The 57,671-nt window shown below is 44.4% G+C and carries 52 protein-coding genes and 2 pseudogenes (1 of these 54 running past the window's edge); 15 read left to right on the top strand and 39 right to left on the bottom strand.

The genetic code is table 11. The features are described from left to right. From Q5873_RS03520 to Q5873_RS03445, 16 genes are all read right to left on the bottom strand, one after another. Positions 1-6, bottom strand: the beginning of a protein-coding gene (locus tag Q5873_RS03520) for a S41 family peptidase (RefSeq protein WP_303059257.1). It extends 1,161 nt beyond the left edge of the window; 6 of the gene's 1,167 nt are visible here — the first part of the coding sequence; its start codon is at positions 4-6; the stop codon falls past the left edge of the window. A 1-nt stretch (position 7) separates the two neighbouring features. Next, positions 8-1,222 carry a murein hydrolase activator EnvC family protein gene (locus Q5873_RS03515; RefSeq protein ID WP_303059255.1) on the bottom strand — a complete coding sequence of 405 codons (1,215 nt, stop codon included), beginning with the start codon at positions 1,220-1,222 and terminating at the stop codon, positions 8-10. Between the two features lie 12 nt (positions 1,223-1,234). Then, positions 1,235-2,122, bottom strand: coding sequence for a permease-like cell division protein FtsX (gene ftsX, locus Q5873_RS03510; protein ID WP_028256075.1), 888 nt, complete (start codon positions 2,120-2,122; stop codon positions 1,235-1,237). Next, positions 2,112-2,798: a cell division ATP-binding protein FtsE gene (ftsE, locus tag Q5873_RS03505; protein ID WP_028256076.1), complete on the bottom strand. Its 687-nt coding sequence runs from the start codon at positions 2,796-2,798 to the stop codon at positions 2,112-2,114. The genes ftsX and ftsE overlap by 11 nt, the downstream gene beginning before the upstream one ends. A gap of 17 nt (positions 2,799-2,815) precedes the next feature. Beyond that, positions 2,816-3,748, bottom strand: a complete 933-nt coding sequence (locus Q5873_RS03500; RefSeq protein ID WP_303059252.1) for a transketolase family protein — start codon at positions 3,746-3,748, stop codon at positions 2,816-2,818. 2 nt (positions 3,749-3,750) lie between these two features. Further along, positions 3,751-4,584, bottom strand: coding sequence for a transketolase (locus Q5873_RS03495; protein WP_028256078.1), 834 nt, complete (start codon positions 4,582-4,584; stop codon positions 3,751-3,753). Positions 4,585-4,667: 83 nt separating this feature from the next. Continuing rightward, positions 4,668-5,765, bottom strand: a complete 1,098-nt coding sequence (csaB, locus tag Q5873_RS03490; RefSeq protein WP_028256079.1) for a polysaccharide pyruvyl transferase CsaB — start codon at positions 5,763-5,765, stop codon at positions 4,668-4,670. Between the two features lie 3 nt (positions 5,766-5,768). Continuing rightward, the gene (locus tag Q5873_RS03485) at positions 5,769-7,784 is read right to left on the bottom strand and encodes a DUF5693 family protein (RefSeq protein WP_303059249.1); all 2,016 of its coding nucleotides are present in this window, start codon (positions 7,782-7,784) and stop codon (positions 5,769-5,771) included. Between the two features lie 25 nt (positions 7,785-7,809). Beyond that, entirely contained in the window at positions 7,810-8,502 is a 693-nt protein-coding gene (locus Q5873_RS03480; RefSeq protein ID WP_205087632.1) for an LmeA family phospholipid-binding protein, read from the bottom strand. A gap of 71 nt (positions 8,503-8,573) precedes the next feature. Next, a protein-coding gene (prfB, locus tag Q5873_RS03475; RefSeq protein WP_288760885.1) for a peptide chain release factor 2 occupies positions 8,574-9,681 on the bottom strand; the annotation gives its coding sequence in 2 pieces (ribosomal slippage) (positions 8,574-9,623 and positions 9,625-9,681; 1,107 coding nt in all). A gap of 108 nt (positions 9,682-9,789) precedes the next feature. Then, positions 9,790-12,234, bottom strand: a complete 2,445-nt coding sequence (gene secA, locus Q5873_RS03470; protein WP_303059346.1) for a preprotein translocase subunit SecA — start codon at positions 12,232-12,234, stop codon at positions 9,790-9,792. A gap of 216 nt (positions 12,235-12,450) precedes the next feature. Next, entirely contained in the window at positions 12,451-14,892 is a 2,442-nt protein-coding gene (gene pheT / locus Q5873_RS03465) for a phenylalanine--tRNA ligase subunit beta (RefSeq protein ID WP_303059247.1), read from the bottom strand. A 12-nt stretch (positions 14,893-14,904) separates the two neighbouring features. Then, positions 14,905-15,927, bottom strand: coding sequence for a phenylalanine--tRNA ligase subunit alpha (gene pheS / locus Q5873_RS03460; protein WP_028256085.1), 1,023 nt, complete (start codon positions 15,925-15,927; stop codon positions 14,905-14,907). A 408-nt stretch (positions 15,928-16,335) separates the two neighbouring features. Further along, a complete protein-coding gene (locus Q5873_RS03455; RefSeq protein WP_288190921.1) occupies positions 16,336-16,830 on the bottom strand; it encodes a hypothetical protein in 495 nt (164 codons plus the stop codon). A 113-nt stretch (positions 16,831-16,943) separates the two neighbouring features. After that, positions 16,944-17,510: a flavodoxin gene (locus Q5873_RS03450; protein ID WP_303059244.1), complete on the bottom strand. Its 567-nt coding sequence runs from the start codon at positions 17,508-17,510 to the stop codon at positions 16,944-16,946. A gap of 204 nt (positions 17,511-17,714) precedes the next feature. After that, the gene (locus Q5873_RS03445) at positions 17,715-17,999 is read right to left on the bottom strand and encodes a carboxymuconolactone decarboxylase family protein (protein ID WP_303059243.1); all 285 of its coding nucleotides are present in this window, start codon (positions 17,997-17,999) and stop codon (positions 17,715-17,717) included. A gap of 332 nt (positions 18,000-18,331) precedes the next feature. Between Q5873_RS03445 and Q5873_RS03440 the strand changes: the two genes are divergently transcribed. After that, positions 18,332-18,763: a hypothetical protein gene (locus Q5873_RS03440; protein WP_288190918.1), complete on the top strand. Its 432-nt coding sequence runs from the start codon at positions 18,332-18,334 to the stop codon at positions 18,761-18,763. Between the two features lie 58 nt (positions 18,764-18,821). Continuing rightward, entirely contained in the window at positions 18,822-19,490 is a 669-nt protein-coding gene (locus Q5873_RS03435) for an SIMPL domain-containing protein (protein WP_288190917.1), read from the top strand. Positions 19,491-19,584: 94 nt separating this feature from the next. On the opposite strand, the gene Q5873_RS03430 is transcribed toward Q5873_RS03435, so the two are convergent. From Q5873_RS03430 to Q5873_RS03405, 6 genes are all read right to left on the bottom strand, one after another. Beyond that, entirely contained in the window at positions 19,585-19,848 is a 264-nt protein-coding gene (locus Q5873_RS03430) for a DsbA family oxidoreductase (RefSeq protein ID WP_303059240.1), read from the bottom strand. An 8-nt stretch (positions 19,849-19,856) separates the two neighbouring features. After that, a complete protein-coding gene (locus Q5873_RS03425) occupies positions 19,857-20,384 on the bottom strand; it encodes a nitroreductase (protein ID WP_288190915.1) in 528 nt (175 codons plus the stop codon). A 43-nt stretch (positions 20,385-20,427) separates the two neighbouring features. Continuing rightward, the gene (locus tag Q5873_RS03420; RefSeq protein ID WP_303059238.1) at positions 20,428-20,898 is read right to left on the bottom strand and encodes a YbaK/EbsC family protein; all 471 of its coding nucleotides are present in this window, start codon (positions 20,896-20,898) and stop codon (positions 20,428-20,430) included. Between the two features lie 113 nt (positions 20,899-21,011). Further along, positions 21,012-21,389 carry a fluoride efflux transporter CrcB gene (gene crcB / locus Q5873_RS03415; protein WP_303059236.1) on the bottom strand — a complete coding sequence of 126 codons (378 nt, stop codon included), beginning with the start codon at positions 21,387-21,389 and terminating at the stop codon, positions 21,012-21,014. Between the two features lie 556 nt (positions 21,390-21,945). Continuing rightward, the gene (locus tag Q5873_RS03410; protein WP_303059234.1) at positions 21,946-22,794 is read right to left on the bottom strand and encodes a MerR family transcriptional regulator; all 849 of its coding nucleotides are present in this window, start codon (positions 22,792-22,794) and stop codon (positions 21,946-21,948) included. A 21-nt stretch (positions 22,795-22,815) separates the two neighbouring features. Further along, on the bottom strand, positions 22,816-23,775 hold the full coding sequence (locus Q5873_RS03405; protein WP_303059232.1) for a lactate/malate family dehydrogenase: 960 nt from the start codon (positions 23,773-23,775) through the stop codon (positions 22,816-22,818). A 674-nt stretch (positions 23,776-24,449) separates the two neighbouring features. Between Q5873_RS03405 and Q5873_RS03400 the strand changes: the two genes are divergently transcribed. Further along, positions 24,450-25,865: a Na+/H+ antiporter NhaC family protein gene (locus tag Q5873_RS03400; protein WP_303059230.1), complete on the top strand. Its 1,416-nt coding sequence runs from the start codon at positions 24,450-24,452 to the stop codon at positions 25,863-25,865. A gap of 110 nt (positions 25,866-25,975) precedes the next feature. Here the strand turns inward: Q5873_RS03400 and rhuM are convergent. The 6 genes and pseudogenes from rhuM to Q5873_RS03375 all read right to left on the bottom strand — a co-directional run bounded on the left by rhuM (position 25,976) and on the right by Q5873_RS03375 (position 29,743). Beyond that, positions 25,976-26,587, bottom strand: a pseudogene (gene rhuM, locus Q5873_RS03395) (RhuM family protein). Between the two features lie 14 nt (positions 26,588-26,601). Then, positions 26,602-26,814, bottom strand: coding sequence for a virulence RhuM family protein (locus tag Q5873_RS03390; protein ID WP_303059229.1), 213 nt, complete (start codon positions 26,812-26,814; stop codon positions 26,602-26,604). A 673-nt stretch (positions 26,815-27,487) separates the two neighbouring features. Next, a complete protein-coding gene (locus tag Q5873_RS09660) occupies positions 27,488-27,559 on the bottom strand; it encodes a Fic family protein (protein ID WP_353885620.1) in 72 nt (23 codons plus the stop codon). Positions 27,560-27,894: 335 nt separating this feature from the next. Beyond that, entirely contained in the window at positions 27,895-28,590 is a 696-nt protein-coding gene (locus Q5873_RS03385) for a DUF542 domain-containing protein (protein ID WP_303059227.1), read from the bottom strand. Positions 28,591-28,754: 164 nt separating this feature from the next. Next, positions 28,755-29,462 carry an IS3 family transposase gene (locus Q5873_RS03380; RefSeq protein ID WP_303059344.1) on the bottom strand — a complete coding sequence of 236 codons (708 nt, stop codon included), beginning with the start codon at positions 29,460-29,462 and terminating at the stop codon, positions 28,755-28,757. Continuing rightward, positions 29,459-29,743 (bottom strand): transposase, encoded by a 285-nt coding sequence (locus tag Q5873_RS03375; RefSeq protein ID WP_028255174.1) that lies wholly within the window; start codon positions 29,741-29,743, stop codon positions 29,459-29,461. Before Q5873_RS03375 ends, Q5873_RS03380 begins: the two co-directional genes overlap by 4 nt. A gap of 852 nt (positions 29,744-30,595) precedes the next feature. Here Q5873_RS03375 and Q5873_RS03370 point away from each other — a divergent pair. Beyond that, positions 30,596-31,797: pseudogene (locus tag Q5873_RS03370) on the top strand (IS256 family transposase). Positions 31,798-31,985: 188 nt separating this feature from the next. On the opposite strand, the gene Q5873_RS03365 reads toward Q5873_RS03370, so the two are convergent. Then, positions 31,986-34,220: a DNA-methyltransferase gene (locus tag Q5873_RS03365; RefSeq protein ID WP_303059225.1), complete on the bottom strand. Its 2,235-nt coding sequence runs from the start codon at positions 34,218-34,220 to the stop codon at positions 31,986-31,988. Between the two features lie 118 nt (positions 34,221-34,338). On the opposite strand from Q5873_RS03365, the gene Q5873_RS03360 reads away from it, so the two are divergent. Together Q5873_RS03360 and Q5873_RS03355 are read left to right on the top strand one after the other, a co-directional pair. Continuing rightward, on the top strand, positions 34,339-34,596 hold the full coding sequence (locus tag Q5873_RS03360) for a helix-turn-helix domain-containing protein (RefSeq protein WP_303059223.1): 258 nt from the start codon (positions 34,339-34,341) through the stop codon (positions 34,594-34,596). Further along, positions 34,589-35,200, top strand: coding sequence for an HNH endonuclease (locus tag Q5873_RS03355; protein ID WP_303059221.1), 612 nt, complete (start codon positions 34,589-34,591; stop codon positions 35,198-35,200). The genes Q5873_RS03360 and Q5873_RS03355 overlap by 8 nt, the downstream gene beginning before the upstream one ends. A 126-nt stretch (positions 35,201-35,326) precedes the next feature. Here Q5873_RS03355 and Q5873_RS03350 read toward each other — a convergent pair whose 3' ends face one another. Beyond that, entirely contained in the window at positions 35,327-36,451 is a 1,125-nt protein-coding gene (locus Q5873_RS03350; protein WP_303059219.1) for an IS3 family transposase, read from the bottom strand. 184 nt (positions 36,452-36,635) lie between these two features. Between Q5873_RS03350 and Q5873_RS03345 the strand changes: the two genes are divergently transcribed. Then, positions 36,636-37,046 carry a hypothetical protein gene (locus tag Q5873_RS03345; protein WP_303059217.1) on the top strand — a complete coding sequence of 137 codons (411 nt, stop codon included), beginning with the start codon at positions 36,636-36,638 and terminating at the stop codon, positions 37,044-37,046. Between the two features lie 311 nt (positions 37,047-37,357). On the opposite strand, the gene rlmD is transcribed toward Q5873_RS03345, so the two are convergent. Together rlmD and Q5873_RS03335 are read right to left on the bottom strand one after the other, a co-directional pair. Continuing rightward, positions 37,358-38,749: a 23S rRNA (uracil(1939)-C(5))-methyltransferase RlmD gene (gene rlmD, locus Q5873_RS03340; protein ID WP_303059216.1), complete on the bottom strand. Its 1,392-nt coding sequence runs from the start codon at positions 38,747-38,749 to the stop codon at positions 37,358-37,360. Positions 38,750-38,818: 69 nt separating this feature from the next. After that, on the bottom strand, positions 38,819-40,753 hold the full coding sequence (locus Q5873_RS03335; protein WP_303059215.1) for an LTA synthase family protein: 1,935 nt from the start codon (positions 40,751-40,753) through the stop codon (positions 38,819-38,821). 229 nt (positions 40,754-40,982) lie between these two features. Between Q5873_RS03335 and Q5873_RS03330 the strand changes: the two genes are divergently transcribed. The 7 genes from Q5873_RS03330 (at position 40,983) to Q5873_RS03300 (ending at position 47,791) form a co-directional block, all read left to right on the top strand. Beyond that, positions 40,983-41,879: a phosphate ABC transporter substrate-binding protein gene (locus Q5873_RS03330; RefSeq protein WP_303059213.1), complete on the top strand. Its 897-nt coding sequence runs from the start codon at positions 40,983-40,985 to the stop codon at positions 41,877-41,879. 25 nt (positions 41,880-41,904) lie between these two features. Then, positions 41,905-42,864: a phosphate ABC transporter permease subunit PstC gene (gene pstC / locus Q5873_RS03325; protein ID WP_303059212.1), complete on the top strand. Its 960-nt coding sequence runs from the start codon at positions 41,905-41,907 to the stop codon at positions 42,862-42,864. After that, complete coding sequence (gene pstA, locus Q5873_RS03320) at positions 42,857-43,759, top strand: phosphate ABC transporter permease PstA (protein ID WP_303059210.1); 903 nt, start codon at positions 42,857-42,859, stop codon at positions 43,757-43,759. Before pstC ends, pstA begins: the two co-directional genes overlap by 8 nt. Beyond that, entirely contained in the window at positions 43,756-44,700 is a 945-nt protein-coding gene (pstB, locus tag Q5873_RS03315; protein WP_438364090.1) for a phosphate ABC transporter ATP-binding protein PstB, read from the top strand. Before pstA ends, pstB begins: the two co-directional genes overlap by 4 nt. Positions 44,701-44,734: 34 nt before the next feature. Continuing rightward, positions 44,735-45,427, top strand: coding sequence for a response regulator transcription factor (locus Q5873_RS03310; protein ID WP_303059208.1), 693 nt, complete (start codon positions 44,735-44,737; stop codon positions 45,425-45,427). A gap of 167 nt (positions 45,428-45,594) precedes the next feature. Continuing rightward, a complete protein-coding gene (locus Q5873_RS03305; protein WP_303059206.1) occupies positions 45,595-46,707 on the top strand; it encodes a sensor histidine kinase in 1,113 nt (370 codons plus the stop codon). Positions 46,708-47,470: 763 nt separating this feature from the next. Next, the gene (locus Q5873_RS03300; protein ID WP_303059205.1) at positions 47,471-47,791 is read left to right on the top strand and encodes an HIRAN domain-containing protein; all 321 of its coding nucleotides are present in this window, start codon (positions 47,471-47,473) and stop codon (positions 47,789-47,791) included. 281 nt (positions 47,792-48,072) lie between these two features. Here Q5873_RS03300 and pth read toward each other — a convergent pair whose 3' ends face one another. The 7 genes from pth to Q5873_RS03265 all read right to left on the bottom strand — a co-directional run bounded on the left by pth (position 48,073) and on the right by Q5873_RS03265 (position 55,762). After that, on the bottom strand, positions 48,073-48,654 hold the full coding sequence (pth, locus tag Q5873_RS03295; RefSeq protein WP_303059203.1) for an aminoacyl-tRNA hydrolase: 582 nt from the start codon (positions 48,652-48,654) through the stop codon (positions 48,073-48,075). Between the two features lie 23 nt (positions 48,655-48,677). Beyond that, positions 48,678-49,631, bottom strand: a complete 954-nt coding sequence (locus Q5873_RS03290) for a ribose-phosphate diphosphokinase (RefSeq protein ID WP_028256111.1) — start codon at positions 49,629-49,631, stop codon at positions 48,678-48,680. 161 nt (positions 49,632-49,792) lie between these two features. Next, on the bottom strand, positions 49,793-51,169 hold the full coding sequence (glmU, locus tag Q5873_RS03285) for a bifunctional UDP-N-acetylglucosamine diphosphorylase/glucosamine-1-phosphate N-acetyltransferase GlmU (RefSeq protein ID WP_303059200.1): 1,377 nt from the start codon (positions 51,167-51,169) through the stop codon (positions 49,793-49,795). A 13-nt stretch (positions 51,170-51,182) separates the two neighbouring features. Next, positions 51,183-52,001, bottom strand: coding sequence for a pur operon repressor (purR, locus tag Q5873_RS03280; protein WP_028256113.1), 819 nt, complete (start codon positions 51,999-52,001; stop codon positions 51,183-51,185). Positions 52,002-52,345: 344 nt separating this feature from the next. Beyond that, on the bottom strand, positions 52,346-53,161 hold the full coding sequence (locus Q5873_RS03275) for a peptidoglycan-binding protein (RefSeq protein ID WP_303059198.1): 816 nt from the start codon (positions 53,159-53,161) through the stop codon (positions 52,346-52,348). Between the two features lie 213 nt (positions 53,162-53,374). Next, positions 53,375-54,535 carry a Na+/H+ antiporter NhaA gene (gene nhaA / locus Q5873_RS03270; RefSeq protein ID WP_303059197.1) on the bottom strand — a complete coding sequence of 387 codons (1,161 nt, stop codon included), beginning with the start codon at positions 54,533-54,535 and terminating at the stop codon, positions 53,375-53,377. Positions 54,536-55,093: 558 nt separating this feature from the next. Next, entirely contained in the window at positions 55,094-55,762 is a 669-nt protein-coding gene (locus Q5873_RS03265; protein WP_303059195.1) for an NAD(P)H-dependent oxidoreductase, read from the bottom strand. Positions 55,763-56,247: 485 nt separating this feature from the next. Between Q5873_RS03265 and Q5873_RS03260 the strand changes: the two genes are divergently transcribed. After that, positions 56,248-57,399, top strand: coding sequence for a phosphatase domain-containing putative toxin (locus Q5873_RS03260; protein WP_303059193.1), 1,152 nt, complete (start codon positions 56,248-56,250; stop codon positions 57,397-57,399). Positions 57,400-57,671 lie beyond the last annotated feature (272 nt).

Raw genomic sequence — 57,671 nt, 5'->3', positions numbered from 1 at the left:
ATGCATATTATAAGTACCCCATCGGATCTACCGGTTCGCCATTTTGACGAACTTCAAAGTGAACGTGCGGACCTGTCGAGTTACCGGTACTACCGGCATAGGCAATAACCGATCCTTTCGATACCGTCTGCCCTTCACTGACTGCCAATTCGGAATTATGCCCGTAAAGAGTAGAAATACCATTACCGTGATCGATAATAACCGCATAACCGTAACCTGAAATCCAGCCGGATAATACGACTACACCGCCGTCAGCCGCATGAACCGGCGTGCCTTCATCAACACCGATATCAATACCGGAGTGTAAAATACTGGTACCCCAAATCGGATGCGTACGCCAACCAAACGGCGATGTAATTACACCGTTAACCGGCCAACTTAATTGCCCCGTGCCTTGCACGTAGCCACCGCCACCGCCACCTCCGCCGGAGCTACCTCCTGATGATTGCTGCTGTGCAGCAGCGGCTGCTGCTGCGGCCGCCGCTGCTCGACGTTCAGCTTCACGTTGCTGCAACATGGCCTTAATATTAGCCGATGCTGCGGCTAATTCCGCATAGGCTTCTTCTGCTGCCGCTTTATCATTCATAGCCCGCTGTAAGACAACCTGACGTTCCTGTTTTTTCTTTTCAATAACTGCCTGTTCTTCTTGTGCTTCTTTTTCAAGAGCCACTAATTTTTGTTTATTCGCTTCCAGTGCAGCCCGTTGCTGTTCAATGGTTTCCCGTTCTGCTTTAATATCGGCAATAAGCTTCAGATCTGCATCAATAATGCGTTTCAGCATTTCCAAACGATTGGCAAAATCGCTGAAATCCTTAGCGCCGATAACCACATCCAAATAACTGAGACGGCCATTAATATAGATATCGCGAACACGCTTGGAGAAAATGCCTTCTCGTTTTTTTAGACGCGCTTGCGCTTCGGCCAATTGTTTTTCATTTTTAACAATTTCCTTTTCCACGGCTAGCCGTTGCTGTTGTACGGATTTTAATTTATTAACGGCAGCATCCAATTCTACCTGAATCTGTCGTAGCTGCTCATTAACACTGCCGATGGTTGCTTCCGCATTCGCCTTTTTATTTGCCTGTTCGCCCATCTGTTGTTCAACGCCGGACAGCTGATTGGTTAAATCTTCATCTTCTGCGTACGTCAGCGGAAAGCCGCCGATGAAGGTGGCACAGAGCACAACCGCTACGGCCTTTGAAAGCTTTGTTTGTTTTAACATAGCCATCCCTCTTTACACCTTCATATACTGCTTTAACGAAATCGTACTGCCGATAGCACCGATAACAATGCCCAGTCCAAGAAGAATGCCCGTCAAATTATAGAAAAACGGGAGCATTGGAATCAGCGGTAAAAAGGCTAACGACTGCTCTACTTCCACTGTTACAAAGTGGTAGAATTCCCATACACAGGCAGTAGCAATCGCCGCTCCCACAAAACCAAGCATCATTCCTTCGATAAGGAACGGCCAACGAATAAACCAATTCGTAGCCCCTACGTATTTCATGATGGCAATTTCCTTGCGTCGTGCAAATACAGTAAGACGAATAGTGTTGGAAATAATAAAGAGCGTAGCCCCTGCAAGGAATACAATTAATGCAATCCCTCCGATGCGGATCACCTGGGTCACTTTAAAAATCTGTTCGATTACATCTTGCCCGTAATGCGCACTTTCTACTTCCGGGAATGTGCTTACCAACTTAGCCGCATTCTTTACCTCTTCCGGATTTTTAAAGGTCAAAATATAGGAGTTAGGCAATGGATTGTTGCCGTTTAAAGCATCAACCAACTGTGCTTGATCACCGAGGCGTTCCTTAAAACGCTTCATCGCCTCTTCCTTATTCACCCATTCCAAATTTTTTAAATCCGGCATAGCCTTTAACTTCTTACCCACACCCATAATCTGTTGTGTTGTAAGACCATCCTTTAAATACACGCTGATTTCTACTTGGTTTTCTAAATTAGAAGCCAAGTTATTTAAATTCATAACCCCGCAAGTAAATACACCCAAGATAAACAAGGACAGTGCCACCGTCGAAATAGACGCCAAGGTCATTAGCCCATTGCGACGCATCGACTTTAAGGCTTCTTTAATATAATAGCCAAAAGTTCTAAGCTTCATTGAATTCAGCACCTCGCAATCGATCACTTACTACGCGGCCTGCATCCAATGCAATTACACGCTTATCTAAATACTGAACCATCTGCATATCATGCGTTACCATCACAATGGTAGTACCTGAATTATTGATGGCCTTAAACAATTCCATAATATCCCGACTTGTATTAGGATCAAGATTTCCTGTCGGTTCATCAGCGATGAGAACCAACGGTTTATTTACAATTGCTCTGGCAATAGCCACACGCTGTTGTTCCCCACCGCTCAGGTCTTCCGGCAAATCATTGGCCTTATGTGCCAAGCCTACCAATTCCAACACTTCTTCTACACGGCGACGAATAACACTGCGCTTCTCTTCGATAACTTCCAACGCAAAGGCAATATTTTCAAATACCGTCTTATTAGGCAACAAACGGAAATCCTGGAACACTACGCCGATGCGTCGACGCAGATGAGGAATCTTGCTCTTCTTCAACCGCGTTACATCGATATCATTGACAATAACCGTGCCCGAATCCGGCACCACTTCGTGGGACAACAGCTTAATGAATGTTGATTTGCCCGCACCGCTGGCTCCGCAGATAAGGACAAACTCGCCCTTATCCACATGAACTGTAACATCTTCTAAGGCAACCGAACCATTGTCATATACCTTATTGACGTGATTAAATTCAATCATTCTCTAAACTTCCTTTACTATTTGCGTTTCATGACCTTTTCGGCAGCTGCCACAATATCATCAGCACTCAGGCCATATTTAGCCATCAACTCTTTCGGCGTACCGGATTCACCAAAGGTATCGGCCACTCCGATACGTTCCATCGGTACCGGCACCGTGCTTACCAGCACTTCTGCCACAGCGGCACCCAGTCCACCGATGATATTATGTTCTTCAGCAGTAACAATCGCACCAACTTCCTTGGCAGCCGCTACAATAGCTTCTTCGTCAATCGGTTTAATAGATGCCATATTGATGACGCGTACTTCAATTCCTTTAGCATGTAACGCATCAGCTGCTTCCATGGCCGGACCAACTAAGGCTCCGCAAGCAATGATGGCTACATCCTTACCATCGCGCAATACCTGCGCTTTACCCGGAGTGAACGTGTAACCTTCCGGCGTTACATCAGCTACACCGGCACGACCGAGTCGTACATATACAGGGCCTTCATAATCGGCGGCCCAATGAATAACAGCTTTTGTTTCTGCTGCATCGGCCGGTACGATTACTTTCATATTAGCCACGGCACGCATGCAAGCAATATCCTCCAAGCTCTGATGGGTAGCACCATCTTCACCTACGGTAATCCCTGCATGGGTGGCACAGATTTTTACATTTAACTTAGGATAGCAAACAGCGTTGCGCACCTGTTCAAAGGCACGACCTACCGCAAACATTGCAAAAGAAGATACGAACGGTACTTTACCAGCAGCAGCCAAACCGGCTCCTACGCTAATAAGATTCTGTTCCGCAATCCCTACATTAAAGAAGCGATCCGGATAGGCCTTTTTAAAACCATCCGTCTTTGTAGATTTAGATAAATCCGCATCTAATACAACAATATTATTATTTTTAGCACCGATTTCTACCAATGCTTCGCCATATGCTTCACGTGTTGCTTTGCCCATGCTTACACCTCCAAAACTTCCGCTACAAATGTATCGCACTGTTCCTGAGACGGTGCTTTACCATGCCAACCGGCCTGGCCTTCCATTTCAGCTACGCCCTTACCTTTTACAGTATGCATAACAATCACTGTCGGTTTATCTGTCACTTGACGAGCTTCTTCGATAGCATTATGTAAGGCGTCCAAATCATGGCCGTCCACTTCAATTACATTCCAATTAAAGGCGGCAAATTTTTCACCGATCGGCAACGGAGACATAACTTCACGAATATCGCCATCGATTTGCAAACCGTTAAAGTCAACGAAAGCCGTCAAATTACTCAACTTATAGAATCCTGCAAGCATAGCTGCTTCCCATACCTGCCCTTCTTCGAGTTCACCATCTCCCAAGATGGAAAACACGTGGTACGGTGCCTTATCGATGCGTCCGGCTAAAGCCATGCCGCAAGCAGCGCTGATACCTTGCCCCAAGGAACCAGTAGACATATCAACACCCGGTGTATGTTTCATATCCGGATGACCTTGAAGCATTGCATTAATCTTGCGTAGCTTCATTAACTCTTCTTTCGGAAAATACCCTTTTTCTGCCAAGGTAGCATATAGGGCCGGTGCTGCATGGCCCTTCGACAATACGAAGCGGTCTCTTTTGGGATCCTTCGGATTTGCCGGGTCAACATTCATTTCTACATAGTATAACAGCGCCATTACATCCGCGATGGATAGCGATCCACCGGGATGTCCCGATTTAGCCTCTGTTACCGATTTCAAAATGCTTACGCGAATTGCCTTCGCTTTTTCCTGAACCAATTGTTTTTGTTCAGCACTTAACTTTGTCATAAAGACCCTCCAATCATCGGTTTAAAACCATTGCTACGTATTGCAAACTCAGACGTAATCGTCATAAGCGAATGACTCTATTGTTACTCTACTTTCTTCGACAGAAGAGATAATGCGATGTGAGCATTCTTAAGCGACTCTTCCCGTAAACTGATAATGCGTTGACGCACCTCGTTTTGCAAGGCTCGATCCGTCAAGACCTTCGTCGCTTCCGTCGTCAGTGCATCTGCGGAAATATCATCCAGTGTACCAATAGGAACTTCTCCAATCATATGTAAAAAATTGGCTATCTTTGGATCGTAGGATATACCGATTACCGGTTTTTCCATAAGCGATGCAAAGACCAATGCATGTAATCGGACACCAATAAGCATATCCATTGAACCGGCTAATGCCAAAAGCTCCGTAGTCGTGTATACGCGATTCAGAACAACCGGTTTATACTTCATCATACAGCTGATAGCCTCCGCCTCTGCCGTATCCGCCGGATGCTGCATAGGAATAAAGACAACATCTACGTCCAATGTTTCTTGTAAGGTATCCAGTGCTGTAGCCAATTCTTTACGATATGACGTCGATTGCTTCCACTGTCGTACAGAAACACCGATGCGCTTTTTTACACCGGATAACTGATACGGCGCCAGTAGTCTTTTACCGATAGTAGTGTCCACCGGATGCATAGCCAGCACCGCATCTGCCGTTACCTGAATAGGTACCTTGGTAACCCCCATTGCTTCTAATTCATGTCGCGACTTTTCATCGCGTACAGTAATCATAGTTACCTTATTTAAAACACGGCCCACAGTTTTTCGCGCCCGCTCACTGCGTAAAGGCCCGATTCCCTGTGCATACAACATAATGCGTTTGCCAAACCACTGTGCCAAAGTAATAATACTGAGATAATAATATAAACTTCGTTTACTTGTTACATCCTGTAAAAGACTGCCGCCACCGCTGATTAACAAATCACAGCGAGCAATAGCCGACAAAATGCCAAGACCGTCAAAGCGACCAACAGCTTTAATACCGTGTCGCTCCGCCGTCACCTTAGGATTGCCGGATATTACCGTAATATCCGCATTGGGCACAACTTCTAGGATAGCTTCCAAAATAGCAGCCAACATAGCCTCGTCACCGGCATTACCGAAACCGTAATAACCGGAGATTACAATCCTATTCATTGCTCACCCCCTACGCTGATACCATGCCGTCGTATACATTAAGAAGCGAATGATAAGAACGGCAATCACGCCTATAACAAGCCCCATCCACAGTCCATCTAAGCCGCGGGCAATCGACATGAGCACCGGCGTCCTAATATGGCAGAAGGTTTCTACCATAGATCCGATACCAATAACACCGGCAATGGTAAGCAAGAAATGAATTACCATCGGCCACCGCCGAAGTACAGCGTAACCGGCGAGTAACAACGCCGGATGTCCGATAAGGAATTCCTTCTCACGAGGACGTGCATATAATGTATTTTCCAGGAACCGTCTGAGGGCAAGTTCAAAACTCGGTACCGGTACGCCAGCCGTATGACCACTGCGACCTACAAACACCCAGGCTGCACCGCCTAATACGGCCAAGACAGCTACCATATAGAGCTTCACATCTGTCGTCATAAATTCCCGAATAAACTGTTTTGTTTCTGACCAATCATGTAGCGTACGTTCCTTCCACAGTGGAAAGCGTTGTAAGTAAGCAATTGCTGTTAAAATAACGGGCGCTACAAACACTAATTTCACACCGCGGAACAGAGCAAATTCCATAAAGAATTTCGTATTCCCTAAAATAGCTGCAATGTAAATACCGCCGATAGCAGCCAAAATCGCTGCACCAATAACATACACTGCGGCTTCCACCATAGCTCTGGTAGCCCCTACCTTGGGCCCTTGGCTTCGTATCTGCCAACAATTCATCAATAATATAATTGCGACAACCGGTGCACAAATTGCTGCCGACAATGCCCACACCTGCGTAATCAAGGTCGCGCCGGTTACCACGTAAGCAACAATCGTCAATAACATTAAGGTAAAAGCTGCTACTAACTGGCGATGCTGTTTCATAGGGATAAAGAGATTCACCATGAATACGAAGAGAGCCGCCGAACCGCACATCGTAAGGGCCAAAGCAATCGGACTCGGCGTATACGGCGGATATACGGAGGCACGACCAAAGGTAAAGCCGCGGTCCTCTAATTTATCCTTCACATCCTTCATATAACCGATACTTGTCTGCAGTGCTGTTTCATTATTCTTACCTTCTTCGTAAATCGGATACAGATTAAAGCGGATATTACGTTCAATATCACTAATGTAGAACCACTGCGCTACTTCGGTAGGACTCAGTTTTTTCATTTCCTCTTTCGTAACCGTATACAAGCGTCCTACACTGTATTCCGACTTAGCGGCTAACACATCAAATCCGGCTTGCGGATCATACTGCAATTGATTAACCGCTTCGATTCCCATAACCGGAATGTGGTTTTCCTTCAACAATTCTTCAGTTAAGTCCAAATTCTTCGGATATCCCAGCGCTTCTTTGCCTACGAAGACCATTCCCGTCACATTCGGAATCCCTTTGATGCGGTTAAACACATGCTCTACATCGGCTTTAGTTTCATTTTTATAATTGGTAGGTCGTACAATAACATTAAAACCGGCATTACTTACAGCTTGTGCTTGTAAGCGGGAAATACCCAGCTTCATTTCCATCAACGCCTGATGAGGCTGCGTTAAAGCTAACACCTCACCGCGGTCACTGTACAATACCCGTACTTTATCCTGCCCTACACGGCGAATCAAGTCTTCCTTGATCTCACGATAGTAGCCTTCTTTGCCCGGCAAGCTTCCCACATAAGTAGTGCCGGCCTGCGGTTCAATGCCATACAAGGTTAGACGCCGTGCTTCTTCACCGCTATATACGGCAATCTCACCGGCATCATGGGCCTTTTCCAACGTGCGATCGTAGATGGCCATAGCCGTTACACCCGCATCACGCAGGGCAGCAAAGGCGTCTTCGGTGCTTCGTTTCTCAAACGAGGAGGCTCTTAGCACGCCATCATACTCCACAATATTTTCAATTTGATGTTGTGCTTGTTCGATTTGATAGCGCTGATGCACCAGAAACAGGCCTGCCAACAGCCCGATTATAATACATATAACCAGCACCGGTGAATAGTATTTCTTTTGTTGCATTGCTCTGTTCACTGCTCTGCCTTTCTTACTTTGCTTTTGGTTTTACAAAAATATGAATTTCTCCGTTAGAGGTGTCGATGCGTTCCGCATCCACCGGAATCGGGAATTTCTCAAAATCATAAATAACAATTCGTTTCAAAATAGTAGTATTCAAACCACCAACGCCAATACCGTTAATGGCAAAACGCTGTGGTGAAAATACCAAGGAGTTACCATCAAGTTCGAGAGTTCCTTTGATTTCCGCATCACCAGAAATAATACCGCCGATATCAATGCTGCCGTTAACCGTAATTCCGCCAGCTGTCACTTCCACATTAGAAATTGTCAGTCCGTGTACGGAATTTTCCATAAACCGCTGCAAATCATCCTGCGTTACGGTTCCTTCAATCTCACCGCGCCCCATATCGGTAATCACCACTTGACGATTCAACAGGAGCTGCAGCACATCCAGTTTCATATTTGAAATATCGAAATGAACATCTGCAAAATTCAGTCGTCCCAAAGATACATTTTCCACATCGCCGCGGAATACGGCCACATCACCTAAGGCTAACTTAATAGCCGGCGACGATTCAGCTCTGACGGATACTGTATCCGCCTCCAAGCGCTCGCTAATTTGCTTTTCCAATTGCGTACTCACAAAGGAAGGCAGGAACATCTGCGCAGCGCCCAACACAATACCGACGAGAATCACCAGAAATAAAATAATTTTTTTCATCTACCGCTCCTATACTTCATGTAACGAACTTTTTATAGCCACCTTAGCAGCATACTGTAAATAGCGGTCCGTTAATAGGAAAGATTAGCTTCTTTTTTCAAAAATCCTTCAATAAATTCATCCAGGTTACCATCCATCACAGCTTGTACATTACCGGTTTCAACGCCGGTGCGATGATCTTTTACCATGTTGTACGGATGGAATACATAGGAACGAATCTGGCTGCCCCACTCGATAGCTTGGTAGGTGCCACCAATTTTTTCCTTTAATTCCGCCTGTTTTTCCAATTCTAATTCAAATAATTTAGCACGCAATAAACGTAACGCCTGTTCACGGTTTTGAATCTGTGAACGTTCACTTTGACATTGTACAACAATCCCGGTCGGGCGGTGTGTCATACGCACGGCGGAGTCTGTCTTATTAATATGCTGACCGCCGGCGCCGCTGGCTCTGTATGTATCTACTTGAACGTCCTTCATATCCAAATGAATTTCCACAGTATCGTCGATTTCCGGCATAACGTCTACAGCCGCAAAGGACGTATGACGACGAGCTGCCGCATCAAATGGTGAAATACGTACCAATCGATGAACTCCTTTTTCAGAACGTAAGTACCCGAATGCGTTCTCTCCTTTAATCAGGAATGTGGCGCTCTTAATTCCCGCTTCATCACCGGGCTGCTCGTCCATCATAGTAATGCCAAAACCATGCTTTTCTGCCCACCGCAAATACATGCGAATAAGCATGGATGCCCAGTCCTGTGCCTCCGTTCCGCCCGCACCGGCATGGAATGTAAGAATAGCATTATTCTTATCATACTCACCACTGAGGAGCAAGAGTACTTCACGTTTTTCCACCTCTTGATGAATGCCTTCTACAAAATCGGCAATCTCTTTTTCCATGGACACATCGTCCTCTTCGATGGCCATTTCCAGCATCAAGCGAGCATCCTCAATATCGTTAACCAACGATTTATAGCCTTCCACAGCATCTTTTAGCTGTGTCGCTTCCTGTGAGATTTCTCGCGCTTCTTCCGGATTATCCCAGAAGGTAGGATCACTCATCTTAACATCTAATGTAAATATACGGTCTTCCTTTTGAGCGATGTTAAAGTGAATCCCTCATTCCATAAATTCGCTCTTCCAAATTTTCGATGGGACCTTTTAAATCCTCTAGCAAATTTTTCACCTCTTTCCTTGGTAAACACCTTACGGTATCTACCGCCAAAACAACAATTATAAAAACAGAAAATGGCCGTCGCGACGATTGCAACGAGCCATTTTCAGTCTAATCTACATCTTGTGGCTCCAACACATCGTCATGATGGGTTTGCGCATTCTTCAGCGGATCGCTGGTTTCTTCTTCACCTTCCACTGCTTCTGCCAATTCGATACGAATTCGATAGAGATACATAACCGTATCTTCCTGAATTGCTTCAATCATGTTTTCAAACATGTCATACGCTTCGAATTTATATTCTACGAGAGGATTCTTCTGCCCGTAAGCACGCAGACCAATCCCTTCACGCAGCATATCCATGGAGTCGAGATGCTCCATCCACTTGCTGTCTACCACTTTGAGCATAACTGCTTTTTCCAGTTCTCTCATGTTGGCTTCACCAATAAGAGCTTCTCGTTTTTCATATTCTTTATGCGCAAAATCAATTAACATTTCTTCCAGTTCACCGCGGCCCAACTCTTCCATTTGTGCCACTGTAATCTGTCCCGGATCTAGGAAATAAATTTCAAGGTGTTTCAATAACCCTTCATAATCCCATTCTTCCGGATATAACTTTTCATCGGCATAGTGATCCATCGCTTTGGTAATAATAGAATCTACCATGTCCATAACCGTGTCGCGCAATGAATCATTGCCGAGAATTTTACGGCGCTGCTCATACAACACTTCACGTTGCTGGTTCATAACATCATCATATTCAAGGATATATTTACGAATATTAAAGTTATGATTTTCCACCTTTTTCTGCGCCCGTTCAATAGAACGCGTAATCAGGGAATGTTCAATCGGTTCATCCTCTTCCATGCCGAGCTTATCCATCATATTAGAAATATTATCGGCTCCGAAAATACGCATCAAATCGTCTTCCAAGGACAAGAAGAATTGGGACGAACCGGGGTCTCCCTGACGACCGGAACGACCGCGTAGCTGATTATCGATACGACGGCTTTCATGGCGTTCCGTACCGAGTATATGAAGACCGCCCAGTTCGGCAACACCTTCACCGAGACTAATATCCGTACCGCGACCGGCCATGTTGGTAGCAATCGTTACCATCCCCCGTTGACCGGCATTCTTAACGATTTCTGCTTCCTTTTCATGATGCTTAGCATTAAGCACATTATGTGGCACACCGCTCTTGGTGAGCATATCACTAAGCTCTTCGGATTGTGTAATCGACGTAGTACCTACCAATATCGGCTGCCCAGTGGCATGACGCGCCACTACATCGCGTACAACGGCTCTGTACTTAGCTGCCTTCGTTTTAAAAATAAGATCAGGCATATCGATACGACGTAACGGTTTATTTGGTGGAATTTCATATACTTCTAAGCCGTAAATATTATTAAATTCCTGCTCTTCTGTCTTTGCCGTACCGGTCATACCGGACAACTTTTCATACATGCGGAAATAATTCTGGAATGTAATGGATGCCAATGTCTGACTTTCTCGTTCTACCTTAAGACCTTCCTTTGCTTCAATGGCTTGATGTAAACCGTCGGAGTAACGACGACCGAACATAAGTCGACCTGTAAATTCATCAACAATAACAACCTGGCCGTCTTTTACTACATAATCCTTATCGCGATGCATCATAGCATACGCACGCAACGAAGCGATAAGTAAATGGTTAAGCTCCAAGTTTTCCGAATCATACAAGTTCTCTACATGAAGCATCTTTTCTACCTTCGCTATCCCCGCTTCCGTCGGCGCAATGGTCTTTTGCTTTTCATCAATGGTATAATCTTCATCCTTTACCAGTTTAGGCACAATCGCCGCCAAGGTGTAATACCGATCGGTAGAACGTTCCCCCGGACCGGAAATAATAAGTGGTGTACGCGCTTCATCGATGAGGATAGAGTCAACTTCATCGACAATAGCAAAATTCAACGGTCGCTGTACCATCTGCTCCGCATGAACTACCATGTTGTCACGAAGGTAATCGAAACCGAATTCGTTGTTTGTACCATAAGTAATATCACAGCCGTATGCATGCTTACGTTGACCATAATCAAGACCGGCAATGATAAGACCGACAGACATACCCAAATAATTATAAAGCTTGCCCATCCATTCACTGTCACGACGAGCCAAATAATCATTAACCGTAACTACGTGAACCCCTTTGCCTGTCAGTGCATTCAAGTATACCGGTAAGGTAGCCACCAATGTTTTACCTTCACCGGTACGCATTTCTGCAATGTTACCACGATGCAAAGTAATCCCACCGATGAGCTGTACATCATAATGACGCAATCCCAAGACACGAACCGATGCTTCACGTACAACCGCAAAAGCTTCAGGCAAAATATCATCCAAGGTTTCACCGTTTTGCAAACGATCTTTAAACTCCTGTGTCTTTGCCTTTAGCGACGCATCGCTAAGTCCTGTCATATCTTTTTCTAAACTATTTATTTCTTCTACAATCGAGCGCATCTTTTTAATCTCTCGTGCGTTGTTGTTACCGATTAGTTTCTGTAAAAAACCAAACAAGCAGATCAACTCCTTAGCCTGTGTATTTGCTTTCATCCTCATTCAATTTATTGTAGCAAAAAGCCCGGTAATAGTCAAAATTATCAGTTACATTCTCTCAAGGTTTCGCAAACACTCTCTCATGAATGCATATGTTCATAAAAAGAGCGTCTTGATAATTCATGACTGAAATCACCAAGACGCCTTTTATATAAATGTATAATACTTAACTAATACTTAACGAAGCTTGCAATCCTTTTCAGCCAATGCATTGATAATCGCCTGAATCGGTTCATCCACATCCGCATCAGTCAAGGTACCTTCCGTCGAGCGGAAACCAATGGTGTATGCTAGGCTACGGAAACCTTCGGCTATGTGTTCCCCTTCGTACACATCAAACACATAAGCGCTTTCCAACTTGTCGCCACCATTGGCCAAGATAATCTGTTGAATCGTTTCTGCCGATACCGACTTCGGTGCTACGATGGCCAAGTCGCGGGTAATGCCCGGGAACTTACTAATCGGTGTGTACTGCAATTGACTGCGTACCGTTTCAAGTAAGGCAGAAATATTGATTTCAAAGAGATAGCACTTACCTTCCAAATCATAATTCTTAGCTACCTGTGGATGCAATTCGCCCAAAGTAGCGATGGTTACACCATCTACCTCATAAGCCGCACTTACACCCGGATGGTAATAAGGTTCATCCGTAGTAGTTAATGTATAATTTTCTACGCGAAGCGCTGCCAATACGGCTTCTACAACGCCCTTTACATCATAGAAATCTGTCTGACGTGCAGCCACACTCCATTGTGCTTCATCGGCACGACCGGTCATAAAGCCGGCTGCCATATATCGTTCTGTCGGTAAACTGTCTTTATCTGCTGCTTCTTCATATACTGCTGCCGTTTCAAATGCCCAGATATCATGATTCTTCTGCGCACGATTGCGTACAGCTGCATCAAGAATGCTAGGTACTAAAGTAGTGCGCATAACCGGATACTCTTCGGAAATCGGATTTAAAATCTGTACTGCTTTATACCGTGCATCACCTTCCGGAATCATGAGCTTTGCCAAACTATCCTTATGCATGAAACTAAAGGTAATCATTTCGCTGAGACCGTTATTAGCCAATGTATGCGCAATAGTTTTAGTCATCTGCTTACGTTCGCTGAGCACGCCACTGTTAAGTGCTGCCCATGGTGTGGTGACCTTAATATTGTCATAGCCGTAAATACGCGCTACTTCTTCGGCAATATCCGGCATAACCGTTACATCACCGCGCCAAGACGGTACACCGATTACCATTGAACCGTTACCACAGGTAACATCAAAGGACAAGGTTGTCAAAATATCCACCATACGCTGTTCATCAATGTCCGTACCCAGGTACGCATTGATAGCATCCGCAGTAGTAGTCACCGTCGTCGGTGCTGCCGGATTAGGATATACGTCAACAATACCCTTAGCTATCTTGGCATCCGGGCACAACTGCTGCAATAACTGCGCAGCCCGATTAATTGCCATAATACTGTATTCTGGATTAACACCACGTTCGAAACGACCGGATGCTTCGCTGCGCATCCCTAACGCACGAGCCGTACGGCGAATGGATGCACCATTGAAAACAGCTGCTTCCAAAAGCACATCTGTCGTAGTGTTCGTCACTTCGCTGTCATAGCCACCCATAACACCGGCTACCCCTACGGCACGCTGTTCATCGGCAATAACAAGCATATCCGTTGTCAATTCGCGATCGGTGCCATCCAAAGTTTTTAATACTTCCCCTTCGTTGGCACGACGGGCTGTCAAGCTGTGTCCCTTAACATGTGCATAATCGTATGCATGCATAGGTTGACCTAGCTCAAGCATAACGTAGTTGGTTACATCTACCACATTATTAATAGGGCGTATACCGCTATTGCGCAAACGATTCTGTAACCACATCGGCGACGGTGCTATCGTTACACCCGTTACAAGCCGCGCTGCAAAACGGCTGCACAAATCGCCATCTGCAATCGTTACCTGTACCTTCCCGTCAATAGCTTCACCGTTTTCATCAACCGTAATCTCCGGCAATACCGCTTTTTGATTTGTCAACACCGCAAACTCACGGCTGAGTCCTACCATAGAGAAGCAATCGGCACGGTTCGGTGTCAATTCAAATTCGTAAACCGTATCATTCATCATGAGTACATCGCGAATATCCATGCCAATCGGTGTATCGGCCGGTAAAATGTAAATACCTTCCGCTTCTTCCGGTACCACCAGTTCCTTGGAAATTCCCAATTCTGCCACAGAACAGAACATCCCTTCCGACGGCAACCCGCGAAGCTTTCCCTTCTTGATTTCCGTGCCGTCTGCCAATCGAGACTTATGATACGCTACCGGCACAATTTGCCCTACTCGTACATTAGTAGCAGCTGTAATAATCTGCTTTGTAATCGGTGTACCATCCGTGTCGAGGCAGGCTACCTGGCATACCTGCAATTTATCTGCATCCGGGTGTTTTGTAATTTCCGTAATCTTCCCGGTAAAAATTTTCTTCAATCCCGGATCGACTGTTTCTACTTCTTCAACGGGGATTCCCGCCTGTGTCAATTCGTCAGCCAGCTCCTGAGCAGGACGATTCATGTCTACAGGCACATATTCATTCATCCATGTTAAACTTGCCTTCATTCCTTTTACCTCCTAGAACTGCTTTAAGAATCGCATATCATCTTCATAGAACAAGCGTAAATCGTTAATGCCATAAAGAAGCATGGCAATACGTTCCACCCCCATACCAAAGGCAAAGCCGCTTACCTTATCGGGATCATAGCCGTTCAAGCGGAGCACATTCGGATGTACCATGCCGCATCCGAGGATTTCAAGCCACCCTGTGTGCGAACACATCCGACAACCTTCGCCACCGCACATGCAACAAGAAATATCTACTTCCGCACTCGGTTCCGTGAAGGGGAAGAAGCTTGTACGGAACCGTACCTTCGTATCATTACCGAAAATATGACGAAGGAATAATTCCAACGTTCCTTTCAAGTCGGCAAACGTAATTCCCTTATCTACCACAAGCCCTTCTACCTGATGGAATACCGGCGAATGCGTAGCATCATAATCCCAACGATATACCTTACCGGGGGCAATCATGCGTACCGGGGAATTCGGTTCATGACTCTGCAATGTGCGCGCCTGTACCGGCGACGTATGGGTGCGAAGCAACACAGAATCCGTAATGTAAAAAGAATCCTGCATATCTCGTGCCGGATGATCGGCAGGCAAATTCAAACATTCAAAGTTATAATAATCGCTTTCGATTTCCGGACCTTCCGCTACGGTGTAGCCCATTTTCATAAAGAAACTTTCAATCATTTCATTAACCTTCGTCAACGGATGCAAATGACCTTGGCGACGCGTGCGACCGGGCAAAGTAATATCGATGCGTTCACTGTCGAGACGAGCCTGCAGTGCTTTTGCTTCCAATCCCGCCTGTACGTTAGAAAGCTCAGCTTCTAACGCTTCACGTACCGTGTTTACCATAGCCCCCATTTTCGGGCGTTCTTCCTTATCTAACTTACCAAGCCCTTTGAGTAATGCCGTAACGGCCCCTTTCTTACCCAAATAAGCAACGCGTACATCCTGCAATTCCTGCAATGATGTACAACCGGAAATCTTTGCCAGCGCTTCCGCTTGCAATGCGTCCAACTGTTCCTTCATGCGTCTAACCTCCTAATAAAAATAGACCTCCGCCCGGACAAGGGGCGAAGGTCTGAACTCGCGGTACCACCCTAATTAGTACTCTCAAAGCCGTAACGTGGCCGGACGGTGAACCTACTGTAATTTCAATTCACGGCTCCAAAAGGAAAGGCATTCTCGATGATTGCTACAGGGCTCACACCTTACCCCTGCTCTCTGAAAGCAATACTTTCAAGCGCCGATTTTATCATCGCCATACTTGCTATCGTTGCTTTAGGTCCAACGTTACTATTCGCAACACCATGCATCGTAACGAACAATCATTGTTAGACTATCACTAAGCACGACTCTAATTATCTTCGCTACGAACCGATTCATCATATATACATCGTTCGCAATGCTGTCCCTATTCTAGCACACAAGGCAAGCCTATGGCAAATGAGTTTTTAAATACGGACTTTTATTTTTTACTATACGATTGCCTAACCAATAACTGATAAGTCCATATAACCCTACCATAGTTACGACTAGCAAAGCGTATCCTTCGCCGGATAAATCAGTTGCCGTATGCCATTCATAAACCCACAACGCTCTATGCCATGTATAAGGAACTATGTCCACAAACAGATACTTAGATAACAATATCCCCGTCACCATAGTTACGGAAAAACTTATGATCAACAAAACATTAAGTACTATTTGATACACAGACCATGCTGTAAATCTCATTTTAGTAACAGGCATACCTTTATCTCCAACGCCCATCAGCCGACAGAACCATCGATAGTTGATTACACAATGACAAAGCACAATGCCTCCTAGTGCTATACCTAACCATTCGTGCCACAACGGCGGAAGATATACATATGCCAAGGCTGCCACACTGAGAACTACCATACTCATTGCCAGCCAGAATCGCTCCATGAAGGTACCTCCTTTTATTTATTGCTCTTGCCTAGCCAAGTAGAGACCGCTCCCGATACAGAATCAATCGCATTATCTCTCACATGAAGGCCTTCGACAACCGTTGCATTCGGTTACAACCGCTTAATTGTATTGACAGTATCCGAGAAACCACTGCCCCCGCTGGTGCAAAAAACAACTACTTTCTTATCGGACAAATCAACCGAATCTAAGAAAGTATATAACAGCATTGGCATATCACCCCACCAATTAGGAAACCCTAAATATACTGTATCATAGCCTTGCAAATCGGGAGCTGCTTTTGCCATTGCCGGACGTTTACCTTCGCTACGCTCTTCTTTGGCCAAGCGCACCAACGTATCATAATCATTGGTGTACGGTTCTTTTGGTTCAATACGATATATATTGGCCCCTGTGTTTGCTTGAATAGCTTCCGCCATTTCCTTGGTATGTCTGGACCAAGAATAATACACAACCAACGCTTTACCTAGTGGAGTCATTGTTGTTGCCGTAGTGCCGGTAGCCTCCGTCGCTCCTCCGTTACCACTTCCGCAACCGGTTATCAGCATCAATACCAACGTTGTCATCAGCACTAGTGAGTGGTGCATTTTACCTTGTTCATACCTATAACGTAACCATCTTCTCCAAGGATAAACTATATATTTAACTACTTGTTCCATTAGTCTCATTACCTCATCCCTTCTTTCATCTTCTACAGACCTATTACTATAGCCATCCTTCATCACATACCTGTATCATTATTTTCTGATTAATCTTATAAAACTGCACTTAACCTGTTTCGTTGAGGCGTTATCCTCATCATATACATCTTTTGCTAGGTTAAATGCTGCCCACGCTTTCGGCCATCCTGTATAAAATCCTAATTATGTAATAATTTCAACCATCTCTTCTTTAGTCACGCCATTTTTCTTCGCTGTTGCTAAGTGATACTTCAAGGAATTATCTACAATACCATTACTAATCAAAGCAGATACCGTTACGATACTTCGATCATGTAAAGACAGTACATCATTCTTAGACCATACTTCGCCAAAAAGAATATCATCATTATATCTGGCAAAGTCCGGTGCAAACGTTCCCAACTGATCGCGCCCTGCCGTTTGAACTATTTTTACTACTTCTCTTGTATTTATATCTTGATGTGTCATATTCTTCGCCTCCGTATATATTGTGTTTAAAGACAGTACTCCTATCATTGTTGCCACTATCCATAGCCGTCGTCGTACCATAGTCCTATACCGCCCTCCTCAATCTTTTTCTTAATTGTAATCTCTATTTTATGGTCGTACTAATGCTTATACTCAATATCATGATATACATATTTTGTATGACTCCATCATGTTTATAATTAACAACCGTCTCCTTTGATTTGCATTGGCATAAATCATTATCTACTTGCCAGTATTCTACTTCAGCCGTACACTACAAGTAACAATAACCCATACAGATGTTTTTGAACATTGAAAAGGACGTGTTATCTATGAAAAGATTAGTACTTATTCTCATGGCATTTTGTACCTTGCTCATCAGTGGCACTGCGCTTGCCTCTGACTATCCAAAATACTTGGGCGGTGACCCCAATTTTATTTTGGTCGATGCCAAGATGGGAACCGGTTGGTATGTAGACCGTAGCTCCTTAGTTGTTCAAAAGTATGCTCCTCCTAGCTACGCTATTGCAGTGAATGTTTGCACCGTTCCCGATGCCGATAGAGGATCCACCGCTATTTCTCAAGTGAAAACCTATCGTTTCTTCTATAATTGGAACTATCGCTCCATGTATGTCAATCAAGACGGGCAATGGATTTCTTTGGATCCATCCGGGCCTTGGTCTAAGAACGGTATTGTCTTACCAGCCGGTAGATTAGCATTCCGCTTAGCATATAACATGGATTTTTATAATACGCGTCGCTAATTTGCTCATGTGACGCTTGTATGATAATTCTCATACTTATAGATTAGGAAAGGTAATTATGGAAAAAGAAAGAACAATTCGTGTCACAGGCAAAGGAAATTTAAAAGTCCATCCGGATATGACGAGAGTTACTATTGATATAACGAGAGTATATCGGGAATATAGTGAAACCTTAAAACGGGCCTCCATGGACACAAAAGCTTTGAGAATACTTCTATCACGTTTTGGTTTTGAGCACTCCGACTTAAAAACGGTACATTTCTCAGTCGATACTGAAATGGAAACATATAGAGAAGACGATGTATACAAGCAGCGCCTCATAGGCTATCGTTATACCCATTCTACAAAAATCGAATTTGATTCCGATAATGAGCGTCTAGGTAAAATTCTATATGCCTTAGCCCACAGCTCATTAGAGCCAAAATTCCGATTGAGCTATACTGTAAAAGATCCTGAGGCCGTAAAGAACAACTTATTAAGTAGGGCCGTCAAAGATGCTAAAGAAAAAGCTAAAATTCTTACTGCTGCAGCAGATGTCGAACTGGGTGAAATACTTTCCATCGATTACTCATGGAGAGAAATTACTTTTGAAGCGCATCCTCTTCAGTTGATTGAAGATAAAATGCTATGTAGCGAGCCTATGGCAAGCTATGATTTAGATATTGAACCTGATGATATTTCAGCGTCCGATACAGTAACTATCATCTGGGAAATCAAACAAAAATAATTTATAAAGAAGAATCTAGGTTAAGACGCACTCCATAAAAAAGAGCTGCAACGAAATTGAGTTTTTTAACTCACCTTTCGTTACAGCTCTTTTATTATTTATTTTCTTCTGCTAATGCTTTCGTAATGACTTCTTTCATATAGTCCGCACTTTGCGCACCGGAGAAACCATATGTACCAACTACAAAGAACGGTACTGTATTAATGCTATACTTAGCAGCTTCTTTTTCCTCGGCAATAACTATATCTTCGAATACATTAGAGGCAAGAAGTTCATCAATAGCCTTTGCATCAAGGCCGGCATCAACACCAACTCGACGTAATACATCTTTATCTGCTAATTCTAAGTTATCTCCCAAATAGGTCTTCAATCAATCCGATACACGCGATGCTCTTTACGAGGAGCCGGTGCCGGTATATCACCATCTATATACCCAATCGCACAGTGAGCAATACCTTCATACTCCTCAGTAATGCCTAACTTGGCCAATACCGCTTTACCCCAGTCCGTAGCAAATTCTTCCTTTGCACGATGAATCCAACAACTACCAAGACCCAATGCATGGGCCGCTTGCATGAGGTTAGCCATGACCAAGCTGCCATCCTGCACGCGATTCCCGTTTTCCTTTTTCCCCAGTACAATCAGCATAGCCGGTGCACCATAAAAAGGATCAAAGGACTCCGGCCATCCGCCAATCTCGCGATTCATACTAGAAATCGTGCGTCGCATCTCTTCGTTTGCTACCTGCACAATAATCGTATTTTGTTTGCCCATTGAGCTTGCCGCATATAAGCCGGCTTCAATAATTTGATCCAATACTTCCTGCGGTACCGGATCTGCCTTAAACGAACGAATACTACGGCGTTCTTTTAATTCGTTAATCATTGCATTCATTCTTCTCACTCCTTGCGTTTCTTCATCGCTGCATCCTATAATATCATTCCCAATTTTTACATACATCAACCCAATCGACTGCCTTAGCTGCTTGCCATAACTCATCTACGGTAAGTCGAACCGCACTATGATCATCACCGGCAGCAGGATACACAATAGCAAAGCGTTGTAATGATATATCCATATATACCGGCACACCTTCAACAATAGCAAACGGACATACACCACCCGGCGCATATCCGATATAGCCTTCCACTTCATCGCCGGGTATCATCCTTGCCTTGGTGTGAAAACATGCTTTATATTTTTTATTGTCTATCTTTGCATCACCGGCAGCTACAATAGCAATGGCACCGTTATCGGTAAGAAAAGTCAGCGTCTTGGCAATCTGTTTACCTTCACATCCAACGGCAACCGCAGCTTCATCCACGGTAGCACTGGATTTTTCCAATATAATAATTCGATCATCTAACCGTAACGTTTCTAAATAGGTTCTCACTTTTTCAACTGACATCTTTCTCTCCTTCTTCATTATCATGTAACACTGCATAAAGTCAGTGCCTTATTTCATATATCAAGCTCAATAGGCACCTATCCTGCAATAGCTATTTTTCATACAGCCTCAGACTAAAATAGTGCATTCCCCAACGCATAACCTAACCAACATAAAAGCAAGCCACCGACTACATTACATCCAAAGTAAACAGCACCTGCCAGTACGCTACCGGTACGCAGTAATGTTAACAACTCCATATTATACGTTGAAAATGTTGTGAACCCTCCCAAGATGCCGGTCACGAAGAATAGCTTTACCGATGGAGACAGTTCGGTATGATTCACAAACAATACAAATAACAGTCCGATCAAAAACGAACCGACACCATTTGCCAATATAGTGCCATAGGGAAACAGATTTCCCCCATGCGCATTGGCCAGCTCCGTAATACCGTAGCGCAATGCCGCACCAAGACCACCACCTAAGGCGACCCATATCACCTTCTCCATAAAATTTCCATACCTCCTATAACCTAGCCTCTTTGGCCTTATTCCACATATTAATTTCTACATACTAGTATACCCACAAAGCAATATCTATGCCACTATTATATATAAGAAGCCCCGTGTATAAAAAGGCATTTTCCCTCCTCCCCTATATGAGAAGGCCCCGTATGTTGGGGGTACAACGCCTCATCCTCCCACATCATATAAGAAGCCCCGTGTATAGAGGGGGCAATGTCATTCGTAAGACCTGACTTGCACACTCTATACACGGGGCTTCCTAATATCCTCTAAACTCATAACACTATTTGTCCTTTACATCATCTTTTGAGCAAAATCTTCTAACATCTGCTGAATCAGTATTAAGATGGCTAACATAGTAATCTCTCCTTTATTTTCAAACAAGACAAAAAGTCATATGACAATTGTCAGTAGACATTTTGTATTACAAGAAAGAGTATAAACTATAAAGTAACTTTACAGTCAATACTCTTTCGTTCATTTCCTATTCAAATTATAGATTATACGCATACTTTATTGTAATAAAGGACTAAACCAGTCGTTATTTCATCTCTATAGGAACCTGTACCATGGAAAATACCTTACCTTCTTCGGGATCACCAAAGGTGGAATCCAAAAAGCAGGTATCTACCGCATCACCGATTACGGTGTGCCCCTCATCAGCTACCCATTGCAAAAGCTTTTTCAAATGGGTCGTATCATCAGGCGTTCCGATTTTATAATAACAAGCATAGCGACCGGCCGGTATAATTCTGTCACGACCTTCAAAATGACCACCGTCATTTGGGATACGCAAATAACTGCCGGCTCCCAATAGAGGCTGATCTGTCGATAATTGCTCCTTTTTATATATAGTTCCGAAACTATACGCCGGCATAAATTCATACGCATACATTTCGCGCCACAATGTCATAAAGCTAAGATGAATATCCTCACGGCGCAAAACACCATCATCATTCATAGAAAACGGTGCAAAAATAATCCGTCGATCCTGATATGTCCGCAGAAACGGCTCACTGCTTTCTTTACCTGCTGCCGATACAGCTTCAGTGTACATATACAGTCGCTGCTGCAGAGCCAACTGCTTTCGTTCAATTTCTCTCTTTAACTCTTCCAACTGCTTAGCCTGCCGTCGTAATAATTCCATTTCCTGCAAAGGATCTCGACTCTTAATGTGTAATTCAATTTCTTTCAAGCCGACCCCTAATGATTTTAGGAAGCATATTTCACGAAGCACCGGAATTTGTTGGTGGCTATAATACCTATAGCCGTTGTCATCGGTAAATACCGGCTTGAATAAACCAATGGAGTCATAATACAATAAGGTAGACCGCTGCAAACCATGAAGTTTCGCCATCTCACTAATAGGAATTCCGTATTTACCGGGCATACCATCATCTCCCTACCAACACTATTTACCTATATGGCGTCGCCAAGCTCTCTCTGTATACGCTAAAATCACATCATACGCTTTATCAAAGGCATGGCGTTCATCTTCGTTCATAGGAATTTCAATAATACGCTCTGCCCCGTTTTTACCGAGAACCGTCGGTACCGATGCATAACCACCGTTCTTTTCGTATTCACCCTGTAACATACACGCCACCGGCAACACACGCTTTTCATCATGTACAATGGCACGCCAAATACGAACGGCACAAGTAGAAACGCCAAACTCCGTACACGATTTACCGGCTTGCACAACAGCACCGCGATCCTTTACCGCTTCCAACATCGCTGCACGATCAAAGGACGGATACACATCCGGCTGTTCGCTTTGCAAAATATCCAAAGACTTACCGGCAATGGCCACCGCCGACCAAGGAATCATTGAAGAACTGCCATGTTCACCCATAACCCATGCATTCATGTCTAAATTATGAACACCCAATACTTTGCTGAGCATATGCTGAAAGCGTGCGGTGTCGAGACTGGTACCGCTGGAGATGACACGATTAGCCGGAAGCTCCATATATCGCTGCACAAAGGCAGCAATCACATCCGCCGGATTTGAAATAGATATGATGAACCCCTTAAAACCCGATGCTTTTAATTTGGGCAATACCTCTTCCAAGCAGTCTAACGTTACATCCAAGGTATCCAATCGATCCTGTTCTACCGTCGGTAGCGGTCCCGCTGCAATAAAGGCTACATCACAGTCGCCCATCTCCGTAGCCTCCACTGCACGAGCTCGAATTTTATGCGGCAAAAAGCTGCAGGCATCATTTAAATCCTGCGCTTCCGCTGTCGCCTTTTCTTTCTTTATATCACATAATAAAATTTCATCGGCTTCCCCTTGCGAAGCCAATGCAAAGCCCACATGGGATCCTACATTACCGGCACCGATAATACCTACGCTGCGTACCTTCATACTATCTCTCCTTTTTCTACCCTGTCCCTTTGAATTTACATGCAAGGAACCGACAATACATAATTTGTTATATTATAGCATAGATTTTCTGCCTTCGATTTTATCTTCATTCTATCTGATTAATTATAAAATGAAATTGAACACATAAAAGTCCATAGTAGTAACAACTGAAGCCGTATACGTATGCCACTATTCACAGCAAGTGTCACCACATCATAACTGGTATACATCATCATTGAATCACCTCCTAAAAATGGGCATAAAAATAGACCCTTATATTGAACTGAACCCCAAATGTTAGACATATTTGGGGTCAGTTCATATTTTTCAGGGTCTATTTTTGTATATTTACCTTTTCATATTCTTTGGGCCTTTCCTCTGCATCGGAAGAAAGAATCCGGTCACATTCTTCTAAAAAAGCTTCTATAATTTCCAAAGATTTAGGATCATGAGGATCATCGTAGATATCTAGAAATTCTATTCGATTTAACATAGTCTATTCACACTTTCTTACATAAAAAACGCCTTGATGACATCACTGTACCCACTACTTTGCCTGTATTCTAACACACTTTCTCTTATAAAGCCATATGCCTTTTATAGCTGTAGTTCTCTCTTATACGGAACAATACAAATTTGCTATAATAAACGCATAATAGAAAGGTGGGATACATATGGCAAGAACACATACGGCATGGTCGGTACCGCTTGCACTTTTTATCACTGTACTAGGTTTGTTAGGGGCACTGTACACCGGTACCTTCATCGGCTATCCCTTGGTCATCGGTTGGTTACTGGTAGCCTTGGCATTATGGGGTAAGGACTATCCCCTTCGCCGCTTATGTATTATGTCTTGGCATGGCATTTCCTCTACTATGCTAGTACTCCAGATTTTTCTTTTCATCGGTGCCATCACCGCCTTATGGCAAGCATCCGGCACATTGCCAACAATTGTCATCTACAGTTTGGAAAGCATTGTACCTTCCCTTTTCTTGCTGTCTTGCTTTATATTGCCGTCTGCCGTCAGCTATCTCATCGGCAGCTCATTGGGAACAGCCGGTACCATCGGCTTACCGCTGATACTTTTAGCACGTCTGGGACATGTCCCACTCGATATAGCATCCGGTGCCATTATCGCCGGTGCCTATGTAGGTGACAGAGCCTCCCCAATGTCATCCAGTGCGGCCTTGGTCGCCACCTTAACCAAAACAACCGTCCCCGATAATGTAGGCCCCATGTTCCGCACAGCGTTACCGGCACTCGTCCTGTCCTGTATATTTTACGGACTTTTCTCGTGGCGTTATCCCTTAGAAACAACCGATACAGCCTTGGCCACTTACATCGCCTCTACCTTCGTCATTTCACCATGGCTTCTCTTGCCGGCTGTAACCATTATTTTCTTGGTCCTATGCAAAGTCAAAGTGCGTATGGCCATGCTGATCAGTGCCGTTATTGCTTTTATCTTGGCCTACACTGTCCAGCATCAACCACTATCCCAACTACTCTATCAGACAATGATGGGCTTTCATCTTCCGGACCCTTCGCACCCCTTGTATACCATTTTTAAGGGAGGCGGCATTATTACCATGATTCCTCCGGCCATTGTCATTACCACTGCCTGCGCTTTATCTACATTGCTGGAAGAAAGCGGCCAACTGGAACAACTTCAATCCCTATACCATCGTTGTCAACACTGCTCTTCACTATTTGCCGCCCAATGCCTAACCGCCTTGGCTACCGCCGGCATCGGGGCCAACCAATCAGTAGCCATCGTAATGAACTATTTCTTAACCAGGACCGCATACAATACGCTCTCCCTTGCCGAGTCAGCCGCCGATACAAGCGATACATCTCACGAACAGCCTAATACAGATAGCACTCATCATAGTTCTAACCAACAACTTATGATGGATTTAGAAAACTCTGCTATCGTTATCGCGCCACTGCTTCCCTGGAATATCGCCGCCTTAGTGCCCACCGTCATGCTAGGCGTATCCATGACAGGATACCTTCCTTACGCGGCTTACCTCTATCTGTTGCCATTGTGCTATTGGTTGCAACTGCGGTTGAAGAATAAAGCGCATGTATAAACTTCGTTTTTCCAAAAAGAAAAAATAAAAGCCTTCTGCCAAGCGCAAGCTCATCCTCAAAGATATTATGATTGAAGAAACGGTCGCACTTTACAAATTGCGACCGTTTTTCATGCTGCAAAGACTATTATCTTGCCGACATGATAATGATGATAAGCGTATACGATACGCTCTAATGAACGCATTTCTTTCTCTGAAAGATAATTCTTAGTAATGCTCACATCGCTTTTTACAATCTTACCTTCCGGTGCTGCTGCCCAAGTAGTCAGTCCCATGTGTGGCTTGTCTGCATCTGCTCACTCATAAATCAGCTCTGCGGCTGTATGACCATGAACTGCATAATGCATCTTATTTTGAACCTTTGCAAAAAACTGCTTTGTTGTTTTTGCCGTGCGGTCATAATCAAGAGCTGTAGCATAGATATCTGTTATCTTCTGATAAAATCTATGCTCGGACAAACGAATTTCTCTAATCTGCTCAAGTAAATGATCGAAATATTCTACGGTAAGCACAGTACCACTATTTTTCAAGCGCTCATTATCTATAGCCCAACCTTTGATGGTATAATCCTTTGCAATCTGATTCACCCATTTTCTGAACTGTACCGCACGCTCAGAATTAACCTTAAAGCCTACAGCAATAATCATTTGAAGATTATAATGCTTTGTATCACGAGTCACCTGACGGGAACCTTCGATTTGAACTATTCGGAAATTCCGAATAGTTGTAGACTCTTCTAATTCACTATCTGCATAAATTTTTTTATATGTTCATTTATCGTTGGCAAACTAACATCATACAACGTAGCCATCATCTTTTGCGTCAACCATATATTTTCATCCTCGTAGCGCATCTCAATACTATCCGGCTGGTCACCGATAGAGGCAACATACGTTAAATATTCTGCCGCACTGGACCGGACAGTAATTGTATCTTTTTTCTTTTTCAATCAGAGCCCTCCTTTTTATAATTACTTGCTTCCATAATTGAAAAGCATATCCCAATTTACAACGTTAACCATCCTGTACATTTAATTATTTTATTGAATAATCACTATGAATGTATCACGGTCAAATATCTCAGTCAATTATTTAACCGTCCTTCTTTACCTTCAAAACCTGGTAATAGTTTAATAAAATACCTTGCGTCCTACATAATATAAATAAAGACGAGATACAAAAGCCTTCTGCCAAGCGCAAGCTTATCCCTTAAATATATTATGATTGAAGAAACGGTCGCACTTCACAAGTTGCGACCGTTTCTTTATATATTAAAAATCAATATGTTTACCTTATAGTAATATTTTATAATTTCACATTGCGATCAGAGGCCCATGGTTACTCCACCCGAACAAGCTTTGAAACTACCTCCACATGGCTCGATTGGTTCATCTTGATGTCGAGTGTATAGCCAGATTTGCGTTCGTCCGCGGGAACTGGTCAATGTGTGTTTTTGTCTGAAAACCACCTTTTTTTCAAGGCTTCGCTCTGAGGGAATATGTCCGAAGTCCCATCGTCCTAACATATCTATTGTTGCAATCAAAATTGTATATTGAATGTTCGGCTTTCTCTTTTCAATACACGATTTTCGTCCCCAATGTCCCGCTTTTCAATCTTTAATGTTCACTTTTTATATTTCTGATTTCTACTGTTCGGCTTATCAGGTATCGTCATTTCAATCTTCCCTGCATTAATATAACAATTTTATTATACATCACAAAAGCGTTGCCCTTCAATAAAAGTGTTGCCCTTCAATATTTTTATTTCTGAAGTTAATGTCAAGAAGTTTTCTGTCTTTCCTCTAGACGCGAATCTTTCGTAAACAAATAATAATCGTAACTTAAGAAATGTTTTCATAAAATTTCTCCTTGAAGCTGAAAAGGTGTAATGCTTACTATGGGATTTATCCCGACTTGGAAAACCTCATCAAAATTTGTCATTAAATTATTGAGCGACTATTTTTGTATTTTAAATCACCTGTCTCAAAGATCCGAATCAGACCTTTGAAACAGGTGATTTTTTTCTTATCGTTAGACTTGTTCGGCGTATTCAGGGAAGGTGATGGAGTTTTCCTTGAAGATATGGATGAAGATGTCGTCAAAGAGCTGTTCCATGACAACATACGTGTGGCGGAAGGTCGGGCAAGCATCTGCTGGTGGCATGAAGTTATCCGTCAATTCCTGGATTTCTTTGATGACGTCGCCGGCACCGGTATGCTCCGTTTCCAGGTCCTGGATAAGTGCCAGCGTCTGGCTGTCCGGATGCGGATGCTGGCGCATCAGCGGGAACACGAGCTGTTCTTCCTTGGCAAAATGTTCTTCCAGTTCTGCTTTCAGGCCGGCATAGAGATGATGAAGGCGCGTGAGCATTTTACCATGATGCGGATAATGGACGATAAGGATCTTGTTGAGGAGTTCTTCTGTTTCAGCCATGAGTCTGCGGTCTGTAACGTGATGCGTCGCTTCCAAATCGTCAAGCATCTCCGTGACTTTAAGCGTCTTGAACGCTTCGATATCGTCATGGACATCCCGCTGTGTCGCTTTTTTGGCAGCTACCTGATTGAGTTCGGCCAGGAATTTATCCACGTCCAGGCCCTTTTCACGGACAGCCATGGCAATGGGGTCATGGCCGCCACAGCAGTAATCAAGATGCAAACCATTAAGGAATCCAATTGTATTCGGATGGGCTTTTACAACGTCAGCTAAGGTCATGTCTTTCGTAATCATAGTATCGCTTCCTTTTCTCGCATAATCTATTTTCACGCATTGGTTTCTTGGAACATCTTGAGTATAACAGACAGCGGCAGGGGTATCCGTCGTATTTGCAACATAGAAATATTGGTCCTATGTCAATATTTAGTGCAACCTAAAATGAAAATATCGCCTTTGTATCAGCTGGCAAGTGATTTAGAGTGTTTACAGCGCGCTTTATACAATCGTTCAAATTCATCAGGAGAAAGAAAGTTGCAGTGGCTATGTGTTCTCACTGTGTTATAAAAGGCTTCTATGTACTCAAATACCAAACAGTATGCCTCGTGAAAATTATGAATTCTAAAACGATTAAGCCACTCTCGTTTTATCAAGGCATGAAATGATTCAATGCAGGCATTATCCCAAGGATACGCTTTTTTAGAATAACTACGTTGCATTTTCTTCGTTGCTTTCTTGTACTCATCTGCCACGTATTGGCTACCGCGATCGGAATGAATAAGTAGTGGGCTCGTAATGTTTCGCCGTTCTTTTGCTTTCGTAATTGTCTTGACGACACAAGATACATCAAGTCGCTTGGAAAGAGTCCAAGCGACAATCTTGCGGGAGTACAAGTCCATAATGCTCGTCAAGTATACAAATCCGTTGACCGTCCAGATATATGTAATATCGGAACACCAAACAGCCTTAGGTGTATCTGGGTTGAACTGCTCTTGCAAAATATTCTGTAGTTCCTCGCCAAAGTTAGAATGTTGTGTGGTAGCAATCCATGGTTTTACCCATTGTGCCCGAATACCGATTTGGCGCATATAGGTGGCGGAGGCTTGCCGCCCTTCTTTTTTAGCAGCCTCCGTCTTTTTAAAAACTTCTGTATAAACAGAGCGTGTTATTTTCCCAGAATGCCGATGGCTTTTTTTAACACATCAAGTGCGTCCTTAGTATCACGGAGTTCGCGGCGGAGTCGAGCATTTTCTTTTTCTTCATCTGAGGCATAATTACCAGAACCACGAACAACAATATCTCCAGATTCTCTGAATTCCTTTACCCATTTGCTTAATGTGCTGTAACTAATTCCAAGATTTTGCGCACATCCTCGCATTCGAAGGTCTTGATGGTCCTCATAATACCGGACCGCATCCAGTTTAAATTGTTTGTCATGTTGTTTTGCCATTGTGAAATCCTCCTGAATAATCTATATCTATTATACTTCAATACGTGTATGTAGGATTTCTCATTTTGGCTTGTACTATTTATATACTAGCTCCATTTTTCTAATTCATTTTTCTGGCATCTACCTGGCGCACTCGACATATAAAATCATCTATGTTGAGGTCTCGACCCCTACTATGCCATCAAATTCAAAGTTCCGTAAAACAAATATCTATGTTGTTTTACGCATTCATTTCGAACACTGGCAATTCAATACTTCAGTAAAAATCTAGACCTTGTGATGAAATAATTTTGCCACAGCCTCAACCTATCTAGTGGCGTTAATTCAAGGTTTTTGGAATATATAGTAGGGCGAAAATTTACATAACACTACATCTTGCGTGACATCAATGCTACCGCCTCCACATGGCACGAGACAAGCACCTGAATGTCTGGATTCCGTACACATTTCCGCCCGTTCGCGGGAACTGCTCTAAGCCGAAAATCGACGTTTTTACACCTGCTCTCCGTTTGCGGGAACTTGTCCACGTGCTTTTTCTACCTATAATACGGCGGGCTTGAGGGAGGCCATCGTCTCGACCTGCCCTCCTCGGCTCGATCGGTTTATGATCAAGGTCTAGCCCCAGTATGCCGTTAACTTGGTCGGTATCTTGGTCGCTTATCTTAGTCGGTCACCGATCAAGTTGCTTTCTCCTGTACCTTTGATTTCGGCTGTTAGGCTTGTCGGGAATTGTCATTTAGATAGATAAGGTAAAATATATTTCGCAAATTCAATTTCATAAAAAATAGACATAGTCTATTGCCGCTAGTACAATTAAGTTACCACACCAAATTCGTAAGGAGGCAATAGACCATGTTTAGTAATATTATACAACTTAACGAGGATCTTATAAAGAATAATTTAAAGGATCTTGTACGCGACAGCGTAGAAGAAACACTGAATGCCCTGCTCGACCATGAGGCGGACGAGCTTGTCCGTGCTGGCAAGTATGAGCGGACGGGAGACCGTAAGTGCTACCGTTCCGGTCATTACGAGCGAAATTTCGGCACGACTTCCGGTGAAGTCAAGTTGCGCGTGCCCAAACTCAAGGGCATCCAGTTCGAGACGGTCATCATCGAACGCTACAAACGCCGTGAATGCTCGGTCGAGGAAGCCCTTATTGATGTGTACCTTGCCGGCGTATCCGTGCGCCGTGTCGAAGATATCACAGAAACGCTTTGGGGCACGAAGTCTCTTCGGGCACCATCAGCAACCTCAACCAGAAGGCGTACAAGCACATCGAAGAATGGCGTCAGCGTCCTTTAACGGGCGAATACCCATACGTTTACGTCGACGGCATTTACCTCAAGCGCTGCTGGGGTGGTGAGATTCAGAATGTATCCGTTTTGGTCGCTATTGGCGTCAACAAAGACGGATTTCGTGAGATCCTCGGTGCAGCGGAAGGTATGAAAGAGGACAAGGAAAGCTGACTGAACTTCTTCACCTGGCTCAAAAGCCGGGGCCTTACAGGCGTGCGTCTCGTTGTCGGCAATCAATGCCTTGGTATGCTGGAAAGCATCCCTGTGGTCTTTCCTAAAGCCAAATACCAGCGCTGCACGGTCCATTTTTACCGGAACGTCTTCACGGTGACGCCAAAGACTAAGATGAAGCAGGTTACCTTGATGCTCAAAGCAATCCATGCGCAGGAGAGCAAAGAAGCAGCTCAGGAAAAGGCGGTGTCCATTGCAGCCAAGCTCCGCGAAATGAAGCTCTTGTCCACAGCCAAGAAGGTTGAGGAAAGCGTTGGCGAAACCTTGACTTACATGGATTTTCCTACCGAACACTGGAGTCGGATCCGCACGAATAACTTGCCGGAACGAGTAAATCGCGAGATACGCCGCCGTACAAGGGCCATTGGTGCATTTCCTGACGGCAACAGTGCGCTGATGCTCATCTGTGCCAGACTTCGCCATGTTGCCGCCTCAGAATGGGGTTCGAAGCGCTATATGGACATGGAACATCTATTCAAGATGGAAATTGAGCAGCCAGCTGACGAGGAAAATCCATACATTTGATGCCGATGATGCCGATATTTACTGGCGGATGAAATGAATTTGTGAAAGAATCTTGACACTACCCGATGTGTTCGAAATCTTGAAGAATTATATAGAAGCACCATTTGAAGAAACACTGCCATTTTAGTTTGGCGTATAAAGAAAGCCCACAGAAGTGATCAGCTTCCGTGGGCTTTCTATAGTATGTATTATTGTATATCCGTCAATTCTAATTGTCTAAAAGACTCGTTTTTAAATCGGTTAATACTTAGATCAATATATTCCTTGCTCATTTCTATGCATACTGATTTGATATTTTTCTTATTAGCAGCCAATCCCGTAGTATAGCTGCCAGAAAATGGATCAAGAACCACATCACCCTGGCTAAGATGATCTATCAGCAGGTTAGGGACATCTTCCGGATACGGTGCATCATGTCCCAAGACATTTTTTCCCTTAACATACTTAATAAACGGTTTGATTTTCTTAACCTCGGAGCAAAGTCCCGCAAAGTGATCATCCAGTTCTCCTTTTGAAAATATCAGTACATGTTCCCAACAATTCAACGGAGCCTGATAGTATGGCGTGTTATTGCCCTGGTTGAAGTTCCTGTTTCCCTGAATTTCTCCTTTATCCCAAATGATATTTCCTTTTATTTTAAACCCAAGGCGTCTAAAGAGGTCAATTGTATACGCTCCAAGGATCATTCGCTTATCGCCCATGGCGGAAAATACAATATTTCTCTCATTATCAAAGTAGTCAAAAATGTTGTAAAGGAAAACTCCGCCTTCTTTTAAGGTTCTATACACTTCCTTCGCAATATTACGCATATCAAATAAGTAGCAATATATATTATCCCACTGAGAATATGACTTTGCATTATAGTACGGCGGTGAAGTAACTGCTCCATTAAAGATTTCATCTGGCATCATTGAAAGTATTTTCCTCGAATCCCCATTAATTAATGTATTTTGATCCGAGAGCTCGTAGGTAAAATCTTTCAAGCATATTTCTTCAGTTTCATTGTTATCATAGCCGAATCTATGAAAATAAGGCGAAGCAATGAAGTTGGTATACACATCTGCTTCGATTCTTTCCACTTTCGCTTCTTTAATAACTCGATCCAAATAGTCCGTTCCATTATTGAGGGTCTTTGAAAGTACTTCTACGGTGTCACCTGCATAGCTGTAAAAGCGAATAGCCATATCAAAAATTTCTTCGTATGCATTTATTGACACACTATCTAAATGCCACTTCGCTAAAATGTCAGATGGAATTTCATTTCGAACATCTTCCATCGCTCGTTGTCTTCTATAAGAAACATATGTAAATCTTTTGCCCCTATTGTATTTACTTCTATCTGGACATAAAGGATTTTTGCACTCCCAGCTTCTGACATTAAGAATTGGATATGAATTTCCTTGGACATTAAGACTTCTGCATGCGGGACAATTAATCGGCCGCTCATCTCGAACATTCTTTTCAAGAATTAAGGTTAAAACATACCCCGACTGGCCATCTATTTTAACAATAAAACAATCCTTAAAAACAAATCCTTCTGCCGCAAATTCAAAGTGAGCCAGTTTTTGATCCAAATTTTTAATGTAACTTGCAGTCTGCTCAGCTACCTTCTTACTTCTGAAATACATCCTATCGATTGGATGATATTCATGTTTCTCCGCAAATAAAATCAAATCGGCATAGAGTTCCCACTGAACGTCATTTCCATTAATCTCACCTAACGGCGGAATCGTCAAAATGATATCAGTATGGTTGTCCAACTTGTTAAAGTATTCTCTGATATAGTTACAATAGTAATTGCAGCCATCTTCATATTTGTCTGTGAAACGGTCCGCATCTACTTCAATGAAACATAATGATGAAGTTCTTTGTGAGAAATCCGGATACTGTCGATTCAATAAATCAATGTAGTCAGTATCCCAATCCTGTTGTTTCGAGAAAAACAGGTCTACGCATTTCTTTTCAAAAAGGTTATAAAAAGCTCTTGCAAAGATTGCCTCAACAACTTCTGCGGCTTTCTTATCACTACTTATCACCTCTAATAATGCATCCTTGCTTTGTTCGAAAGTGACCACCTCGAACGCTTTTTCTAACTCTTCATTGTGAATTCCAGTCGCATGTAAATATTCTATATATCCATGCTTGTTAGAAGATGTCACAAACTCATGTATCGCTTTTTTAAGATTATAATTTAAGGTTATGCGCTGTTGAAAAGCAACATCTAGAATATGCTGATATTGCTTTTTGCATAAATCTAACTTCTGGTTAATGGATTCTGCAATTACCTCATCATATTCAGTTGATATATTAAAGCCATGATTTCTCGCGTAGGTGATAAGTTTTGCACTTTCACCTAATACGTTTTCATTTGGCTTCCAATTATTTTTGAGTATTCCACAAAAATGATTTAAAAATGTATCCACGTATATTCCTCCAGTTTCGCCTATTATACCAAAAAGACACTCCCTAATCAACAGAAATATTCGATTTTGGAATATTTTATGTGTTATTATACAATATTTTCAAAGGAGAAGTGTGCCTATGAAAACAATCTATGATAAACGATACATTTTAGTGCTGAAATTACTAAAAGAGTATCGCATAAACTCGAAAATGACACAACAAGAACTAGCTACATTATTAGACTCTGATCAAGCATATGTCAGCAAATACGAGTCCGGGCAGCGCCGCTTAGACATTATAGAAACACGATCTATATGCGAAGTATTAGGCATTTATTTTCCAGACTTTGTAACTGAACTAGAAAAACTTATACAGGAGGAAAATAACAATGACTGATGATTTTAATAAAATGATTGCATCTTTCCCTGAGGATGATTCTGAATGGACAGAAGCAAATTGGAAGTCTTTATTAGAAGGCCTCGTTGATGACGGACTGATGAACTACAGGGAAATTACTACTTGTGTTTTGGGTATGATCAATCCTCCACAAGTAGGCACCTCCATTGCTTCAAACAAGTCTTTCCAGTCTCACTATCCGCCTCGTAAATGTTGGGAAACGGTACGTGAATGGTTCTACAAGCAGGATGGAAAATGTGTAGATTGTAATACACGTTTCGATTTGCAGGCAGATCATATTGTTCCCCGTGAGGAACTAGGTGGTGAAGCAGACTATGTTGATAATCTTACATTAAGATGCAGAAGATGCAACGTTGTAAAACGTCCTTCTCATAAAAATGGTGGTAAGACATTCCTTACTGCTGAAGCTGCTTTGATGTGGATTCTGCTAACAAAACAGCCCTCAACATATCAGGAATACAATGATTTATGCCGTGAATATGGTTTAACAATGGCTAATATTCGTTTCCAGGAAGCCTGGGCAATGGCACATTGGCTTGAACGCGTAGGTCTTTATAAAATAGATCCATCTTCTAAGTATTAATCCTAATTCATATGTATCAAATAATCTGAGCATTAAAAGAGACCTCTGTTATTGGTGTGCACCCCGTCAATAGGGCACGGAAAAAAATAATGGATTTGCGGTTTGCTTGAGTGGCGAGCCGCTTTTTTATGCGGCAATATAATGGTTATGGTATTCCTGCGGTGTCATAATGCTCAGGTGACGCTGCAGTCGTTCGAAATTGTAGTAATGCAGGTAGCGTTCCAGTGCGCTTACTAGATCATTACGGCTTTTATACAGGTGCTTGTAGTACATCTCTTGCTTCAAGATGCCCCAGAAGCCTTCCATCGGACCGTTATCTGTGCAATGACCGACACGTGACATGCTCTGTACCATGCCATGCTTCTGGAGCTGTACGTGGAAATCTCGGCTTGTGTACTGAAACCCTCTGTCGCTATGTAGTAGCGGATGGGCATCTGGATTGCTCCTCATGGCATGGTCTAGGGTATCCAATACGAGCTTGTTGTCATTGTGGTCACCAATCGCATAACCTACGGTTCGGCGATCGAAAAGATCGAGGATGGCGCTCAGGTAGAGTTTTCGCGTATCCTGTCCGTCCTGGAACTTGAACTCGGTTGCGTCCGTGACCCATTTCTCGTTCGGACGTTCAGCGCGGAAGTCTCTTGCCAGTATATTTTCAGCGATGTATTGCGGCTTGGATGCATGGCGCGTACAACAGTTACGCGGATGCTTTATGGTGGACTGTATCTGCTCTTTGCGCATCAGGCGTAGCACACGCTTGTCGCTGACATGCTCACCATAACGCCGGTTCAAGTCATCGCGTATGCGGCGGTAGCCCTTGTCGGTATGCTGCTCATAGATTTCCAAAATCTCCTGTGCCAGCCTGTCATTCGTCAGCTCACGCTGACTCTTCGGTCCGTTCAACCAGTGGTAATAGGCAGACCGGGTTATCTGCAATGCATCACACAGTTCCTGGATTTTTTTTAGGACATCACGCTCAATCCTGAGCATCCAGTTCTGATGTTCGAGTTCAGCTACGCGGTCGCGCAGCGCTCCTTCCGGTGTGCGGCTCGGCATTGAACCAATGCGCTTGCCTCGACGGTCTTGCAGACCGGCCTTTCCCATCTGGCGGTATTTCCTAGCCCATTGGTAGACCTGCTGATAGGATACCCGGTATTTCAAGGCTGCCTCGCCATAGTTGTTGTCGTGAGCAATACAATACTCTACAATCTCCAGTCGTTCCTCTTCGGTCGTTTTGCGTGTCTTCGTCATGACAGTACCGCCTCCTGATCGCAGTTTGAATTCATCATGACTATTATAACGCTTAATCCAAGCACGTAGCCTGTTAACTGATTTGATACGGTATTTTGTACATATCTGCGTTGCAGTCCCCTTGCCGGACAGATAGTCTTGCACGGCAGATCACTTCAGTTCAGGAGAATATGATTTGTAATGCTTGCCCGGGGCTAAACCGTATGCATCATCTGATTGGTATGCCAAAAACCAATCGCGTATAAAAGCCATCACGAAATCCGACACGCTTTCACCAGATGGGATACAGAAACGCCTGGAAGAATTACAGCAAGAGCTTATCACAAAGGCAAACAATCGTCAGGCTTATGATGCCATTGCCGATGAAATTTTCCGCCTACGGGATCAAAAGGAAAAAGCCGAAAATAATCTGCGCAGCCAGAAAGAAGTAGCTGAACGCATTAAAACTTTGCAAGAATTCATAAAAAGACAACCTTCAAACCTTACGGCATTTGATGAATCATTAGTTCATAAGCTTATTGAAAGAATTACGGTGTTTCCAAAGCACTTCACTGTTGAATTTAAATCCGGCATAAGCGTAGACATAAATGAATAAGAGCAGGCACTCACCATAAAAAGGGAGCACCTGCTCTTTTTTTCTAATTCATTTTTCTGGCATCTACCTGGCGCACTCGACATATAAAATCATCTATGTTGAGGTCTCGACCCCTACTATGCCATCAAATTCAAAGTTCCGTAAAACAAATATCTATGTTGTTTTACGCATTCATTTCGAACACTGGCAATTCAATACTTCAGTAAAAATCTAGACCTTGTGATGAAATAATTTTGCCACAGCCTCAACCTATCTAGTGGCGTTAATTCAAGGTTTTTGGAATATATAGTAGGGCGAAAATTTACATAACACTACATCTTGCGTGACATCAATGCTACCGCCTCCACATGCGCAGTCATCGGAAACATATCCACCGGTTGCACTGCTTCCAACCGATAGCCTTTTTCTTTCAGAATAGCAATATCCCTTGCCATTGAGGCAGGATTGCAGGACACGTACACGATGCGTTTCGGTGCCATCGCCGCTGCTGCGTACAGCACCGGCTCTTTACAGCCGGCACGGATAGGATCAAAGACAATAACATCCGGTCGCACACCGTCCTTGTAGAGAGTAGGCATAGCCTCTGCTGCATCGGCTACCATAAACGTTGCATTGGTAAAGCCATTGCGTTTCGCATTCGCCCGTGCATCAATAATAGCCGGTTCCACAATTTCAATACCAATGACTTCCTTTGCCTGCCGTGCCAAGCACAATGAAATCGTACCGGTACCGCAATAAGCGTCAATAACTGTTTCTTCTCCGGTAAGCGCCGCAAATCGCAACGCTTCATCGTACAACACTTCGGTCTGTCGCGGATTGACTTGGAAAAAGGAATGCGCCGACAAGCGGAAATCCAATTCTTCAATACTATCGTTGATATATTCATTGCCCCAAAGTAATGTATTCTTGTGCCCCATGATAACATTGGTTTTCTTTGGATTGTAATTTAAAACAATGGATTTTAGTTTTGGAAAAGCCTCCGTCAAACGATTGACCCAAGTATCCTGCTCCGGCAACTGTTTTGTAGCTGCCACAATAATGAGCATCCACTCTTCATTTTCTTTACCTTCGTTGGCAACACGACCAATGATGTGGCGTACTACGCCCGTTTCACGCACTTCATCATACGGCGCAATGCCGGTATCCTTCATAATGGAATAGCATACCTTCGCCATTTCATTATTCGCTTCCGATTGGATATGACAATCTACATACGTTACGATATCGTGCGATCCGCGTGCGTAAAATCCCATGGCCAGCTCACCGTTAGAACTCCCTACGGGCATTTGCATCTTATTGCGATACTGCCACGGATTCACCGGTCCCAAGGTCGATCGCACCAAATTCGGATCATCACCGGCAATGCGTTCGATGACATCCTTTACCTTTTGTGTTTTCAACGCTAATTGCTCTTCATAACTTACATGCTGCAGCTGACAGCCACCGCAAGTACCGTACACCGAGCATCGTGGCTCAATGCGATGCGGCGAAGCCACGTCAATCGTTTCAATCGTTGCCGTGGCATAATTTTTCTTAACCACATCTACCTTAGCCTGTACTGTTTCGCCGGGTAACGCAAAGGGAACGAATACGGTAAAGCCTTCAACGCGACCAATGCCCTCGCCGTTGCTTCCCATGCCGTGAATCGGCACCGTATACGTCTGACCCTTTGCGACAGGTACAGCCAGTTTTCGTTTCCCCATAGTTTATGTCATCCTTTCCTATCTCTACTTGGTAATTAATAATTAATAATTTATTTTCTGCTCAACACCTTATAACTGATTGCCTCGCAATACGCGCCATAAGCTAATATCCCGATATGCACTTACTATTGCCTTATAGGAATCCGGCATATCCCGTTGCTTATCATACAATCCCGTGCGGTCAATCCATAACCGATGATTAAAAGCAAACGGCATCGGCTCGAATAGACTGGGCAGTAAGCTTTCATAGGTTTGACCCTTGCGCCCTACCAACTCGGCCAAGGTAGGAATAATCTGAATTGCCGTACCGTAACTATCCGGTGCTAACCACTCCTTCTTAATCCCTTGTCCGTAGAAAATAGCCGGAATACCGGACTGTGTTTTTATATCTACCTCTTTAGCAAACGTAAATCGTTCCGCATGGTCACCGGTAATGACAAACAAAGCATTCGCATCAATACCCTCTACGGCTTTAACGAAAACGCCCATCGTATGATCCGCATACCATATATGTCCCATCTCGCGCATCGTGTCACGGGTGCGTTCGATAGTATCCGTATCGTTAAGCTTTACCTTCAACGGATTAAAACCGGCTTCCCCCAAATCAATGCTATACGGCGGATGATTGCTGGTGGTCAAAACAAAATGAAATACCTTTTCGCCCGGATGTGCCTTCATATATTCCAAGATACCATCGAATAATGATTTATCCGGTACGCCCCATGCGTTGCTCCCCTTTTGCGGTAACGAGGCGGCATCATAAAATTCATCGAAGCCTTGAGCTAAACTGAACTGACGAACATCCTGCCAAGTACCGAAACCGCCGTACCAAAATACTGTTTTATACCCTAGGGACTTCATCACATTGGCAATGCCCGTTCCGTACAAATGGCGATAACTTTCCTTTTCGTAGTTAGGATACACGCCGATGTCTACTAGTCCGGTAAGAAATCCATTAACCGCCGGCATAGTCCCTGTTCCCTGTGCTAACATAACATCTGTATACATACTATTGGGAGATGCTATTAGAGCTCTACCTTGTTCTACCAGATACTCACCCGGATGATTATATTTTTCTGTAAATGGCCACAACGCATAACTTTCTCCCAATACCATAACCACTGTATTCGGTTGTTTTGCTAGCCTAGTTTCTTTAATGGTATGAGAAAATGCCGCATCAATTGTTGAGGCCTTCGCGTTCCCCCCTAGAAGACTAATTTTTTGTTTAAGCTCTTCTCGCGAAAAGAGAATTTTCATAGCATTTTGCCGTCTACGTTCTATGCTGTACACTCGATATAAGGCTTGTGCATCATCTAAAATCGCCTCATTCAATAGGTTGGAAGGTAGGCGCGCTGCATTTTCCCAGTTGACGGATTTTTCGTAATTCAGCGCCCCGCCAAATCGACACAACACGGCAACGACGCTGATAAGAACGGCCAAAATCAGACTCTTTTTACATAAATCCTTCCGATCCGTATACCGATATATTTTAGTCGTATTATTGACGAACTTAACACAGCACCACGTAATCCCGAGCCCTACAAGAATTGCCAACGGCAACTTCCATAACAAACCGTACTCATGAATGCCCGTCATCAAAATAGCATACCAGTCATCCTTCATACCATTAATGAGCATCATGTTAAAGCCGGAGTTAAAAATTTCATAATAGGATAGACGCACAAAAAATAAAATCGTAAACACCATAGACGCCGCCATGTATATCCAGTGACGAATGCGCACGCCCGGCCAGTTGCGATACAACGTCTCCGGGACTGTAGCTCCAATAAAACCGGCGAGCACAATAATTCCCACCGTTTTCAAGCTCAAGCGGAACCCATACCACAGCGTTAACCACCAATCGGAATTCGTTGTCCCATCCGGTAACTGACTGCTAAACCACCAAATAAACAAAAACCGAAAAAAGGTAAACAGCATGGAAAACCAAATGAACCCCTTCAAGTCCAGCTGTAACCCTGTTGTAAATCGATAATAGCGATTCATGAATCCTCCTAACAATATCTATCCAGTCTACTACGTATCTATCCTGCACACTCTACATGTATATTCTACCCTATATGATAGCATGCTATCCCTTGTAAATAAAATAGCAGTTACCACCATATATTTTACAAACATTTTACAAACCTCTGTGCTGTTCTTTACAAACCTTCGTTATACTAAGGGCAACAACTAATTCGTAAGATACTTGCATACAGAGGAGGATTCACAAATGCAAACAACAACCGGTCTTTGGAAAACTATGAAACGTGTAGGTCTTGCCGCCATGACAGGCGTTATACTTTTCGGCCTCGTAGGCTGCGGAGGCGAAACTGCATCCGGCGGTGCAGGTAAAATAAGCGGTACCGTTACAGCCGCTGGCTCTTCCGCACTACTGCCACTGGTAAAGGATGCTGCCGCAGAATTTAAGAAGACCCATCCCGACGTATCTATTACCCTTAACGGCGGTGGCTCGGGACTAGGACTTAAACAAGTCTCCGACGGTACCGTCATGATTGGTAACTCCGACGTAGCTGCCGAAACAAAATTGCCTGCGGATAAAGCCAAATCCCTCGTCGATCACAAGGTAGCTGTCGTTACCGTTGCTCCCGTTGTAAATAAAGCCATCGGCGATACCCTTCCCAGCTTGACGCGGAATCAACTCATCGGCATCTTCACCGGTAACATTACAAACTGGAAAGAGGTCGGTGGTCCAGATAAAACCATCGTTCTCGTAACACGTCCGGCTTCCTCCGGTACACGCGCACTCTTCCGTGAATTTGCACTAAACAACCAAGAGGAAGCCTCCAACAAATCATTGGAAACCGATGACTCCGGTACCTTGCTCCACAGCATCGCTTCCACCGAAGGCGCTATCGGTTACGTAGCCTTACCCTACCTGAAAAATGCGAACAATGTAACCGCCCTTGCCATTGACGGCGTAGCACCTACCTTGGAAAACACCTATAACCGCAGCTATCCTGTATGGGGTTACGAGCACATGTACACCAAAGGTGAAGCCGATGGTGCCGTCAAAGCCTTCCTCACCTTCATCATGTCCGATGAATTCGGCAAACACATCGAAGACATGGGCTATGGTGTAGCGTCCAAGATAAAAGAAGCAAAGTAATCATTGTTAACTAAGGAGCGTAACTATGTACACATCATCCGGCTCTCTAGGGACCACCTCTCGCACGGTGGTCCCTTCGGGACGCGCCGCTGCCAAAGCATTACGTCATGATACCTGGGGCCGATTGCTCATTCGAACCGTCGGTTTCACCAGCATCCTACTTACCCTGGCCATCGGTGCCTTTCTCTTATATCGCGGTACCGGCAGCTTCTGGCTGTACGGACATTCTCCGCTGGATTTCATAATCTCATCGCAATGGAATCCGGCAGACACCATGGAAGGCGGCGGACATATCGGTGCTGCCATGTTCATTGCCGGCTCCCTCATTACCTGCTTGCTGGCACTTATAATCGCCACGCCGTGCAGTATAAGCCTTGCTATTTTTATGACAGAAATCGCCCCCACCTGGGGCAATCACATATGGCGACCGGTCATTGAAATCTTTGTAGGCATCCCCTCCATCGTGTACGGTTGGTTAGGACTTACCGTCTTAGTGCCGTTCATCCGTGAATACACCCCCTCTTTGACAGGCTTTTCTGTATTAGCTGCGGCTCTTGTGTTGGCACTGATGATGTTCCCTACGGTAACTGCCGTTACTATCAACGCCCTCGACAGCGTCCCTAAAACCTATCGGCAAGCCGCTTACGGTTTAGGGGCTACACGCTGGGAAGTCATCCGCCAAATCATCCTGCCCGTAGCTAAACGCGGCATCTTGGCGGCACTCATCCTAGGCTTTGCCCGCGCCTTCGGGGAAGCACTCGCCGTAGCCATGGTCATCGGCAAAATGAAAGCCTTCCCTACCTCACTTTTCGATGCTACCGTTAACCTCACCGCTGCCATCGCCGCCGACATGGGCAATACTATGGAAGGCAGTGAGTTTAACATGGCCCTTTGGTCAATGGCGCTTCTCTTATTTGTCATTTCCGTACTCTTTATTTTCACACTGCGCTACCTATCCAATGCAGGAGGTGACACCCATGACTAACCCATCAGGTACTAACAGCCACCGCCGTAAAGCACTGACCGTCAATCACATGATGACCGCCTTCTTCTATGGCATGAGCGTAACTACACTTGCCTTGTTGTTAGCTATCATCGGCTACCTTTTTTGGTTGGGACTGAAGGATTTTTCTCCGGCCCTTCTATCCTTTTCCCCCAAAGGCATTGGCAATCAGCTGTTTAATACTATATACCTTGTCGTATTGGCACTCTGCATCAGCGTTCCCATCGGCATCGGTACCGGTATTTACATGGCCGAATACGCTAAACCGGGACGACTGCAAACAACGATGCGCATCTCCATAGAAACTCTATCCTCATTGCCCTCCATCGTAGTCGGTCTCTTCGGCTACTTAGTCTTCATCATCCTTACCGGATCGCAATGGAACCTCTTGGCCGGCGCACTGACGGTATCTATTCTTACCTTGCCGTTAATCGCTACCATCACCGAAGATGCTCTTCGCGCATTGCCACCGGGCTATGCCAAGGGAAGCTATGGCATGGGTGCTACTAAATGGCAAACCATTACTAATGTATTACTGCCTGCTGCCTTTCCGTCTATTTTAACCGGCATTGTTCTCGCCGCCGGTCGCGTATTCGGTGAAGCCGCAGCTCTCATGTTTACCGCCGGTATGAGTACGGACATCAACTGGAACAGCAGTAATTTACTCTCCCCGACCAATCCCTTTAACCCGATGCGCCCCGGTGAAACCTTGGCTCTCCACATTTGGGCCTCCCGCACAGAAGCCCTCAATGCGGATGCGGCAGCCATGGCCAACATGAGTGCATTATGCTTGTTACTCTTAGTTCTCGCCGTCAGCATCGGCGCCCGTTACTTACATCGTTATCTATCTCGTACCATGTTAGGAGCTACCAAATGACACACATAACAACCCAAACAACTTCATCTACGCTATCCCCGACTACCTTACTGTCTACAACTCACTCCGGTGCCTCCGCATCACCTCTCGTTGGTCAAAGCGCCGTCTCTTCACATGATGCACTGACCGAAGCCCGGGCAAAAAATTTTCTGAAAGACAACATCGCCAGTCGCGAAGCGGCTGCTACGAAGACAAAGAAATTCTCCGTATCCAATCTTAACTTTTACTACGGACAATTTCATGCCTTAAAAAATATCTCCATGGATATTACCAGTCATGAGATTACCGCCTTCATCGGTCCTTCCGGCTGCGGTAAATCCACCTTCTTAAAAACCTTGAACCGCATGAACGATTTAGAAGAAGGGGCCCGCGTCGAAGGCTCCCTCTACCTGGACGGCCTCGACATTTATCACGACATTAACCCCATCGACTTACGTCATCGCGTGGGCATGGTCTTTCAACAGCCGAACCCGTTTCCGAAAAGCATTTATGATAACGTTGCCTTCGGTCCTCGCCTGCAAGGCATCACCAAGCGTAGCGAATTGGATGACATCGTAGAAACAAGTCTGCGCAATGCTTCCATCTGGAACGAAGTGAAAGACCGTTTACACAAAAGCGCCCTCGGACTTTCCGGCGGACAACAACAGCGACTCTGCATCGCGCGTACCTTGGCTACCAAACCGGAGGTTATCCTTATGGATGAGCCGACCAGTGCTCTCGATCCCATCGCTACCGCTAAAATCGAAGAATTAGTAATGACACTGAAAGACCGCTACACCATCGTCATCGTTACCCATAACATGCAACAAGCGGCACGCATCTCTGACAAAACCGCTTTTTTCTTTTTAGGAGATTTGATAGAATATGATGTAACTAATATTATGTTTACCAATCCCGCCCATGCTCAAACAGAAGCATACATTACGGGACGATTTGGCTAAGTAGCCACTATTAATCACCCAGGAGAAAGTACTCATGAACAAACCATTATTGTATTGTGTGGAGGATGAGGAAAGTATTCGCGGCCTGGTAGCCTATGTCTTGACCGGTCATCATTACGAGGTACATACCTTTGAAGGCAGTACCTCGTTTTGGTCTGCGCTGGAAAAGCGCCTCCCCGATCTCATTCTATTAGATATCATGCTTGACGACGAAGACGGACTCACCATCCTTCGCAAGCTGCGCAGCCAACCGGCAACCGCTGCCATTCCCGTTATTATGCTCACCGCCAAAGGCACCGAGTATGATATTGTCAAAGGACTGGATGACGGAGCCGACGACTACATTACCAAACCCTTCGGCGTGGTAGAACTCGTGTCGCGGGTAAAAGCATTATTGCGTCGCACTATGGGTTCCACCCTGAAAGCCTCTGCCTTACTCGCCGCCGATACACTGCGGGTCAACACGGAAAGTCGCGAAGTGACATTGGACGGAACACCGCTGTCGTTAACGCTGAAAGAATACGATTTACTGGTGTACCTCATGGAAAATCGCGGCATTGCCCTATCGCGCGACCGCATCATGGAAGCCGTCTGGGGATTTACCTACGAAGGCGAATCCCGCACCGTTGATGTGCATATCAAATCATTGCGCCAACAACTGGGACCCGTAGGGCGATATATTAAAACCATTCGCGGTATCGGCTACCGCTGGGAGCTTAGCCTATGAAACAAACCTTATTCCGTGCCCTCTTCGGCATTAGCATGCTATGCCTCATTCTTTGTACCGCCTTATTCAGTACCATTTTTTACACCGGTTGGAAAGAAGATTTCCACACCGCCCTATTAATGGAGGCAAAAACCATCGTAGCACTTAGCCAACCTGCCGAGAGCACAGTGAGCACACCCCCAACAATTTCGTTATCCTTACTGAAAGACATTAGCAGCAAAGTCGATCCGCAGCTACGCCTCACCTGGATTTCTCCCGACGGTCACGTCTACTACGACTCCGATAGTGATGCCGCCTCGATGGAAAATCACAGCCACCGACCGGAAGTACAAGCGGCCCTGCGCACCGGTGAAGGCAGTGACATCCGACACTCGTCGACCCTACAAGCTGTCAACTATTACGAAGCCTTGCGCCTTGCCGACGGATCGGTACTGCGCATCTCTCGCGTAGGCACGACCATTTATGCGCTGCTCTTTCAAGCACTGCCGTGGATGCTGGGCATCTTTATCGCCATCACCGCCCTTTGCTATTACCTGGCACGGCGTTGGACAAAGCATCTTATCTTACTCGACACGATGGCCAAAGAGCTTAAAGAACAACAACACCGTGCAGAATTTACCTCTAACGTCTCCCATGAACTGCGCACACCGCTGACTACCATTCAAGGCTACTCCGAATTATTGGCTAAGGGTATGTATCAAAGCAGTGATGACGTTTCCATGCTGGGCAACCACATTCATAAAGCAGCCAAGCACATGTCCGAACTGATCGAAAACATATTAAAACTCTCTCGTATCGAAGAAGGCAGTCGGGACATCGCCAAAGAATCCTTGCTACTGGATGATATTATCTCCGGTGCCTGGTCACACCTCAAACCTAAATGGCAAACGAAGTCAATCACCACCGACTTTCGAACCGCCAACCTTCGCGTCGTTGCCAACCGCAAACTACTGGAAGATGTATTCGTCAACCTCTTCGACAATGCGATAAAGTTTAGTAAGACAACGCACAATACCATCACCGTCCGCGCCAAACGCCAAGGACAGGCTACCCTCATTACCGTAGCCGATGAAGGTATCGGCATTGCCAAAGACAAACTGCCGCGCATCTTCGAGCGATTCTATCAAACCAATGAAAGTCGCAACAGCCGTCACGAAGGAAGCGGCCTCGGCTTATCCTTAGTAAAACACATTATGGATGTACACGGCGGAACAGTAAGCGTAAAAAGTGAACTTCATAAAGGAACCGAATTCACCTTACGCTTACCATCGGGAGAATAAAATATTACGAGGCATGACCGTTAATATATCATAAGACGTAAAAATATTTAGAGGGATTCATAGCTGTCTCGCTGGTCAGGTCTTACGAATGACACATCTACGATATCTATGAATCCCTCTTTCCCACCACCTGAAAGAAGAGAGTCCTGTATATAGGTAGGTTGAACAACATCATTCGCTGGACCTGACTCGTGATGCCTATATACAGGACTCTTTTTTGTACTTGCCACCTTTACATATAAAAAAAGGCTGTATTTCACTACAGCCTTATATATTTGCTTTTTATATATTAAAGTGTTTTTCTTCATAGATTCAATAATTTTTGTTTTTCTACCATTTCTTTTCGATTTGATTGTCTACCAGATACAAAAACACTCACTAATGATCCAAGAGCTAGAATAACAGCCAACACTCCATAAAGACTGGCTCCAAGTATAAGAGAAATAGGATGGATTATGGCACTCGGTACCGGTGTTACTCTCGTTGGTCCCGATACGGTACTAGCTTGAATGAAAAAAGAAATTATACGTCTTCGTGAACAATATAATGTATAGAGGCCAGTATGTTGCTATGACTACGCTATCCTGACATGATGCCTAACTACATTCTGATATGATTTCTTACGCAGTATCATGTCAAGATATTTTATATTTATTTGCAGTGAGTCCTATTTTTAGGATACCCTCTGTGCTATACTTAAAGCAAGAAAAGAAAACGAAAAACTAATGGCACGATTGCGCCATTCAATTAAGGAGGCGTCAGTATGAAAAAGATTTATTTCACAATTACCGGTATGAACTTTTACAGTGGGTCCCAATGTTTGAAAGAAGGCATGACGGTTCATCTCGAAAAGGATCCGGACAACAAGTATGACCGTGAAGCGATCCGCGTAACCATGGAAGGTCTTGGCAAAATCGGTTACGTCGCTAACAGTACAAACACGGTCAAAGGTGAATCCTACAGTGCCGGTCGTCTGTATGATAAAATCGGTGACACGGCAAAGGGTAAGGTAAAATATATTTTTGATAACAGCGCCGTTTGTGTGTTAAAAACGAAACCCCAAAAGGAAGACGTGCTACAGTAAGTGTTATCGTAATCTGTTATTTGTAAGGCTGTCCGTCACAGCCGGGTGTTAGTAATTACTATTGCAATATAAAAAGCCCCGTACACAGGCTATGTGTTATAAAGGGTTTATCTCCGAGAAAGTATCGCTGAGGTATTCTCTTATAACCACCTATGTACGGGGTTTTCTTTTTTTTTGTTATCTCTACGGTTTATAGTATCCGGCACGGTCGGCATTGTCAGCCACCGTTACCAATCGGCACTGTTTGCCTACGCTATCGATCGATACGAATCTAATGTATTTTATCGACGCACTGCACGGCGTTTAGGATTGTATAGGTTCATTCCCTTATCAATGCCCACTTCCAATGTGCCCAGTACGGCTTTTGCCATTGCAGCGATGCCGTCTTTTACTTTTTCCTGTTGGTCTTCCGGGAACGGTGCCAACACGTGATCAACCACCGTCCACTGCGGTAACGGTCGACCGATACCGAATCGGAAATGAGGAAAGCCATCCGATCCGATATGAGCCAACAAGGATTTAATTCCGTTGTGACCGCCGGCACTGCCGTTCGGACGAATGCGAATCTTACCTACCGGCAAATCCATATCGTCATACACGCAGAATACATCGGACGGATCCAATTTGTAGTACCGCATCAACGGTCCTACGGCTTCACCGCTGGCATTCATAAATGTTTGCGGTTTCACCAACATAATTTTTTCACCGTCCAAGGTGAAGGTACACACCAATGCTTTCATGTCTTCACGCCACGGTGTATGTGTCACCGTATCGGCAATGGCATCAATGACCATAAAGCCGATATTATGCTTTGTCTTTTCATATTGACTGCCCGGATTGCCCAGGCCCACTACCATTTTCAATGTTGTAATCCTTATATGTCGACTTATTTATCGAACAGATTACTTACCGATACTTCGTGGAAAATACGCATGATAGCTTCACCCAAGAGAGGGGCTACGGACAAGCTGGTAATGTTGGGGAGCTGATGTTCCTTCGGCAAGCTAATCGTGTTCGTTACAATTAATTCTTTAATGTTGGAGTTAGCAATGCGTTCGCATGCCGGATCCGTTAATACGGCGTGTGTTACGCAAGCCATAACCGATTTCGCACCAAATTCTTTCAATGCTTTTGCGCCTTCTACCAAGGATCCTGCGGTATCAACGATGTCGTCGATAATGATGCAGTTCTTGCCTTCTACATTACCGATAAGGTTCATTACCTTAGCTACGCCCGGCTGTGGACGTTTCTTTTCGATAATAGCAATCGGTGCGCCGATGCGGTCAGCCAAATCGCGAGCGCGGGTAACGCCGCCAAGGTCAGGCGATACAACGATTAGGTCTTCCATTTTCTTTTCGTTAATGTATTTAGCCAAAATGGATGCGCCTAATAAATGATCTACCGGTACATCAAAGAAACCTTGAATCTGACCGGCATGAAGGTCGATGGTTACCAAACGGGTAATCCCTGCGGTCTGCATTAAGTCGGCTACCAATTTAGCCGTAATCGGTTCGCGACCACGTGTCTTGCGGTCTTGACGCGCATAGCCATAATACGGTACGACTGCCGTAATGTGACGTGCGGATGCGCGTTTTAAGGCATCAGCCATAACAAGTAGTTCAACTAAATTATCGTTTACCGGGAAGCTGGTCGGCTGCACGATGAATACGTCCTTACCGCGAACGCTTTCATCGATCATAATCTGTACTTCGCCATTGTTAAAACGTCCAACGAATGCTTCACCCAGCGGCAAGCCAAGATAATCGCAGATTTCTTTCGCTAATTCCGGATTCGCATTACCTGTGAAAATTTTAAGCTTCTTACCGTCTTCAAATGCCATGTTTTGATACCCCTCTTTAATAACTGTACTCTACACAACTGAAGCTTGCGTAACTTCATCGCCTACTATTTTATACTATTTCGGCCATTTTGTGTGATTAATTTTTAAAATTATTGTGATTTAATTTACTTCTTGATTCTGTGAGGTGCCTATGCACCAATTTATTTTTTCTTAAAGGTGTCGTCGGTGACCCAATTTTCTTTAATCATCTGACGAGCACGACCTACCGCCAAGGCTTTGTCCGGTACGTCTTTGGTAATCGTCGATCCGGCACCGATGTAGCTGTAAGACCCTACGTGTACCGGTGCAACGAGGTTGGTGTTGCAACCGACAAAGGCACCGTCGTCAATGCGCGTGCGATGTTTGATTTTGCCATCGTAGTTAACGGTGATAGTACCGCAACCGATGTTAACGCCACCGCCTACATCGCTGTCGCCGATATAAGAAAGATGCGGGAATTTCGTACCTTCGCCAACAATACTGTTCTTTACTTCCACAAAGTTGCCGATGTGTACCTTGTCGCCGATAACCGTATTCGGGCGTAAGTGTACGTACGGTCCGATGTCGGTGCCGTTTTTAATTTCACAGTCGTGAGCATACGTGAAGTGGATCACATTGTTGTCCCCTACTGTTACATTGGTGAAACGTGTATGCGGTCCGATTTCACATTCCTTACCGATAACGGTATTGCCTTCGAGGATAGTGCCCGGATGTAAAATGGTATCGCTGCCTACAACGACTTCCGGTGCTACATAGGTAGTGGCCGGATCGATGATGGTAACGCCTGCATCCATAAGTTCGTGAAGTTTACGGTTGCGCAAAATCCGTTCGGCTTCCGCCAGCTGTACACGGGAGTTAACGCCTAACGATTCGTCTTCGTCCATGGTCATGTACGCGCTTACCCGTTCTCCGGCATTAACCAAGATGCCCACTACATCGGTAATGTACAATTCGCCTTGCGCATTGTCATCGGAAAGCTGCGCCAAACACGGCCAAAGCTTTTGACTGTCAAAGGCATACATGCCGGTGTTGATTTCCTGCACGGCCAATTCGTCCGGCGTGCCGTCCTTCTGTTCCACGATGCGAAGAACTTTGCCTTCTTCATCGCGAATGATACGACCGTAGCCGGTAGGATTTTCCATATGCGCCGTCAGTACGGTAGCGGCCGCTCCCGTCGTAGTGTGTTCGTTAAGCAACGCCTTGATGGTATCTTCCGCTACCAGCGGTGTATCACCGCACATCAAAACGATGGTGCCGTCAAAGTCACCCAATACCGGTTTGGCTTCGCGTACGGCATGACCCGTTCCTTTTTGTTCCGCCTGCGTTACATATTCACAACGATCACCTAAATAGGCGCGCACTTCTTCACCGCCAAAGCCGACGATGACAACGCTGCGATCGACGCCGACGGCGTTGACTGTATTAAGTACACGTTCTACCATGGCTTTACCGCCTACTTTGTGTAATACTTTCGGCAAACGCGATTTCATACGCGTTCCCTTGCCGGCGGCCAGCACTAATGCTGCTACCTTGTTCATGTATGTCTACCTCCTATACCTTATCATACACAGGTTCTACATCAATTTGTTTTATTGCTTCATCCACGTTGTTAAGTACCAACAGCGCTTTGTAATCATCGACGAGCTTAGGCTTCGGCGATGCAGTGGCAACGAGTACGCCAATGCCTACAACGACACCGCCCATTTCGTTCACCAGTTCGCGCATGCCATTGGCTGTGCCGCCGGCTTTCATAAAGTCATCTATGAGAAGCACCTTCGATTGCGGCGGAACGGCGCGCTTTGTCAAGGACATCGTTTGAATGCGCCGCGATGAACCGGTCACATAGTTGATGCTGATGGATGAGCCTTCCGTTACCTTGCTGTCCCGCCGTGCAATGACGAGCGGTTTATTAAAGGCCCGCGCTACCATGACCGCCAAAGGAATGCCCTTCGTTTCAACAGTCATAATATAATCCGGCTCGGTATCCGCAAAGCGGCTCATGATGATTTCACCCAATCGGCTTGCTATATGCCAATCATATAATATATCCGACATATATAAAAAGCCGCCGGGAATAATTCGGTCCGGTTCTTCCAAACGGCGCTGTACTTCCTTTAGTACCGCATTGGCGCGTTCACCGCTGCGATACGGAATAAACCGAACGCCGCCGGAGGCTCCGGCCACCGTTTCTAATGTTCCCAGCGAAAAATGCTGAAGCGAATCCTTTACGCATGCCAAGTCTTCACTCAATGTGGATTTGGCAATGCCAAAGAAGTCACAAAAATAATTTAATGGGATCAGCTCCTGTGGCGAATCGACCAATAGCTTCGTCAACGCCACCATGCGCTCCACGCGTCGCACCTTTTCCACTGTCTACCCCCTTGTGAATTACAGTTTGAACCGTAAATCGTCGGTTCCTATCCTAGGATACCACAAACTGTGAAATAAGCCTACACTTTCACCGAAAAATTCCATACAATCCTTTATTTTTTCTCGGCGAACGTTCGCATCGTTTAATCCAGGAAATGTTTACAGATACTGTCATTCAAAAGTCCCTTCCCCGTATTCCAGTAACTGCATCATAGTAACTGTGTCATAGTAACTATATAACAAAAAAATTCCCTCCGACCGAAGTCGAAGGGATGGTGTCATTTAGATGTTAACAATTACATATACACTATTTCACTGTAAAACACTGTTATCAACGCACGTGATTATAACACGTATACTTTAACCGTGCGTCGACCGAAGTTGATAGCCTCACCATGTGAGTCCATCGCTAAATCGATACGATTACCGACAATAGCTCCGCCGGTGTCATCGGCTACTGCGTAGCCATAGCCTTCAATGTAGAGCTTTGTCCCCAACGGAATAACGTCCGGATCCACCGATACATAGCCGCGACGTAGCAAATTACCTCGCGCCGTATACGCCGTGTTGCCCGGATCTTCTGCGGAGTACGCGCTGGCACTCATGGTTAAGGTCCTACGATAATTAGTAGGGAACCCTTGTGCTGCAGATAGTATCTGAAGCGTACGCGAATCCAATTCGCCGGTAGCCTCTACGCCTTTGGCACGCTGAAAGCGTTTCAATGCATTGGCTGTACCGGAACCGAACACACCGTCAATCTCTCCCGGAGAAAATCCACTGCCTGCTAGGCGCAGCTGCAAATCCTCCACATGACGGCCGCGATCGCCATACCGTGACACAGCCATCTGACTGCGCACATTACGTGATTGTTGCTGTACTACAAATCGTTTGTTATTCTCTTCCATAGCCGCTAAGGTTTTCGAGTTTACGATTCCCGTTACAGGAATACCATGCTGCTCTTGGAATACACGCACCGCATATTCCGTGTTATTCCCGAAAATACCATCCGCTTGATCAAGCAAATAGCCTTGTGTAATCATCAAGCGCTGTACGTGCTCGACCTCGCTGTTGCTATCGCCTCTGCCTACGTCAGCCGATGCAATAGACCACACCGACATCATTAGACCGAAGAGAACAGTCAATATAGTTAGTTTTTTCAAGATTTCCACCTCGTATCTAAATGCAATCCTATTTTACCGTAAAACGCCCTTTTTGTCAAAAATAGCACCCCTTTATGGGTGTGAACCACCACTTTTATCCGTTTTCCTGCTATGTTTTCCCACTTCTTGATAATCGAAGCATAAAAATAAAAGTACGCTCACTCCATAAAGCAAGCGTACTTTTTTAAAGCTATTATAAAACTAATACACCGATTAGCTGTTACTCAGTTGCGGTTCAGCCGGTTTGGCAATAAAGCGAAGAACGATGTAACCGCAGATACCGGAAAGAACAGAGCCGATAAAGATACCGATCTTTGCCATTTCCTGCGCATGTCCCGGTGGGAATGCCAAGAGGTTTACGAAAAGGCTCATTGTAAAACCGATACCACAGCACAGCGCAATGCCGTATACATGTCCCCAATTCGTCTTATCCGGCATAGGTACGATATTCGTTTTTACCAATACATACATCGTACCGAACACGCCAATTTGTTTTCCTACAAACAATCCGCCAGCAACGCCTAACACCACAGGATGAATCAAGTCGCCGAGGGATACATCGCCCATAGGAACGCCGGCATTAGCAAAACCAAAAATCGGTACAATAAGGAAGGTAACCCAATTGCTAAGGGCATGTTCCCATTCCACAACCGGCGAAATGTGACGACCGTCGCGTTCACCATGGAAAGGAATCGTCATGGCCAAAATCACACCGGCCAAGGTGGCATGCAAACCGGATTGGAAAATACAGAACCAAAGACCAATGCCAAGAAGTATATACGGAACCGGGCGCACGTAATTTTTCTTATTGATGTACATAAGTGCTATGAAGATCAGCGCCGCTGCAAACAAGAAAAAGAATTGCAAGGTGTCCGTATAAAAAATAGCGATGATCACAATGGCCATCAAGTCATCCATAACGGCAAGTGTTGTCAGAAACACTTTCATTGCCACCGGCACACGCGATCCTAAAATGGATACGATGCCGATAGCAAAAGCAATATCCGTTGCCGTCGGGATAGCCCAACCGTGAATGTACTCCGGATTACCTCCGTTGAGTACACCGTAAATAATGGCGGGCACACATAATCCAAAGAAGGCACCGATGCCGGGCAAGAAACGTTTCGCATTCGTGTTCAGTTCGCCGTGAACCATTTCGCGTTTTACTTCTAGGCCAACCAACAAAAAGAATATGGCCATGAGCACGTCGTTAATCCATAGGTGCACATCCAACGGGCCTGCCTTCATGTGAAGAAAATCAAAATACACCGGCGCCAATGGCGAGTTTGCCATAATAATGCCGAATACAGCCGCTACGAATAACAATACGCCCCCTGCCGAAGCGGACTGAAAAAAGAAAACCAATCTGCTCATTTACTCTACCTCACTCTTTCAATACACTATTGTTCTGTATAATAATTTATCTTAACTACATATCTTCTCCTATTGCACATAGATTACATATTAATTATATCATAGGGTATTCTTTGTCGTAAATGTGAATGTGTGTATACAATGCATGTATGTATATTTTATATACACTCCTCTTGCTATATCCGTATATATATATATAAAGAGTGAAAGTCGCGATATAATCAGTATTTATCGGACCTTCACTCTCATTGTCAAGTAGTTACGGCTGTCATTTAAGGAGAATACAATGTCTATTATGCATCCTGCATCTCAATTACCCTCCTATCAATAACAAGCCTCACCTTGTATACGACCTGCCTTTATTTTGTAATCGTACTTGCATCCATCACGCAATCGGACTTATGTCTATTACGAACATCAATTATATAACTAGACATCCATCCTGTAATTAGACCTATATCTATTACAAACATCCATCATACAATTAGATCTACACTCTGTACGTTTACTTGCATGTGTCCTCTACGCCGGTTCTTGCATATACACACTGTCTACTTTTTAAATGCGTTCTACAATTTCGCTCATAGGACGACGCGTTTTTTCATGACGCGCTTCTTCCCCGCGGTAGCCAAAGCTTGCCATAACGGCTACGCCGAAATGTTTTGGATCAAGCACGCCGGCTTCTTCCAAAATGTCAGCCACCTTCGCATAATCAAAGCCTTCAATAGGGCAAGAATCAATACCCAAGTAAGCAGCTGCGGTAAGCATGTTAGCCATGACGATGTATGCTTGTTTGCGAGACCACTCTAGGGATGCATCTTCAAAGTGAATGAAACCGAAATCCTTTTCACTGTACTGGCGATAAATACTGCGACGCATTTCGCGAGCTTCTTCCGGAATCTGATGCACATCTTTTAACATATGCGTAATATATTCGCCGTCGGCTACTAGGTCTGCCCGTTTACGTGCCAAGAAGATAACCAAATGACTAGCCCCTTCGATGCTGCGCTGCGCGCCCCAAGATACAGGATACAATTTATCCTTCAAGTCCTGACTTTCCACAACCAAAATTTTAAACGGCTCCATACCGAAAGACGTCGGCGCCAATCGACCTGCTTCCAAAATCGTTTCAAAATCTTCATCGCTAACGCGCTTAGTAGGATCAAACTTTTTACATGCGTGACGGAATTTCATCACATCTAAAATTTTTTTGTTCTCTGCTTTCATACTTCCTCCTATGTTCACTACAATGTATCCCCCCGACCCATTGTAAGATTGACGGCAACATAACCGTTACATACTAACTATCGATGATAAAGTGCACGGTACCTACCAATATGCAAAGCACTCAGTAATTATCGATACGCAATGTACTCAGTAACTACCGATACGCAATGTACTCAGTAACTATCGGTATATAAAATGAGCAATAACTATCGATATATAAAGTACACAATAAAACCGACTGTTTAATTATAATATATTCATTGTGCACAACGCAAGACTCTTTCTCTTTCTCTTTCTATTCCTAGCTATCGCTATTCCTATTGCTATTACCATTACCATTCCTATTCTATTGCTATTCTTGTTCTATTGCTATTCTTGTTCTATTTCTATTGCCATTCCTATTGCATAATGCATTTCAGTGGGATTACAATACGTCTAGATGATATCTAATGTATTAAACGTTCTTTATCTAGGAGGTCTTATCCATGAAGAGATTACATGACCAATCAGTATCGCTCCAACATCAAAAAAAATTATGTCTTACAAGCATGGTGGCTACTATTCTAACTACGATGTGTCTTACTCTTTCCGGCAATGTCATAGCCGCAGACAATACAACAACGCTTAATATAAAGCACGCCACGGATAGTATCGCTACGAAAAGCACTACACCCCATAGCACTTCACCCCTAAGTACTGCATACGCTTCCACTACGTCTCCCATAAATCCCAATCAACTCTATCGTCACCGCATTACGCCGGAAGAGCGTGCCCCTTATGCAAATTATTTTTGGCGATATGATAGTAAAGACAACGGAGAGTATCCCGATCGCTTTCGCATGATAACCAATGATGCTCGTCTCAATCCAAAGCTATCGGGAATCTTCACCACAGGATTAGATACACTTCGTATATCCGGTAGCTCCCAGCCAACCGTGCAACAGTTTAAACACATGGCTAAGGAGATTAAAAGCAAAACGGATGGTCCTGTATTCGACGTTGATCTTCGTCAAGAAACGCATCTCTTCGTCAATGATTACCCCATCAGTCGCTACGCCAAACGCGATTGGATTAATGTAGGTAAAGTCTCCGAAGAAATTCTTACCACCGAAGAAGAATTAGTGAAGACATTACCGGGACAATCACTTAGTATTCATCGGCTGACAAAAGAAAAAACAGCCGGTACCGGTATGACCATCACCGTTACGTCCGTAGCAACGGAAGCATCGGTTGCCCGTAAAGCCGGTTTCAACTACTGGCGCTTGACTGCTACCGATCATATTTGGCCCGATGCAACAATCGTCGATCAATTCATTTCGTTGTATCGCAATCTACCAACAAATGCATGGCTACATTTTCACTGTGAAGCCGGTAAAGGCCGCACCACAACATTCATGGCACTTTATGATATGATGCGCAATCCACACGTTCCTCTTTACGATATTTTAAAACGCCAAGAAGCCTTAGGCGGCATCTCTCTCATGGCTACCGGTAACGAAAAAGGTTGGAAAGCGCCTTACAGTAAACAACGCAGCGATATGTTAGCATTATTCCATCAATATGTTACCGAAACAACCTATACTAATTACGCCACACCTTGGAGCACATGGCTTAACCGTCACAACGAAAATAAGTAACCCCTCACTATAAACAGCTTAAGTAAGACCCTCACTATAAATAGTTATTGACCGAATAAAACTCTTAGATAAAAGACATCAAAAAAAGACACCAACAACGAAATGAGCCCCAAATGTATCTAACATTTGAGGCTCACTTCACAAACTGCCGGTGTCTTTTTTTTCTACAAGTTCTTTATTCTGCAAGTTCCTTGTATGTGCAATAACAAAAGAGTTTCTATATGTACAACAAAAGCGTCAACCTTTCGGTTGACGCTTTCTTTTCAATCAGC

This window comes from Veillonella magna (assembly GCF_959600285.1).
In the GTDB taxonomy this organism is placed as follows: Bacteria; Bacillota; Negativicutes; order Veillonellales; family Veillonellaceae; genus Veillonella_A; species Veillonella_A magna.
Note: the sequence above shows the minus strand (reverse complement) of the source record. Positions and strands in the feature narration are given on the sequence as shown.

Bases quoted from the DNA above. Each gene is read 5' to 3' on its own strand.
- Q5873_RS03515 (WP_303059255.1), bottom strand. From the start codon at position 1,222: ATGTTAAAACAAACAAAGCTTTCAAAGGCCGTAGCGGTTGTGCTCTGT.
- ftsX (WP_028256075.1), bottom strand. From the start codon at position 2,122: ATGAAGCTTAGAACTTTTGGCTATTATATTAAAGAAGCCTTAAAGTCG.
- ftsE (WP_028256076.1), bottom strand. From the start codon at position 2,798: ATGATTGAATTTAATCACGTCAATAAGGTATATGACAATGGTTCGGTT.
- Q5873_RS03500 (WP_303059252.1), bottom strand. From the start codon at position 3,748: ATGGGCAAAGCAACACGTGAAGCATATGGCGAAGCATTGGTAGAAATC.
- Q5873_RS03495 (WP_028256078.1), bottom strand. From the start codon at position 4,584: ATGACAAAGTTAAGTGCTGAACAAAAACAATTGGTTCAGGAAAAAGCG.
- csaB (WP_028256079.1), bottom strand. From the start codon at position 5,765: ATGAATAGGATTGTAATCTCCGGTTATTACGGTTTCGGTAATGCCGGT.
- Q5873_RS03485 (WP_303059249.1), bottom strand. From the start codon at position 7,784: ATGCAACAAAAGAAATACTATTCACCGGTGCTGGTTATATGTATTATA.
- Q5873_RS03480 (WP_205087632.1), bottom strand. From the start codon at position 8,502: ATGAAAAAAATTATTTTATTTCTGGTGATTCTCGTCGGTATTGTGTTG.
- pheT (WP_303059247.1), bottom strand. From the start codon at position 14,892: ATGAAGGCAAGTTTAACATGGATGAATGAATATGTGCCTGTAGACATG.
- pheS (WP_028256085.1), bottom strand. From the start codon at position 15,927: ATGAAGGAACAGTTGGACGCATTGCAAGCGGAAGCGCTGGCAAAGATT.
- Q5873_RS03455 (WP_288190921.1), bottom strand. From the start codon at position 16,830: ATGGAGCGATTCTGGCTGGCAATGAGTATGGTAGTTCTCAGTGTGGCA.
- Q5873_RS03450 (WP_303059244.1), bottom strand. From the start codon at position 17,510: ATGGAACAAGTAGTTAAATATATAGTTTATCCTTGGAGAAGATGGTTA.
- Q5873_RS03445 (WP_303059243.1), bottom strand. From the start codon at position 17,999: ATGACACATCAAGATATAAATACAAGAGAAGTAGTAAAAATAGTTCAA.
- Q5873_RS03440 (WP_288190918.1), top strand. From the start codon at position 18,332: ATGAAAAGATTAGTACTTATTCTCATGGCATTTTGTACCTTGCTCATC.
- Q5873_RS03435 (WP_288190917.1), top strand. From the start codon at position 18,822: ATGGAAAAAGAAAGAACAATTCGTGTCACAGGCAAAGGAAATTTAAAA.
- Q5873_RS03425 (WP_288190915.1), bottom strand. From the start codon at position 20,384: ATGAATGCAATGATTAACGAATTAAAAGAACGCCGTAGTATTCGTTCG.
- Q5873_RS03420 (WP_303059238.1), bottom strand. From the start codon at position 20,898: ATGTCAGTTGAAAAAGTGAGAACCTATTTAGAAACGTTACGGTTAGAT.
- crcB (WP_303059236.1), bottom strand. From the start codon at position 21,389: ATGGAGAAGGTGATATGGGTCGCCTTAGGTGGTGGTCTTGGTGCGGCA.
- Q5873_RS03410 (WP_303059234.1), bottom strand. From the start codon at position 22,794: ATGCCCGGTAAATACGGAATTCCTATTAGTGAGATGGCGAAACTTCAT.
- Q5873_RS03405 (WP_303059232.1), bottom strand. From the start codon at position 23,775: ATGAAGGTACGCAGCGTAGGTATTATCGGTGCCGGTAATGTAGGATCC.
- Q5873_RS03400 (WP_303059230.1), top strand. From the start codon at position 24,450: ATGGCAAGAACACATACGGCATGGTCGGTACCGCTTGCACTTTTTATC.
- Q5873_RS03385 (WP_303059227.1), bottom strand. From the start codon at position 28,590: ATGATTACGAAAGACATGACCTTAGCTGACGTTGTAAAAGCCCATCCG.
- Q5873_RS03375 (WP_028255174.1), bottom strand. From the start codon at position 29,743: ATGGCAAAACAACATGACAAACAATTTAAACTGGATGCGGTCCGGTAT.
- Q5873_RS03360 (WP_303059223.1), top strand. From the start codon at position 34,339: ATGAAAACAATCTATGATAAACGATACATTTTAGTGCTGAAATTACTA.
- Q5873_RS03355 (WP_303059221.1), top strand. From the start codon at position 34,589: ATGACTGATGATTTTAATAAAATGATTGCATCTTTCCCTGAGGATGAT.
- Q5873_RS03350 (WP_303059219.1), bottom strand. From the start codon at position 36,451: ATGACGAAGACACGCAAAACGACCGAAGAGGAACGACTGGAGATTGTA.
- rlmD (WP_303059216.1), bottom strand. From the start codon at position 38,749: ATGGGGAAACGAAAACTGGCTGTACCTGTCGCAAAGGGTCAGACGTAT.
- Q5873_RS03335 (WP_303059215.1), bottom strand. From the start codon at position 40,753: ATGAATCGCTATTATCGATTTACAACAGGGTTACAGCTGGACTTGAAG.
- Q5873_RS03330 (WP_303059213.1), top strand. From the start codon at position 40,983: ATGCAAACAACAACCGGTCTTTGGAAAACTATGAAACGTGTAGGTCTT.
- pstC (WP_303059212.1), top strand. From the start codon at position 41,905: ATGTACACATCATCCGGCTCTCTAGGGACCACCTCTCGCACGGTGGTC.
- pstA (WP_303059210.1), top strand. From the start codon at position 42,857: ATGACTAACCCATCAGGTACTAACAGCCACCGCCGTAAAGCACTGACC.
- pstB (WP_438364090.1), top strand. From the start codon at position 43,756: ATGACACACATAACAACCCAAACAACTTCATCTACGCTATCCCCGACT.
- Q5873_RS03310 (WP_303059208.1), top strand. From the start codon at position 44,735: ATGAACAAACCATTATTGTATTGTGTGGAGGATGAGGAAAGTATTCGC.
- Q5873_RS03300 (WP_303059205.1), top strand. From the start codon at position 47,471: ATGAAAAAGATTTATTTCACAATTACCGGTATGAACTTTTACAGTGGG.
- Q5873_RS03290 (WP_028256111.1), bottom strand. From the start codon at position 49,631: ATGGCATTTGAAGACGGTAAGAAGCTTAAAATTTTCACAGGTAATGCG.
- glmU (WP_303059200.1), bottom strand. From the start codon at position 51,169: ATGAACAAGGTAGCAGCATTAGTGCTGGCCGCCGGCAAGGGAACGCGT.
- nhaA (WP_303059197.1), bottom strand. From the start codon at position 54,535: ATGAGCAGATTGGTTTTCTTTTTTCAGTCCGCTTCGGCAGGGGGCGTA.
- Q5873_RS03265 (WP_303059195.1), bottom strand. From the start codon at position 55,762: ATGAAAGCAGAGAACAAAAAAATTTTAGATGTGATGAAATTCCGTCAC.
- Q5873_RS03260 (WP_303059193.1), top strand. From the start codon at position 56,248: ATGAAGAGATTACATGACCAATCAGTATCGCTCCAACATCAAAAAAAA.